Below are 57,671 nucleotides of genomic sequence, written 5' to 3'. Positions count from 1 at the left end.
ACATACTCAATAGAGAATGGAGACAAATTTATAGATAGAACTTATAATAGAAATACTCGTTTAGGAAAAGCGGTAATGATATATAGGTAAGTGAAGATTGATGATTTATATCATGTATACTTGTTAGAAAATGAACAGTGATGTTGCAAGATCAGAAATACAATTAAAAGGAAGTTGTATTGATAGTGATACTGGAATAATTAGATTGGAAGTCTTTTCAAGTATTACTTAAAACATGTTATCATAAGCATATAAAGATTTTATAAAGAGCACATATAACCCTCTATAGTTTGCGGGATCACTAAAAACGGAGTCTAATATAGTAGTAACCGACAGCAAAAGTTGGCGAAGCTTGTGTTGAAATCGTCTAACTAAAAATAAACAATTTCTCACCAGATCTGGATTTCGGCAGAATGAACATTGCCGATTTCCGGATTTTTTTCATGTGCAGATTATTATTTTAACTGACGAAAAGAGTTGAAAAAACGTGAGATAAGCGAATGAAAACAGCTAATTTCGAGCAGAAAAGTATGGGAAGAGGGTGCGGCAGGAAAAGTCTATTTCAACTCGAACAGTGGAATGCGGGTTGAAGGGTCTATTTTAGGAAAAGTACATAGTAAGCGGGAAGAGATTTTACTACTCCGAAAGTGCCGGCATAACTCTATCCAGTTCTCAAATCCGTTATATTGGCAGCCAATAATAAAAATTGATCGTTTCTTAAAAAAGAATTGTTATTAAACAGTTAATACTCTAACACCTATCGTTCGCTGATAATCATTGAAGGTTGGAATTAAAACAGTTCATATACAGACTTATGAAAGTGGTGAGAAAAGAAGTTGGCACATCTGCTGCTTCATCATATAATGATTTTAGATGGACAATTACTAAAAAAGTGCAGAGAAGGAAACTGATTAAATGGATAAAGTAAACAAAAAACGACCGTTATATAAAAAAAGTTGGTTTCACACGTTGTTGGCATTTTTAATATCACAGCTTTATTTTAGTTTTGTAGAATTAACGGGATGGGGTCCGAATTATAGAGAAATGAATGGATTCCCAGCAAACATAGCTGAACTGGATTTCTTTCAAACATATCTTTCATTCTATGATAATCCATGGTTTAATATTGTCACTGTTTTCTTGGGGGTTTTCACTGTTATACAAATCATTACAGGTATAACAAAGAATATTCGAATGAAAGCAATAACTTCTGACGCCTTATTTAATGATGAAAGAAAATGAACACTTTCTTATTAATCTTATGAGTGAGGACTGCGGCACTTAGTCAGCAGTCTATTTTATTGGTTTTGAATCAGAATTACCGAAGCGTAACCTTATACAAATATATATAGGTGATTGTATAAAGATATTAACATATGGGCTTTGAAAGCCGATCGACCCTTAGTACATATACTGTATAGAGCCAAGCCACTTGCTGCGTTGGTTATTTCTAAACCATGAGCAAATCCGAAAAGATCCAGATTGAAGTTCTTGAATTCTGTTAAGTTCAAGTTTATTTTCTCTTCCCATCCTCTTTACTTCATGTGATTCACAATCGGCAAGTTAAGGCTTTTTCTTTTTACATTCTCTTCAGTACTCAGATATACCCCCCCAGCCCCATTTGCTTAATCAACTTATTTCTTGAAATTTGTTTTATGGTAATAGGGAGAACTCATATGATATTCTATTTAGGTTGGACTCCTTTTTATCCAAAAAGAGCAAAAGTAAGGCCGCTAAGAAAGATGAAGGTCAGCGCTAATCTTAATAAACCACAATATAAATAAAAATTAGGTGTAGATAATCATCACACTTTTTCTCTCTCAGACCCTTTTAAAGGTTAAGGAGTTGACTGAGTTGATCAGAAATGAACGATATGGGGTTAACTATAGCGATAGTCTATTACGTTAACTCAATTAATGTGTTCTACTCCAGTTTGCTTTTTCACTTTTTAAGGTGTAAAAAGTGAAATGTTCAAAATTTACTATCGTTTGATAAGAAGTGCTGACACATGCTATAAGTGTAAAAGAAGCATGGTCAGTTTTTAATTTTGGGATAAAGGTTTGGCTGTATCCCATCATGAAAGGATTTGGATTTGTTATGACAGATAATTTCTGGCGTGAATTACCGCGGCCATTTTTTGTACTGGCACCAATGGAAGATGTGACGGATGTCGTTTTTCGCCATGTTGTGAGTGAAGCAGGCAGACCTGATGTGTTTTTCACAGAGTTTACAAACTCAGAAAGCTATTGTCACCCGGATGGGAAGGATAGTGTGCGCGGCCGTTTGACTTTCACGGAGGATGAACAGCCGATGGTTGCCCACATATGGGGAGATAAGCCTGAAAACTTTCGCCAAATGAGTATTGGGATGGCGGAATTAGGGTTTAAGGGCCTGGATATCAATATGGGCTGTCCTGTCCCTAATGTGGCGGGGAATGGAAAGGGAAGCGGCCTGATTTGCCGTCCTGAAGTTGCGGCAGAATTAATACAGGCGGCGAAAGCAGGAGGTCTGCCGGTAAGTGTGAAGACGAGACTTGGCTACACGGATGTTGACGAATGGCGCGGCTGGCTGACACACATACTGAAACAAGACATTGCGAATCTTTCCATTCATCTGCGTACAAGAGCGGAAATGAGTAAAGTAGATGCGCATTGGGAGTTGATCCCGGAAATCAAGAAACTTCGTGACGAGATTGCGCCAGATACCCTTTTGACGATCAATGGGGATATTCCTGACCGGGAGACCGGCTTGAAACTCGCTGAACAATACGGTGTTGACGGGATTATGATTGGACGAGGCATTTTTACTAATCCGTTCGCCTTTGAAAAGGAGCCGAGAGAGCATAGCAGTAAGGAATTGCTTGATCTTTTGAGATTGCACCTGGATCTCCATGATGAGTATTCAAAAGAAGAAGCTAGAGCATATAAACCGCTCCCTCGCTTTTTCAAGATATATCTCCGCGGGTTCCGGGGAGCAAGTGAATTAAGAAATCAATGCATGAATACAAAGTCAACAGATGAAGTGCGTGCATTGCTCGATGACTTTGAGAGAAAGTATCTTGATGGGATGGAGCAAGAGTGACATAAACAACTCTTCATCCGGCCCGGAGTTCGGTTTGAATTCCGGGTCTTTTTGTGTGCAGCTTTTACCCAGACAGATCCATGGCCGTTTTCGTCATGCAGAAATAAACGAATAATGGTACATTGATAGGACATACATCATAAAGGGGGAGAGAAAAATGAAACGACTGTGCATCATCCCCTGCGGCAAGAAAAAAATTTGGGATGTCCATTCAGATACAGGGCCGGTAAGGGCGGAAGACGCTTATCTCAGCCCGTTTCATCAGGCGTGCGAGCGATATGCGAAAGCATTTTTCGATGAGTGGGTGATTTTGTCGGCGAAGCACGGATTCCTTCGTCCGGATGATACTGTTCCCGGAAATTACGATGTCACTTTTGGAACCGGTCATCCGGAGATCATGGCAGCGGAGGAGCTGCGCCGTCAATTTCATGAAAAAGGCTTTTCCGACGTCGAAGAGCTTGTCATGCTTGGCGGGAAAAAATACCGAAGCGTTCTAAACGCCGTCATCGGAGAGCATCAGCATATCACCTGGCCTCTGTCATCGTATAAAGGCATTGGTTACATGCTTCAAGCACTGAATCGGGCTGTTGAAGAAAAGGATGAACTGCAGCGCGTGGATATGAAAAAAAGAGTGCAACCACTCAAACGCCGTGATAGACTGTATGCGGAAGAATGAAGCAATAAAAGATTTCCGAGGAAATAAATACGTCGATCATTGTCAAAGACAGGGTGATGCCCGGTCTTTTTTGTATGCCATAAAACGAGACAAAGGGAACAGATCGAGACAAAATGAGACACCTGTCTCAAACTGTCTCCATTGTAAAAATAAAAACATTCATTTTACGGGCTTCAAAGGCTGGCATGCTTCTTGCATTTATAAGTGTGAACCCTAAATAGAAGGAGGCGCACAAAATGGAATTGTTAAAACGAGAAGGCTTGTCATTAACTGAGGAAAAAGCGCTGTGGATGTACCAAAAGATGCTGGAAATCAGGGGCTTTGAAGACAAAGTGCATGAACTTTTCGCGCAAGGAGTGCTTCCCGGATTCGTCCATTTGTATGCCGGTGAAGAAGCGGTAGCTGCGGGGGTGTGCGCTCATTTAGATGATGGCGACAGCATTACAAGCACACACAGGGGACATGGCCATTGTATCGCCAAAGGCTGTGATCTGGACGGCATGATGGCGGAAATATTCGGAAAAGCGACCGGACTGTGTAAAGGCAAAGGCGGTTCTATGCACATTGCGGATCTTGATAAAGGCATGTTAGGCGCAAATGGAATCGTCGGGGGCGGATTCACGCTCGCATGCGGATCAGCGCTCACGGCTAAATATAAACAAACTAAAAATGTAAGCGTTTGCTTTTTCGGGGACGGAGCCAATAACCAAGGCACCTTCCATGAAGGGCTGAACTTAGCGGCAGTATGGAACCTTCCTGTCGTGTTCATCGCCGAAAACAACGGCTACGGCGAAGCCACGACATTTGAGTACGCGTCAGCCTGTGATTCAATCGCCGATCGGGCGGCTGCCTACAACATGCCTGGGGTCACGGTGGACGGAAAAGATATTTTAGCAGTTTATCAGGCGGCCGGGGAAGCGATAGAAAGAGCAAGAAACGGCGGAGGCCCGTCTTTGATTGAATGTATGACTTACCGAAACTACGGCCATTTCGAAGGCGATGCCCAAACTTATAAAACAAAGGATGAAAAGACTGAGCATCTTGAAGGAAAGGATGCCATCCAAGGCTTTAAAAACTATCTTCTAAAAGAAACAGATGCAAATAAATTGTCAGACATCGAACAGCGAGTCAGCGAATCGATTGAAAAAGCCGTCTCGTTCAGCGAAAAGAGTCCGTATCCGAAAGAGTCAGAGCTGTTGACAGACGTCTACGTGTCATATGAAAAAGGGGGAATGTGAGATGGCGAGAGTCATAAGCATGTCGGACGCGATCAATGAAGCAATGAAGCTTGCGATGAGAAGAGATGAAAATGTGCTTTTAATCGGTGAGGATGTCGCCGGGGGAGCGGCGGTCGATCATTTACAAGATGATGAGGCATGGGGCGGTGTACTCGGGGTCACAAAGGGTCTCGTACAGGAATTCGGGCGCAGCCGAGTACTGGATACACCGATTTCTGAGGCGGGCTATATGGGTGCGGCCATGGCTGCGGCATCCACGGGGCTGAGACCGATTGCCGAGCTGATGTTTAACGATTTTATCGGAACATGCTTTGACCAAGTGATCAACCAAGGGGCGAAATTCCGCTATATGTTCGGCGGTAAAGCGCAAGTGCCGATCACCGTCCGCACCACATACGGAGCCGGGTTCCGGGCAGCGGCTCAGCATTCGCAGGCGCTGTATGGCCTGTTCACCAGCATCCCGGGTCTGAAGACGGTTGTGCCGTCCAATCCGTATGACGCCAAAGGTTTGCTGCTGGCGGCAATAGAAGACAATGATCCGGTATTCTTTTTTGAAGACAAAACGTCCTACAGCATGAAGGGCGAGGTGCCGGAAGATTATTATACAATTCCGCTCGGAAAAGCGGATATCAAACGCGAAGGCAGCGACATCACGCTGTTTGCGGTCGGCAAGCAGGTTAATACCGCGCTTGAAGCGGCTGCACAGCTTTCTGAGAAAGGCATCGACGCCGAGGTGCTTGACCCCCGGAGTCTGTCTCCTTTAGATGAGGAAGCGATTTTCACATCGCTAGAAAAAACAAATCGGCTGATCATCATTGACGAAGCCAATCCGCGCTGCAGCATCGCCACGGATATTGCTGCGATTGTCGCCGATAAGGGCTTTGATTTGCTTGATGCGCCGATTAAGCGGATTACAGCGCCGCATACACCGGTGCCGTTTTCGCCGGTGCTTGAAGATCAATATTTGCCGACACCAGACCAAATTGTCAGCGTCACGCTTGAATTGCTTGGCGAGCCGGCAATGAATTAAAGGAGGGATATAGAATGGCTGTAAAAGTAGTAATGCCGAAGCTTGGAATGGCGATGAAGAAAGGTGAAGTATCCGTCTGGAATAAAAAAGTCGGCGACCCGGTTGAAAAGGGAGAAAGCATCGCCAGCATCAACTCGGAAAAAATAGAAATGGAAATAGAAGCGCCTGAAAGCGGCACGCTTCTTCACATTAAAGTCAAAGAGGGAGAAGGAGTCCCCCCGGGAACGCCCATCTGTTATATCGGGGAAAACGGCGAAGAAGTGCGGGAGAAGGAGGCGCCGGCTCCTGAAAATGCAGGGAAACCGCAAGCTGAACCTGAACATATACCCGCTCCCAAAGCCGGGCAAAAGCGTAAACACCGCGTGAAAATATCTCCCGTTGCCCGAAAAATGGCGGAGAAAGCCGGGTTGAAAGTTGATACGCTGAACGGGACGGGTCCCGGAGGCCGAATTGTAAAAGCTGACGTCATCAAGGCGATGAAGACGGAAGCTGAACCGCAGTCTTCGGTTCAGACGGCACAGCCGGAGGGAAAACCGGCTTCAGCGATGAGAAAAGTGATTGCAGACCGAATGCACAAAAGCCTGCAAAACAGCGCCCAGCTGACGCTGACGATGAAAGCGGACATTACGGAGCTTGTAAAATGGCAGCAGCAGCTCGCCGACAGCGCGAAAAAGCGGAGCGGTGTTAAACTGACGGTCACACATTTCGTATCCCGGGCCGCGGTGCTTGCGCTGAAACAGCATCCTGAGCTGAACAGCTCTTATCAAGAGGAGCGGATCATCACCTATCCATATGTCCACCTCGGGATGGCGGTTTCTCTTGAAAACGGTCTCGTCGTGCCGGTGATCCGGGATGCGGAAAAGCTTTCATTCCTTGAGCTTGCGGATCACATCAGCACATCGGCACGCCGGGCGCGGGAAGGCAATGCTTCCGGAGATGACCTGCACGGATCGACATTTTCTATTACAAATCTCGGGGGTTACGGAATTGAGCATTTCACCCCGATTCTTAATCCGCCTGAAGCCGGTATTCTCGGAGTGGGCGCAAGCTATGAAACGCCGGCGTTTAAAGGAGATGAGCTTGTCAAAAGCACCATGCTGCCGCTGAGCCTTACCTTTGATCACAGAGTATGTGACGGCGCCCCGGCTGCGGACTTCCTGAAAACGGTCAAAGCGCTGCTTGAAGAGCCTGCCGGTTTGATTTTATAGAGAGAGGTGAAAAAATGAAACTAGCCATTATCGGCGGCGGGCCGGCCGGATATGCAGCTGCCGTGACTGCCGCGCGGAGGGGAGCAGAAGTCGTTCTGATCGACAAAGGGCCGCTCGGAGGCACTTGTCTCAATGAGGGGTGCATCCCGACAAAGTCGCTTTTGGAAAGTGCGAATGTGCTCGATAAAATCAGGCACGCAAATACATTCGGCATCGAACTGCCGCAAAACATTACACTCAATTGGAACCGCATGCAGGGGCGCAAACGGCAAATCGTCAGCCAGCTCGTGCAGGGAATTCAATACTTAATGAAAGCAAATCAGATTAAAGTCATCAGCGGGACAGCTTCATTTCTCACAGAGCAGACATTGCTTGTTGAAGGAGAAGGAGGCGCAAAAGACATTCTGGAAGCGGATCGGATATTGATTGCATCCGGATCTGAACCGGCGGAGCTGCCGTTTGCCCCATTTGACGGCGATTGGGTGATCGACAGCAAAGATGCGCTTTCTTTACAGCAAATCCCTTCGTCTCTGCTCATTGTCGGGGGAGGTGTGATCGGCTGCGAATTTGCCTCTTTATTCAGCCGGTTTAAAACGAAAGTGACGGTGATTGAATCGGCTGACCGGCTGCTCCCGGCAGAAGACGGGGAAATCGCCGCCGCTTTCGAAGACTCTTTAAGAGACAGCGGGGCTGATATTCAGACAAAAGCCGCCCTTCAGCGGATTGACAAAGAAAGGAAAACCGCCGTGTGGACAAAAGACGGAAAAGAAATTGAGGCTCAGGCTGATCACATTTTGGTTGCAATCGGCAGAAAGCCGCGTTTGCAAGGGGTGAATTTGGATCAAGCCGGCATCCGGTATTCTCCGCGCGGGATTGAAGTCAATGACCATATGCAGACCAATGTGCCTCATATATATGCGTGCGGCGATGCGGCCGGAGGAATGCAGCTCGCGCATGCCGCCATTCATGAAGGAATCACAGCCGCCGCGCATGCCTCGGGAAAGGACAGCAAAGTCAATATGCGGGCGGTGCCCCGCTGTATTTATACATCGCCCGAAATGGCAGCTGTCGGGCTGACGGAAACACAGGCGAGAGAGACATACGGAGATGTGAAAATCGGAGAATGCTCATTTTCTGCTAACGGAAAAGCGTTAATTAAGCATCAGCACGGCGGCAAAATGAAAATCATTGCCGAACCGGAATTCGGAGAAATCGTCGGCGTGTCAATGATCGGGCCGGACGTGACGGAATTGATCGGTCAGGCGGTCATGATGATGAACGGTGAAATGACGGCGGATATGTCGGAGCACTTTATCGCGGCGCATCCGACTCTGTCAGAAACGCTTCAGGAAGCCCTGCTGAATGTCACAGGACTTGCGGTGCATTCCGTATAACCGGAATACCCTTTCTCAGATGAGAAGGGGTATTTTTCGTTGAAAGCGCTTTACTTTTCCCCTACAATATATGAAAAGATGGTCTGAACAGGGGGGAGCAAATACAATGAATGTCATTCGGAATGATTTTAAAACCTGGAAGCGTTTTGTGAAAGAAGGCGTGCTCGATGAATCCCGTATTCAGAAGCGGGTGGCCGCTTCATGGCACCGCTGCAAAAAAGCCGACGTCAACCCGTATCTAGAAAAGGGACCGAATGTAATGCCGGCAGATCATTTAGAAAGGCAGGCCGAAAAGCATGCGTTATTTTTAGCGGCCTCAACGCCGCACGCAGAAAGAATGAAAACGGCGATGCGGGAAATGGAAATGATGGTTCTCCTGATTGATTCAGACGGCGTTGTCCATTCAGTTGACGGCCATCCGCGCACCATTCATGAAGCGAACCGCATCAATTTCTTAAAAGGCGCCCGCTGGACGGAAACGGCCGTCGGCACGAATGCGATCGGGACGGCTCTTTATACAAATGAACCGGTCATGATACACGGCTCTGAACATTATTCGCTCGCTTCTCATCAATGGAGCTGTTCCGCCGCGCCCATCCGTTATGAAGACGGGCGGATGGCGGGTGTCATTGATATTTCCTGCCCCGCCGCCCGCGCTCAGCCTTTTATGCTCGGAATTGCCTCCTCCATCGCTTATACGGCGGAACGGGAGCTTGCCCTAAAGATCAAAATGACAGAACTTGACATGATCAGCAAATTCGCCGGGCTTACCCGGTCTCACGATCCGATCGTGCTTTGCAATGAAATGAGCCGGGTTATCGCCGCAAGCCGTCCCGTTCAGCATTTTACCGGACATATGCTGCGCGAGCTTGAGGAACAGGGCTATCACATCAAGCAGACGAAGCGGGAGGAGAACGGCTTCACATGCATTTACTTATCCAAACGAGAAGAAAAGCCGTCGTTTATATTTCATGGTGCGGCAGGCAAAAGCCCGTCATCCCGACATATGCTCCAGCAGCTGGAGCTAGTCGCCCGAACGGACGCAACCGTTTGTCTTACGGGAGAAACCGGGACGGGAAAGGAGGTTGCCGCCCGGGCGATTCATAACAACAGCTTCAGGAAAAACGGCCCGTTTATCGCTGTCAACTGCGGCGCGGTCCCCGAAAAGCTGATTGAAAGCGAACTGTTCGGCTACTCGGAAGGCGCCTTCACCGGGGCCAAACGGAAAGGACATAACGGCGCTTTGCAAAAAGCGGATAAAGGCACGCTTTTCCTCGATGAAATCGGAGAAATATCACACTCCATGCAGGTCGCTCTGTTACGGGTGCTGCAGGAACGGAAAGTCACCCCGGTCGGCGGGACAAAAGAGATTCCCGTTGACATCAGAATCATCACTGCCACCCACACTGATCTGAGACAGCTTGTCGAATGCAAAAAGCTGAGAGAAGATTTATTTTACCGGCTTCACGTCTGTCCGATCCACCTCCCTCCATTAAGAGAACGCACCGAAGACATTCCCGGCCTCTTCCTTGAATTTCAGCGAAATCGCGGCTGGCGGGGGGAGCTTCCTGATGACTTTTTAGACCTATTAAAGAGCCGGAAATGGCCGGGGAATATCAGGGAATTGTTTAATGTATTTGAACGTCTTTCCGTCATGTTCCCGGACGGACGGCTGTCAGGGCGCCCCATTGCAGCCCTGCTTGAAGCGTCAGGTCTTAAAGAGGCGGCCGAGTCTTATGAACAGGAAGAAGCGTCCCCTGTCTCCATCCGGGAGCACATTCAGAAAAACATCATCGTAAACGCGCTTGAATCAGCGAAGGGGAATGTTACACAGGCCGCCAAAATGGCCGGAATCCCGCGGAGCACGTTTTACAAACGCCTCAAAAAATTCAAACTCACCGCCGGACAATTGTAAGAAACAAGCATACTTCTCTTGGCTGCCGGACACGTTATGTGTGAGGCCTAAAGGAGGTTTGAGACGTGAATACACAGCGTGCGAAAGACATTTCGGAATCCGCCGCCATGGCGTATGTGACGTATGAAGGAGTTCCGATTTATATTCAGCATGTCAACGAAGACAAGGAAACAGCCAGGATTTTTCCGATCGGAAATCCACAATTTGAGCAGGAAGTGCTGCTTTCTGATTTACAAGAGCATTTTTGAGAAGGGGTCTGCTGATGACAGCAGGCCTTTTTCGTACCTGTGGGAACTTTCCCGCTTTTTGAGAAAAATAACTAAAAATGATCAAATGATCTAACTCCTCCAAACCCGGTACAGATCGGAGCTTCTCATGATATAAATAAAATGTAAACGTTATCAGAGGAGGGCTTCACATGACAGACAAATCATTCTCAATCGTTATTGCAGGCGGCGGCAGCACATTTACCCCCGGAATTGTATTAATGCTTTTAAATCACCTGGAAGAGTTTCCGATCAGAAAGCTGAAACTTTATGACAATGATAAAGAAAGGCAGGAGCGGATTGCGGGTGCGTGTGAGGTATTCATAAAAGAAAAAGCGCCGGACATTGAATTTTTGGCGACTGATGACCCAGAGACGGCTTTTACGGATGTTGACTTCGTCATGGCGCATATCCGCGTCGGAAAATATGCGATGCGCGCGCTCGATGAACAAATCCCGCTGAAGTACGGCGTGGTCGGCCAGGAAACATGCGGGCCGGGCGGAATCGCATACGGCATGCGCTCTATCGGCGGTGTTCTGGAGATTCTTGATTATATGGAAACGTACTCGCCTGACGCATGGATGCTGAATTACTCCAATCCGGCGGCGATTGTGGCCGAAGCTACACGGCGCCTCAGACCGAATTCAAAAATATTGAACATCTGCGACATGCCGGTCGGAATTGAGGATCGCATGGCGAACATCCTCGGATTATCTTCACGAAAAGAAATGAACGTCCGTTACTACGGCTTGAACCACTTTGGCTGGTGGACGTCCATCACCGATCGAGAGGGCAATGATTTAATGCCGAAGCTGAAAGAGCATGTCCGTGAATACGGCTACGTTCCGAAGACGGAGGCTGAACAGACTGAAGCAAGCTGGAATGACACATTCAAAAAAGCGCGCGACGTACAGGCGGCTGATCCGGATACGCTTCCGAACACATATCTGCAATATTACTTATTTCCGGATGATATGGTAAAAAAATCAAATCCGAACCATACGAGAGCCAACGAAGTCATGGAAGGGCGGGAAGCTTTCATTTTCAGCCAATGCGATATGATTACGCGCGAACAATCGTCGGAGAACAGTGAAATTAAAATTGATGATCATGCTTCCTATATCGTCGATCTTGCCCGGGCCATCGCTTATAACACAGGGGAGAGAATGCTGTTAATCGTTGAAAATAACGGCGCGATCGCAAACTTTGATCCGTCAGCCATGGTTGAGATTCCTTGTCTCGTAGGTTCAAACGGACCGGAACCGCTCTCAGTCGGGAACATACCGCAATTTCAAAAAGGCCTGATGGAACAGCAGGTGTCTGTCGAAAAACTGACGGCTGAAGCGTGGGAAGAGCGGTCATTTCAAAAGCTGTGGCAGGCGCTGATCCTGTCAAAAACAGTGCCGAATGCCCGTGTGGCAAGACTGATTCTTGAAGATCTGATGGAGGCTAATAAGGACTACTGGCCTGAGCTTGATGTAAGCCCGTCTCCTATTTCCTGATGACAATCTTCCCCGTTTTCTTTATCTGTTATTCTATATAATAGAAAGAAAACGGGGGGATTTTTGGGATGCGTCTTGAAGAACTGGTTAATCAGCATTACGCGAAATTAAATGACAACGATTTTTATATTTTAAAATATATATTGAATCATAAGCATACGTGCTACCATCTCGGTATAAATGACATGGCGAAAGCCTGCAATGTCTCTCGGTCTTCCATCCTGCGGCTCGCCCAAAAACTGGGCTTCAGCGGCTATAGTGAATTCCGTGTTTTTCTGAAATGGGAGGATCAGCCTGAAGAGGGCGAGAATATGACGTTTGAAAAGCTGCTGGATGATATTGAAGCCAATGTAAAATACGTGAAGTCAAAAGATATGACGGAGATGTGCCGGCTGATAGATGAAGCAAAACGGATTTTCGTTTACGGATCGGGGACGGCTCAGAGGGTGTGCGCCCGTGAGCTGCAGCGGATGTTTGTATCCCGGCGGAAGTATCTGATTTTAATTCAGGACATCACAGAGTTTGATATCATGTGTGATGATTTTAAGGTTGATGACGTATTCATCATTATTTCTTTATCAGGCGAAACACCCGAATTAATTCCGCAGGTAAGGACCCTGTCCGCAAAGGGAGTTCCGTTTATTTCAATCACCAATCTGAAAAACAACGTCCTGGCGCAAACGACGCCGTATAATCTTTATGCGACCAGCAAGCCGGTGACGTTAAGCGATAAAACGGAAATCGTCGCATTTGCCCCGTTTTTTCTGGTGGGCGAAGCGTTATTCCGTGCATATGTTGATTATAAAGAGCTCGAAAATTTTGATAAATAGCGGGAGGTCACGTGAAATGATGCAAAAAGTCCAGCGCTTCGGCAGCGCGATGTTTGTGCCTGTTTTATTATTTGCATTTTCCGGTATTATTGTCGGTCTGAGCACGCTGTTTAAAAATAAAACGCTGATGGGGCCGCTGGCTGATCCTGACGGGCTTTGGTATCAATGCTGGTACGTCATTGAACAGGGCGGCTGGACCGTCTTTAATCAGATGCCGCTCCTGTTTGCGATCGGCATACCTGTCGCCTTAGCGAAAAAAGCGCAGGCGCGGGCTTGTTTGGAAGCGCTTACAGTTTATCTGACATTCAATTACTTTATCAATGCGATTCTGACGGTTTGGGGCGGGGCTTTTCATGTCGATATGACTCAGGAAGCCGGCGGAACGAGCGGGCTGACGATGATCGCCGGGATCAAAACGCTTGATACGAATATTATCGGCGCCATCTTTATTTCATCTATTGTCGTGTATTTGCACAATCGTTATTTTGATAAAAAACTGCCGGATTTTCTGGGGATTTTTCAAGGCTCTTCCTACATCGTTATCATTTCTTTCTTCATTATGATACCGATTTCACTTGCGGTGGCATACGTATGGCCGATGGTTCAGTCCGGAATCGGCTCGCTGCAAAGTTTTCTCGTTTCTTCCGGGGCGATCGGCGTGTGGATTTACACATTCCTGGAGCGGATTTTAATTCCGACCGGCCTGCATCATTTTATTTACTCGCCGTTTATTTACGGTCCGGCTGTGGCTGAAGGCGGTATCGTCACCTATTGGGCCCAGCATCTCGGGGAATACTCTCAAAGCGTCAAACCGCTGAAAGAATTGTTCCCGCAGGGGGGCTTCGCGCTTCACGGCAACTCGAAAATCTTCGGCATTCCGGGAATCGCGCTCGCTTTTTACGCCACGGCTTCAAAGGAAAAGAAAAAAATCGTCGCCGGCCTTTTGATCCCGGTCACCTTGACGTCCATTGTCGCGGGAATTACAGAGCCGATTGAATTTACATTCCTTTTTATCTCGCCGTTTTTATTTGCGGTTCATGCTTTGCTTGCCGCTTCCATGGCAACCGTCATGTATATGGCCGGCGTCGTCGGAAATATGGGAGGCGGTTTGATCGAAGCTGCGACCTTGAACTGGATCCCGCTGGCGTCAAGCCACGGCTTGACGTATGTATACCAGATCATCATCGGGCTGTGTTTTACCGCTGTTTACTTTTTCGTCTTCCGTTTCCTCATTCTCAAATTTAACATCGCCACACCGGGCAGAGAAAAAGAGGAAGGGCAGGAAACAAAGCTCTATTCGAAAAAGGAGTACAGAGAACGGAAGCAGGCTTCAAAAGAAACAGCGGCGGCAGACGAAACACAGCGGGATACAGCCGCTTTGTATATTGAAGCGCTGGGCGGAAAGGACAATATTACGGAGGTCACCAATTGCGCCACCCGTCTCCGCGTCACTGTCGCTGATGAATCAAAGGTCAAAAGTGACGCCGATTTCAGAGAGCTGGGAGCCCACGGCGTCGTCAGAAAAGGCAGGGCGCTTCAGGTCATTGTCGGATTAGGCGTTCCGCAAATGCGGGAGCGCATTGAACAGCAATTGGATCAATAAGGTCAAAACCTTCCCCTCCCCGGGAAGGTTTTATCTTTTTCGCTGATTATTGAAAAAACGGCACACCAAATTTCTTTATTCATTTGCCGGAAAGGCATAAAATAATAATATTGAACAAAGGATTTGGAGGCTTACACATGTCAAAGGCTTTATCATATGTAAAACCGTATTCCCTTTTGGCGGGAATCGCTCTGTTTTTCATGCTCATCGAGCTTGCGGTAGAGCTGATACAGCCCCTGCTGATCGGGAAAATCATTGACGAAGGAATTTTAAAGCAGGATCTCGGTACGGTTTGGCTGTGGGGCGGTGTGATGATCGGACTGACCGCTGTTTCATTCGCATCGGGAATTTTAAATTCATTCTACTCCGCCCACATCAGCCAGAGCTATGCGTATGATACGCGAAAAGGGCTTTTTCAAAAAATTCAATCCTTCTCTTATTCGACGTTTGCGCAATTCTCATCCACATCGTTTATCACCCGGCTGACAAACGATGTGACACAGGTCCAGAATATGCTTTTCATGAGTCTCCGGTTTATGCTTCGTGCGCCGTTAATGATCGCGGGCGGCATTATTCTCTCGCTGACCGTCAATGCGAAACTCGGGTTTTTTCTGCTGATCACGGTGCCGATTTTGCTTTTGTTTTTGCTGTGGGTGCTGAAAAGAGGCGGCGCGCTGTTTCGGTCTGTGCAAAAGCGGCTTGATCAGGTCAACACGATCATGCAGGAAAACCTGACGGCGATCAAACTGATTAAAGCGCTCCTCCGTGCAAACCACGAAGTGAAACGTTTTTTGAAATCGAATACGAAGCTGATGGAAAAAACGGTCTCCGCTTTTCGTCTCGTGGAAGCTGCGATGCCGATTTTAATGCTGCTGATGAACAGCTGCATTTTGTTTATCTTATGGTTCGGCGCCAAAAGCATTGCTCAGGGCGGAGCGCAGGTCGGCGATGTCGTTTCCGTCATTAACTATGCGACGCGGATTACAGGCGCGCTGTCCGTCCTGCCATTTCTCATTATGGTATTTTCCCGGGCGAAGGCTTCCGGAGAAAGAATCGGCGAGGTGCTGGAAACAGAAGGCGGCGAGGGAACGGGGCACGACCCGGCACGGGCGCTTGCAGGCGGGATTGAGTTTCGCGAAGTGTCCTTCCGCTATCCGGACATGGAAAAAGACGCGCTGCATCACGTGTCCTTTTCTGCCAGCCCGAGAGAAACGGTTGCCATTATGGGCGCGACAGGTTCAGGGAAATCAACGCTTTTTCAGCTGATTCCGCGCCTGTACACGGCTGATTCGGGCAGTATTTTCATAGACGGCAAACCGATCGGTGAATTCTCCGCTTGCGGGCTGCGCAGGGAAATCGGCTATGTGCCGCAGGAAGTGCTTCTGTTTTCGGGCACAATCCGTGAAAATATCGCCTGGGGACGGGAGGATGCTTCACTAGATGAAGTAATGGAAGCAGCCACAGACGCGCAAATCCATGACACGATTATGAAGCTGTCAAACGGGTACGACACGGTGCTGGGACAGCGGGGCGTCAATTTGTCAGGCGGGCAGAAGCAGCGGATTTCCATCGCGCGCGCTTTTATCAGAAAGCCGTCCCTCCTGCTGTTAGATGACAGTACGAGCGCGCTCGATCTTCAAACGGAAGCGAAGCTTTTACAAGCGATCAGATCCTATGAATGCACGACACTGATTATTACGCAGAAAATAACAACCGCGATGAAGGCTGACACCATCTTATTGCTTGAAGACGGCGAACTGCTGGCAAAAGGCACGCACAAAGAGCTGATGGCACAGTCTCATCTGTACCGGCAGATTTATGAATCACAATTCGGAAAGGAGGGAGCTGACAGTGGAGAAAGACATTCGTAAACCTTTCCGATATCCGAAAATACCGCTCAAACCAAATGAAGGCGGCAGAAAACGCGCGAAAGCAAAAGATACAAAAGGCACGCTGCGCAGAATCTGGTCGTATGTAGCCGAGAAAAAAGGGCTTTTAACCCTTGTGATTATCATGGTAGTCATAAGCGCCATATTCGGCCTGCTCGGACCGTTCGTCATCGGGAAAGCAATTGATCATTTTATCGTCGGACGGACGACGGACGGATTGGCGGGGGTGCTGTTCATGCTGTTTGGGATTTACCTCGTGCAATCATTGTCCTTATGGTTTCAAAACTATTGGATGATCAATATTTCGCAAAGCACCGTGTTTAAAATGCGGAGCGAGCTGTTTACCTATCTGCATGAGCTGCCGATACCGTTTTTTGATAAACAGCGGCTCGGGGACTTGATGAGCCGGGTCACCAATGATATCGAAAATGTCAGCTCCACTTTAAATACATCCGTCATTCAAGTGCTGTCGAGCGTTATTACATTCGTCGGCACAATCGCCGTCATGCTGTACATGAGTCCGCTTTTAACATTGATCACGCTTTTGATTATTCCGATCATGCTTTTGAGCATTAAATGGATCACCAATCGTACGGGACTCCTGTTTAAGCAGCAGCAGAAAAACCTCGGCGAGCTGAACGGTTTTATTGAAGAGTCGATATCAGGAGCGAAGGTCATTAAAGCCTATTCGAGGGAAGACCGCGTCATGGAGCAATTTTTAGAAAAAAACGCGGCGTTACAATCATCAGGGTTTTGGGCGCAGACAATTTCGGGATTCATTCCGAAAGTCATGAACTCTTTAAACAATTTAAGCTTTACGATTATAGCGGCGGTCGGCGGGCTGTTTGCGCTGAAGGGGTGGATTTCGATCGGTTCCATCGTCGTATTCGCAGAATACTCGCGGCAGTTCACGCGCCCTTTAAATGATTTAGCCAATCAGTTCAATACGATGTTATCGGCCATCGCCGGGGCTGAACGGGTGTTTGACGTGCTGGATGAAAAAGAGGAGCGGGAAGATGAAGAGCATGCGACGCACCAGCCGATCAAAACGGGAGAGATTGAATTCCGAGATGTCTCCTTCGGCTATCAGGAAGACAGCCTGATCTTAAAACATCTGTCCTTCAGCGTTCCGAAAGGACAGTCAATCGCCTTCGTCGGACCGACCGGAGCGGGTAAAACGACCGTTACGAGCCTGATCGCCCGCTTTTACGAGCCGAATAACGGGAAAATCCTCATCGACGGAACGGACATCAAAAAACTGACGAGATCCAGTCTGAGAAAAAACATGGGGTTTGTCCTGCAGGATTCCTTTCTCTTTCAGGGCACCATCAGGGAAAATATCCGTTACGGCCGTCTGGATGCATCTGATCAAGAGGTGGAGGCAGCCGCAAAAGCCGCCAATGCCCACGGATTCATCGAACGGCTCCCGAAAGGCTACGATACCGTCCTTACCCAAAACGGCGCGGGCATCAGCCAAGGACAAAAACAGCTTATTTCCATCGCGAGAGCTGTGCTGGCGGACCCGGTGCTGCTCATTTTGGATGAAGCGACGAGCAACATTGATACGGTGACGGAAGTGAAAATACAAGAAGCGCTCGGCCGTTTAATGGCGGGCAGAACAAGCGTCATCATCGCTCACAGGCTGAACACGATTCAAAAAGCCGATCAGATTCTTGTGCTGAAAGACGGCGAAATGACTGAAAAAGGAACCCATGCCGAACTGCTCAGCCAGAACGGGTTTTACCGGGAATTATATGAAAGCCAGTTCCGGGAATCATAGATAGGGAAAAAGACCTCCGACAGAGTGCGGAGGTCTTTTTTTGCGAAGACAAATAGTACTTTTAAGTTATTTTCGTTAAATGTAACAAAATTACTTGACGTAAATAAGTTATGTATATATACTAGCTTACATAAAGTAAGTGATAATAATTTTCAAGGAGGATTTTATGAATAAATCATTCGAAACAGGAACACTGCTTTTAAGGGTTGTAACAGGTATTATCTTTTTTGTTCACGGTTTATCCAAGTTTCAAGGGTTGGAAGGAACTACGCAATTTTTCCAGAGCATCGGGCTTCCGGCCTTTATGGTCTACGTCATCGCGACGATTGAGCTTGTCGGCGGGGTTCTGATCTTTTTCGGTTTGGCGACGCGCATAATCGGCGTACTGTTTGCCCTCACATTAGTCGGCGCCATCTTCACGGCGAAGCTTTCCTCACCATTTATGGGCGGATCGGAATTTGATTTCATCTTACTGGTTGCGTCAATTCACTTAGCGCTTTCAGGAAGCCGACTGCTTTCATTGGATCAGCTCCTTTTCAAATCAAAAAAGGGAGAAACTTTTTCAGCATAAGAAAGAAGGCGTTCAAATGACCGGCATTCATCAAGATACGGCAATCGGTTATGTCAAATTGACCATTAAAAATATGGAACGGTCGCTCGGCTTTTACCAAAATGTGATCGGCCTTCAAGTCATCTCGCAAACCGATCGTTCCGCAGAACTGTCAGCAGACGGAAAACGCGTCCTGCTGGTGCTTGAAGAAAATCCAAGCGCCGTCGTTCTGCCGGAGCGGTCTGTCACCGGCCTTTACCATTTCGCGATACTTCTGCCTGACCGGAAAGAACTCGGCATCGCATTGGCCAGGCTGATTGAAAACGGCATCGCGCTCGGTCAGGGGGATCACGCAGTCAGTGAGGCTCTTTACCTGTCTGATCCGGACGGCAACGGCATTGAAATATACGCCGATCGTCCCCGCAGCACGTGGCGCCGGGATGCGGAGGGCAATTATGTCATGCAAACGGCGCCCGTCGATGTGGACGGGCTTTTGGAAGAAGCCGGAGCTGAACGGAAAAGCCGTCTCCCGGAAGGAACCGTAATCGGTCACATCCATCTTCATGTGACGGATTTACAGGAAGCCAAAGCGTTTTACACCGATATCCTCGGTTTTGACATTGTAGGCAATTACGCGGGCATGTCCGCTCTGTTTGTTTCGGCGGGAGGGTATCACCATCACATCGGTCTGAATATATGGGCCGGAAAACATGCGCCGCCGAAACCGGGAAATGCAAGCGGGCTGGATTATTACACCATCGCGCTGCCGCATCAAAAAGAGCTGTCACGTGTGACAAAAGCGCTGACCGATGCCGGCTTTGAGATCGAAGAAAAAGAAGAGGGCGTATTCGTCAAAGACCCTGTATCAGGGGCGGATATCGCATTTACACTGTAAGAAACAAACCCTTGCCGTCTCACCGGCAAGGGTTTTTATTTTTCTGAAGTTTCCTTGGAAAGCACGGAAAAGAAGAACGCGATTTGCAATATACACCCGGCTTTTGTGTGACTGAAGAGAGCGAACATCTCAGTGAGGCGCAAAAATGACGCGTGGAGCCTGCCATCGCCGGCCCGAACTCAGGGCATCCGCTGGATTGAAAATGGGTGTCCGTTCGGCGGATGAGGGAGCTGTATGGGCAGACTTTGAATAGAAAAAGGGAAAAGCCGCATCCGGTCACAAGATTGGCTTTTCATATACAATTTACAATTGTGTGAAAAATGCCCAAAATAAATTGTGCTTCCTGATTCTTCCTGATATGATAAGCCGAAAAAGGAGAACCTCCACAAATGAATTCAAATGCAGCACAGACGGAACAGTCTATGAAGCATAACGGAAACCGGATGACGGTCAAGGACTTTATCATTCTTGCCAAACCGGGGATTATCATCTCAAATTCACTCGCCGCATTGGGCGGATTTTGGATCGCATGGCTTCAGTCGGAAAGGACGGGCGGAGGGCCCGGTATATTTGCCGCCATGGCGGTTGCCATGATCGGAACGGCGTTAGTCATGGCGTCAAGCACTGTTTTTAATAACTTCTTTGATCGCGGCATGGACGCAAAGATGGCGCGAACCCGCACCCGCGCCAGCGTCACGGGAAGAATACCGCCGACGGTCATGATCCTGTACGGCACATGTCTCGGCGCATGCGGATTCATCATGCTTGCTTCGCTTAATGTACTGACCGCCGTTCTTGGCTTGCTTGCATTTTTGCTGTATGCCGTCGTTTATACGCTTTGGTTTAAAAGACAATCCGTCTGGAGCACATTTGTCGGCAGCTTTCCCGGGGCGGCTCCGCCTTTAATCGGTTATTGCGCGCTGGCCGGGTACATTGATATGCCCGCGATTTTGTTATACGCGATTATGTTTTTGTGGCAGCCGCCGCATTTCTGGGCGATCGGAATCAGGCGAAAGGAAGAGTATCGTGCCGCCGGCATTCCGCTTTTGCCGATCATAAAAGGCAATCGCGTCACAAAAATAAAAATGCTGCGCTATATCGCCGTTTTGACTGCGGTTTCGCTGCTCGTTCCTCTTTATATAGACGTCAGCCCGTTTTATACCGCGTCCGCTCTCCTGCTCGGAGCCATCTGGCTGTACCGGAGCATCAAAGGCTTTCAGGCGGCGGATGACACGCAATGGTCGAAGGGGATGTTTTTTTATTCGATTGTTTATTTCAGTCTGCTTTTTCTTATTTTAATGGCTGATTCGTTTATCAATGTGATTCTCAGAACGTAAACAGGCGGCCTGCAGATACAGAGCCGCCCCGTTTTGTTTATGCTTTTTTGATGAGAGCCAAAATATCTTCAAGCCAGGAAATATAATTCCGTTCCCGCTCAAGCGCTTTTGTCAGCACGAGATAATGGCCGAAATCAGGAGAAGAAAATGAATCCGCCTCCGCGGACGATGTCATCAGTTCTTGATAACTGTTTTCCAGATCGGACAATTTCTCCTTACGCTTTACGAGCTGATCGGTGAATAGCTCATCCGCTTCTTCCTGCGTCAAAGCTGAGATGAAATAAGCCTTCAGCATAAATTCATCCTTCACCGTTTCCGGAATCGGGTCTTTTTTCGTCAGCCAGGCAGCAAGCTCCAGCTCTCCCTTGTCAGTCAGCGTGTACATTTTTTTCTCAAGCTTCGTTCCTTGAATCGCAGTGCGAAACGTAATAAATCCCTCAGCCGTCAGTTTTTTTAATTCCGGATAAATCTGGCTGTGCTTTGCGCTCCAAAACTGGCCGAGCTCTTCCTTAAAATAGCTCGATATATCATATCCGCTCAATTCGCCTTTTCGCAAAAGCCCTAAAATCGCGTACTTTAAAATTCTCATGTTGTCCTCCAAGCCCATTCATTTGACAGCTAGTATACCATACGGCCGCTCAAAAACGCAGAAGCGCCGGATGCTTATCATTGAATCCGCGGCGCCAAAATCAGCAAAAATATGCAGAAAGGGGTTATCGAAACGGCAGCAGAACTGGAAAAAGCCTTTCTCGTGTCTTTGCCTCATTCATATGACATCATGATATAATCATTGTAAAAATTAATAAATACTGGGAGGGACATATGAAGACGGTGATTGTGTATGCAAACCCGGATGAGAACAGTTTCAATGCGGCTCTCGTAAAATACGTCGCCATGGCTTTAAAGGACAGCGGCCAAAGCTATACGGTCATTGACTTATACGCCGATCAATTTGATCCCGTGCTGAAGTACGGCGGCGAAAAAAAGCGCTCCGACATGAATCGGGACGCTGAAACGAAGAAATACCGGAAACTGATGAAAGAAGCGGATCATCTCATTTTCATCTACCCGCTGTGGTGGGGAGGCGTTCCGGCGATTATGAAAGGCTTTTTTGACAGAGTGCTTGTCGCCGGAGAAGCCTACACATATGAAAACGGCCGCGTAAAAGGACTGCTCCGGGCAGAGACGGCACAGGTCTTTTATACGGCGGACTCCCCGGGCTGGTACTTAAAGTGGTTCCGGAAAAACTCGGATTGGATTACGCTGAAAAAAGGCATTCTGCAATTTTGCGGCATTCAAAAAGCCGAGCGGAACCTTTTTTCTGTCGTCAGAACGAGCACACCCGAACTGCGGGAAAAATGGCTGCGCCAAGCATACGCCAAAGTCCGGCGCGCTTGTGAAAAAGGAGCGGCCGCATGCAGATAAAAGAAATTTTCGGAATTCGCTGCCTGTCCTGTTTAAGTGTCGTTCTGCTTCACGTGGTGTCAATGGTGCTGATGATTCAGGAAGAGTCCTTAGCCAGTGCCGCCCATACGGTTGATGCTTTTCGGACCCTGTTGATGTTCAGCACGCCGGCGTTTATCTTTATTTCGGAATTTCTGCTTGCCAGGTCATACCCGAAAGGCGTTCCAGCGGGTTTTTTAAAGAAAAGGGGCAAAGTCATTTTCGTGCCGTTTCTGTTTATTGCCGCGGTGGATGCCATTTTAATGAAAAGCGTGGCGGAAGAAGGAGCCGGATTCGTTTCAGTGATCGGTAAATTTTTAGAAAATGTGTTTTTAGGAAACTTCATCGGCTACTTCATTCTTGTGATCTTTCAATTTTACATTCTCCATATGCTGCTGCACCGCTGGCTGAACAACACATCTCCCGTATGGGTGCTGTCTGTTTCGTTTATCATCAACGCCGTCTATCTGGCTTACTTTTCGATCTTTCATCCGCCGGCATCATCGGGGCTTGATTCTATTTTTCCGTTCTTTTGGGTTCCGTTTCCGGGCTGGGTGTTTTATTTCTGTCTGGCATTTTATTGCGGAAAGGAATATCCGCGTTTTTTATCGCTCATCAATCAGTACCGTTATGCGGTTTACTTCAGTGCGGCCGTATCGGCAATATTGATTGTGGCCGTTTCATATATCAGCGGCGGCTCCATTTCCTCTAAGCGTCCGGATATTATGATTTACGCGGTCAGTATGATCTTTCTGTGTTTTCATCTGTTTTCAAAGCTCAAAAAAGTGCCCGCGATTGTGATGATGATCAGCAACTATTCGTTTTCAATCTATCTGCTGCACTCCTACTTTTTAATCAGCGGATATCTTCTGGAAGGCTATTTGCGGTCAATGCCTTTAGCGGCTGCCATCCTTCTTTTATTTTTGATCTGCACGTTCGGTCCCATTTTCGTATCTTGGGGGTGCAACCATTTCAGATACGGATACCTGTTTGTCGGGAAAGTGTATCAGCCGAAGCAGACCAAAAGAAATACGGCGGCGCATCAAGGCCGCACAGTCTGAAAAAAAGGCGGCGTTTCGGCCGCCTTTTTGATACGGGTCCGCTTTATCCGGCACGAGGACGGATAGTTGTACATCCTGCATACAAAGCCCCCGCCTGCGGCTGTTTTGAGGGATGCATTTATGACAAAATAACGCCATCGTTTTTCTCCCTTGTGAAGACCGATATATTGTATACTTATAGGAAATACTTTCAAAAAAAGTGAAAAAGAGAAAACTGTGAGCTTGGATGAACGACTAAAAAGGAGCGGGGACATTATGAATGACTGTGTCAAAACATTCGGAGAACTTCCGGCCGAACTTTATTCCTTTGCGGGAGGAAAAGGAAGCATTCTCTCTAAAATGTATCAAAGCGGGTACCCTGTGCCTGAAGGGTTTGTGATTTTGCCGTCAGCCTTTCAGGACGGACAGCTCCGCCATCAGGCGAGAGAGGCTGTTGATCAATATGTGAATTCCATCCGCAGCCGCCATGCAGCTGCGTTGTTTGCCGTACGCTCATCCGCGCTGAGCGAGGATTCCGCTCAGGCTTCCTTTGCCGGAGAATTCGATACGGTGTTGAATGTCAGAACAGATCAAGACATGTCCAGGGCGATTGATGAAGTCCGCCGGTCGGTACAGTCAGAAAGAGTAAAAGCGTACAGCGCCGTTCAGGGAATGGAAGATGAGCATGAAATCGCAATCGTCATCCAGCTGATGATACCGTCTGAGATATCCGGAGTGCTGTTTACCGCAGATCCGATTACGGGGAGCAGGCGGGAGATGACAGGCAATTACGTCTACGGTCTCGGGGAGCAGCTCGTTTCCGGGGAAGCCGATGCCTATTCTTTTAAACTGGCACGGCCCAAGAAAAAATATGACGGCCCCGGGGAATTTCGCAAATATGCGTCAAAGCTCTATAAACTGGCGAAAAAGCTGGAAAAAGATCTTGGAGGGCCGCAGGATATTGAATGGGCCGCCGCGGGCGGGACATTGTATATTCTTCAATCCCGCCCGATTACGACCTTACAAGCCGGAAATCTGGAAACCTATGAATGGAATGATTCTTTCAGCGGTGATTTTTTATGGACAAACACCAATATAGGAGAAGCGATTCCCGATGTGATGACGCCGCTGACATGGTCGCTCCTCCGGAATCTGGATGAAGAGTCGGGCATCATTCCGGGCTATTATGTCTGGTCCGGCAATATTTGCGGCAGAGCCTATAACAATATGAGCCAGCCTCTTTCCGTTCTCGCCGCTTTCGGTCTGAATCCGAAAGGCGGAAAAATTGGAAAAATGATGAGCGATACATTGGGAGAAATCCCGGCGGAAATGAAGATTCCTTTATATCCGTTCTCAAAGTATGAACTTTTGAAGATCATCCCGAAAAAACTGAAACCGTATCTGTCGAAAATGAAGCAAGCGAAAAAAAACATGTCCTCCTACTTGGACGAATCGCCGGAGTGGTGCCGGAATATTGAGGAAAAGCTGAAACGCGCCGAAACGGAGCGGGCATTATTAGCGATATGGAACAATGAGATCTATCCGTATTTATGCAACGCGTGGTTTGCGTTAATATCCGGCGGGCGTGATTCTGCGCAATCCTCTTCGTCGTTAACCTCTCAATTAACAAAACTCGCAGGCATAGAAGATGCGAATCTCCTGCTTTCCAATCTGAGGGGAAAAGGCGGACTGGCCAGCCTGGAGCCGATTATCGGCATTGATCAAGTCATGAAAGGCCGTATGAGCGAGGAAGAATATCTCAGGAACCAAGGCCACCGTGGTCCGCATGAATACGAACTTTCCATACCGCATCCGGGAGAAAACCGGGATTGGCTGACGAAGCAGATCAAAGAACACAAGGAGTCGGGTATTGATGCCGAACAACTGCTTTTGAAACAGCAGCGGGCGCATGAACAGGCCTTCCGAAGATTTGAAAAAAAGTTTCCTCATAAGGTCAAATGGCTCAAAGCCAAAATGGAAAAAGCGTCAGAATACGCGAATATGAGAGAAACAACCAGATCCGAATTTGTCAGGGTGTACCGGACAGCCAGAGCATTCGCGCTCAGAGCGGCGGAAATGACCGGCATGAAGGACGATATTTTCTTTCTGTATCTGCATGAAATAACCGATCTGCTCGCGGGGAAAGAGCCGGCGGTTGCGTCGATTCAAGCGAGAAAGCAAAACTATGAAACCTATAAAAAACTGCCGCCGTTCCCATCCGTTATTAACGGAAGATTCAATCCGTTTAAATGGGCTGAGGATCCTGACAGAAGAGCGGATTATTACGATGCTTTTATGCCTGCGGAAACGGATGATGCGCATACTTTAAAAGGTTTCGCGGGAGCGGCCGGGAGAGTGGAGGGCATTGTCCGTGTTCTTGATGCTCCGGAAGACGGGGATTCTTTTGCGGCGGGGGAAATTTTAGTGACGTCGACAACCAATGTAGGCTGGACCCCGCTTTTTCCAAGAGCGGCTGCCATCATAACGGACGTCGGCGCCCCTTTGTCCCACGCGGCGATCGTCGCCCGGGAACTGGGGATTCCTGCCGTTGTCGGGTGCGGAAATGCAACGTCAAAACTGAAAACAGGGGACAGGGTGGCCGTTGACGGCGGGCAAGGAATCGTTCAGCTGGAACCGCGGCAGACTGCGGTCACTTCTGAAGAGGAAAATGGTAAACTGATAGAATAAAATCAAGAGAAAGGAGCCGCGCATGAATAAAGCAGTTATTAACGGGGAGCAAATCAGAAGTATGAGCGACCTGCACCAGACATTGAAAAAGGAACTTGCCCTTCCTGAGTACTACGGTGAAAACCTTGACGCTTTATGGGACTGTCTGACCGGATGGGTGGAGTACCCCCTCGTTTTAGAATGGAGACAGTTTGAACAAAGCAAGCAGTTTACAGAAAAAGGCGCCGAGAGTGTGCTTCAGGTCTTTCGTGAAGCGAAAGCGGAAGGCTGCGACATCACCATCATACTTTCATAATACGAGCAGCGGGAGAGAGACAAAAATGGAAAAACAAACCCTCAGCTATCCGATTGGAGAATATCAGCCGGCTGAATCGATTTCTGCCGGACAGAAACAAGAATGGATCAATGCGCTGGAACACGCTCCGGCCAAACTGAAACAAGCTGTCAGAGCGATGTCGGACAGTCAGCTTGATACGCCGTACCGCGAAGGGGGATGGACTGTCCGCCAAGTGGTTCACCATCTGGCGGACAGCCACATGAACGGCTATACCCGGTTTAAATTGAGCTTAACGGAGAATGAACCGGAAATCCGTCCTTATGATGAAAAAGGCTGGGCCGCTCTTCATGATTCCAAAACCGCCGCTTGCGGGGATACGCTTGAGCTGTTAACAATCCTGCACAGAAGATGGGCCGCTCTTTTGCGCTCCATGACGGAAGCTCAATTCAAACGGACATACTTCCATCCTGTATCTAAAGAGACGGTTACGCTGGAACAAGCGCTCGGGCTATATGTCTGGCACTCTGAACATCACATCGCCCATATTACTGAGCTTTCCCGGCGGATGGGCTGGCATCTGTCTTAGAGGATGCCGGCTTCCGGAAAAACGCCAAAACAGCCGCAGACACAATCGTGCATAATGAAATGACGGCGGCTGCCGTATAAAGATGGTGGTAGCCGCTGGAAATGCCCGCTTCAATCGCATCAGAAACCGCTTTTTTGACGGCGGGAACGGGGATTCGGCTTACCTGCTCCTGCAACGAAGAAAGTCCGCCGCCGATATCGGGCGTTTGCGCCTGATCAGCGGGAATGCCGCTTTTCATTAAACGGTTTTTAATGTCCTCTCCGATCCGGTCAAAGCCCGCTGTAATGAAGCCGGCATATAAAGCCGGAGCGAGCGTCAGCCCGACCTGCCTTACGAGTGACAGCGTGCCGAGCGCTGTTCCTTTGTTATGGCCCGCCGTTTCTGATACAAGCACATTCAGCGGAGCCCCGAGCAGAAATCCGAAACCGATCCCCGCAATGACACTCGCCGTGACAAATTCCCATTTATCCGTCACCCACAACGGAAACAGGCTGAAGCCCGCAAAGGCGATGGCGCCTGATACAACCGCGGAGAAGACCGGTCCTTTTTTATCCGTGACCGCCCCGCCGAGCCACGCTCCGATGCCTGACGCCAACGCAAGCGGCGTCATCCAATAACCCGCTTTCTCCGCCGATACGTGCAAATATTGCTCCGCATAAGAAGGAATAAAAATGACCGCAGCGAGCAGCCCTCCCGATAAAAATCCGATGACAAGCGTCCATTGAAACACTTTATTTTGCAGCAGCGAGTAGGCGAGAATCGGATCGCCCCCCCGGTTTTCAACCCGCTTTTCGACCTTAAGCAGCACCAGAAAGAGAAGTGCCGCTCCCAAAAGATACCCGTACACCTTTACGTCCATTATGCTTTCTGACAGCTTCGCCCCATCGAGATTCGTGATACCGATCATACAAGATAAGATCGCAAGAGACAGCAGCATTGTGCCGGCGAGGTCAAGCCGTTTCGCCTCAGGCTCTTTCGTTTCAGCGATAAACAAACCGCCGCATACAACCAAAGCGGCGGCAATCGGCAGGTTAATCAAGAACAGCCAATGCCACGTCCCGGTTACATCAAGCAAAAAGCTCCCGATATTCGGTCCGAGGACGGCCGCCATACCGTTCATCGCCCCTAAAAGCCCGAGAGCTTTCCCCTGTTTCTCCTTCGGAAGCACGGCCAGCACATGCGAACTCCCGATTATAAAAATTCCGCCGCCGCCAAGCGCCTGAATGAGCCGTGCCGCCAAAAACATCGGGAAGCTCTGACTGAGTGCGACAAGCAAAGAGCCGAGTCCGAACAGGCCGACTTCCATCATAAACAGTTTTTTCCGCCCGTATCGGTCCGACAGCTTGCCGACAATCGGCACACTGACACTGAGTCCCAATGTGTAGAGGGTCACTCCCCACGATCCCCATGAAGGAGAAACATCAAAAGAGCTGTTAATCGTCGTCAGAGCAGCGGAAATGATTCCGTTGTCCAGCGCCGCCATGAACACACCGATCGTAAAAAGAGTGATGGCCCGGCTCTGGTTTTTTTCTGTTTGCAATGGCTCCGGCATACTGATCAATCCTTCCGTTTTTAGTTCACTTCGAATATATTATTCACTTCAAGTGAATTAAATGTCAAACAAAAAAAGGCCGCCGATACCGGCAGGCCTTTTTCATCTCTATGCCTGTTTGGAAGAATCAAGCGCTCTTGCCAAAATGGCAAGTCCTTGATTGACCGTTTGTTTTTCTTCAGCGGTCAGCGTTTCCAATGAACGCTTCAATTTTACATGTCCTTTTTGATAAAGGCTGCGGAAAATATCTTTCGCGTTTTCCGTTAATTGAACGACGACTGAACGGCGGTCTTCTTCTGACGGAGCGCGTGTAATGAAACATGATTTTTCTAAACGGTCAAGCAGCCCCGTCGTATTTGAAAGAGAAGCGCCCATTTTCTCCGCTATGTCACTCACCTTAAGCGTCCCGTGGTTGTTCAGAAGCATCAGCACCTTCATTTGCGGCATGCTCATATCAAGCTTCATCCACTCCGACACATCGCCGAGTCCCGCCGAGGTCATCACTTTCATGTACAGCACCCAAATATCCCGTTCCTCACGAGAAAAAATATCGCCGCCTAATACCGTTGTATCATGCAGATTATAATCCATCGTCTCACTTCCTCATTCATACTCCTGCATACCATATTACTGATTTTAATCAGAGAAAGAAAGTTGCAGACGAGTTTTGTTTGAATGTGAGGTGGTAGTGTATAATATGTTGGAGATTATTGGGGGAATTATAATAAATAAGCTATTTTATGATGATTGGAGAGAACATTGCTGACTAAAAAGAATGCCTTATCGATATTAAAAGTATTATTTCCTATTGCAGTTTTGCTTTTAGTCATTTATCAGTCCAAAAAGGAATTGACAGACCTTTCTTTTAAACGAACGCTGTACATTATTAACGGGATTGAGCGTTACGATTTATTTATTCTCGTTCTGCTCGGCCTCCTTGCCGTCAGCGCGATGTCCTTTTATGACTTTGTGCTGAAACGGACGCTTCGCCTCAACATTCCGAATTGGAAAGTATTCAGGGTCTCCTTTATCGCCAATTCCTTTAACAATGTCCTTGGATTCGGCGGTCTGGCGGGCGTCGGGCTGCGGACGATGCTTTACAAAGAGCATACGAATGACGTAAAACGCCTTGTCGCAGGCATCGCCTGGCTTACGTCCTCAGCGCTGCTCGGGCTGTCCGTCTTCAGTATCCTGACCATTGCCCGCATTCTGCCGGTCGGAGAGATTACAGGTGAGAAACCGTGGCTGTGGGCTGTAATCGCCGGAGTGGCGCTTATTGTGCCGGCAGCCTTAATCGCCGCTTGGATCAACAATAAAAAAGCTGGCGCAGAAGACGGTGAAGCAAAACCGAGGCATCCGGTTTTTTCTTACATCGGGGCATCGTTTGCCGAATGGTTTGCGGCGGCCGTCGTCATGTATTATTCCCTGTATGTCATGGGGATTCACGCGGATGTCCGCCATGTATTCGGTGTATTTGCCATTGCCGCTATCGGGGGAATCATCAGCCTTGTGCCGGGAGGATTCGGTTCGTTTGACCTTCTGTTTCTGCTCGGCATGCAGAATATGGGCTTTCCGCAGGAGGCGGTTGTGACATCCATCGTCATCTACCGGATTGTGTATTCATTTATTCCGTTTGTGTTCGGGCTGTTCTTTGCGGCCGGCGATTTAACGGAAAATACGCTTAAACGGCTGGAATCAAATCCGAAGATGGCGCCCGCCGTGGAAACGACGAACGTGCTTCTCGTATTCCAGCGCGCCATCTTAATCAGAGTGCTTTACGGTTCGCTGTCGCTTCTGGTTTTCATGGCGGGAGTCGTTGTGCTGGCGTCCGTCGCCCTGCCGATTGACAGGGAGACGGTCATCCCGCATATTCCGCGCCCGGCGCTCCTTGCGTTTAACGCGTTATCGTTAAGCGCGGCTTTGATTCTTTTAATCTTGCCGATTGAATTATACAAACGGACGAAACGTTCTTATTCAATGGCGGTCGCCGCGCTGGTCGGCGGTTTTGTGTTCAGTTTCTTAAAAGGATTGAACATCAGCGCGATCTTTATTCTGCCTGTCGTCATCGTATTGCTGGTGCTGTTAAAGCGGCAGTTTATCAGAGAGCAGGCATCGTATACGCTCGGCCAGATGATTTTTGCCGCCGCTCTGTTTATTATCGCCTTGTTTAACTACAATCTCATTGCCGGCTTTATTTGGGATAAAATGAATCGGCTGCTGCGCCACGATTATTTCGTTCATAACAATTCGCACATTACATATGCCACGATGACGGCCATTATTGTTGTGCCGCTGTTTTTCCTTTTGTTTACGGTCTTTTATCATAAAAGATCGAAGCCGATCGGAGAAAAGGCCGATCCTGAACGGCTGAAGTCCTTTTTGGCGGAAGAAGGCGGAAACGCCCTCAGCCATCTCGGCTTTCTCGGGGATAAGCGGTTTTATTTCTCAAGCGACGGCAAAGCGCTTTTATTGTTCGGCCAGATTTCCAGAAGGCTTGTCGTGCTCGGTGATCCGTCAGGACAGAGAGACTCTTTTCCGCTTGTGATTGAGGAATTTCTGAATGAAGCGCATAAGCAGGGGCTGAGTGTCATGTTTTATCAGATCGAACGTGAAGATCTGGCGCTGTACCATGACTTCGGCTATAACTTCTTCAAGCTCGGAGAAGAGGCGTTCGTGGATATGGAAGCATTTACGCTGTCAGGTAAGAAAAAAGCGGGGCTGCGTGCGATTAACAACAAATTTGACCGCGAAGGCTACACATTTCATGTCGGGGAACCGCCGTTTGCCTCCGAGTTTATAGCCAAGCTGAAAGACATTTCGGACGAATGGCTCGGACCGAAAAAAGAGAAAGGTTTTTCTCTCGGTTTCTTCGACCGGGATTATCTGGAACAGGCGCCGATTGCTTACGTGAAAGACGCGGAAGGGGAGATCATCGCTTTTGCCAACCTGATGCCGATGTATCAGGAAGGCGAGATATCAGTCGACTTGATGCGTTATCGGAAAAGCGCGCCGAACGGGATTATGGACGCGCTTTTCATCCGTCTGTTTCTCTGGGCGCAGGAAAAAGGCTATACCACCTTCAATATGGGCATGGCGCCTTTGTCAAACGTAGGAACGGCTTTTACATCTTTCTGGTCGGAAAGAATCGCGGCCGTCATTTTCAACAACGTCCGGTATATGTACAGCTTCAGCGGGCTGCGGGCCTTTAAAGAAAAATACAAACCGGAGTGGCGCGGGAAATACTTGGCGTACCGCAAAAACAGATCGCTGTCCGTCACGATGATTCTCGTCACCCGCCTGATCGGAAAAACCAAAAAAAGACGCCGTTAAAAGGCGTCTTTTTTTTGAAGAATTAACTAAAAATTCTAATTTTACTCTGTTATACTGAATAACATGATCATAAGGTGAAAGGAAGGCTGATGAATGAAACAGGCAACCGTGTTTAAATATGAAGCGTTTACCGATATTCCTGATTTGGGAAATCCCGCGGGAATCGTCTTTAACGGAGATGATTATTCAGATGAAGAGATGCAGATGATCGCCGAATTGGCAGGGTACAATGAAACCTCATTTCTCTGCAAAAGCGGAGAAGCCGATCTGCGCATCCGCTATTTTACACCCGGCCACGAAATGAATTTATGCGGACATGCTACCGTCGCCTCTCTTTACGCATTAATTGAAAAGGGAAGGCTTCAGGCTGATCAGACATATCAAATTGAGACAAAAGCCGGTATTCTTCCCGCAAAAGCCGCTGAACGAAACGGCCGGGTATACATCACGCTCGAACAGGCACCCCCGCAATTTCTGCCGTTTACGGGCGACAAAGAAAAGCTTGCGGCCTCGCTCGGGATTACGGCTGAGGATTTTCACAGCGAGCTGCCGATTGTTTACGGATCAACGGGGATCTGGACACTGATTGTTCCGCTGAGATCACTTCAAGCATCACGGAATATGGTGCCGGACAACGCACAATTCCCCGCTGTTTTGCGCGATCTTCCGAAAGCGAGCGTTCATCCGTTTTCTCTGGAAACCGTTCATTCGGAAAGTGATCTGCACGGCCGTCATTTTTCTTCCCCTTTCTCCGGAACGACCGAAGATCCCGTCACGGGAACCGCTTCAGGCGTCATGGCAGCCTATATGCGGCAATACGGAGGCTCTGAAGCCGAATGCCTCACGATCGAACAAGGCCAGGAAATCGGGAAAGACGGAAAAGTGGAAATCAGGATTACAGAAGATAACGAAAAGATGAACATCGAGATGACGGGAACGGCCGTGTATGCAGAATCAATCAATTTTCAGCTTCCTTAACGGTTTACAAAAGACGGTCGTATCCGTTATATTATAAATGATAATCATTTTCAATTGAATAGGAAGGTGAATCGGCATGCCGAAAACCGAACAATTACAGCAAAACGAAAGTCTTGCACATACAATCAGAAACAGAAGATCCATCCGGTCGTTTAAGCCGGAAACCGTACCTTCTGAAGTCATATTAGATATGCTTGAAACGGCCGTTTACGCGCCGAACCACAGACTGACGGAGCCATGGCGTTTTATCTACGCAGCAAGCGAAGCGGGTAAAGCAAAGCTTGCGGACAGCTACGTCTCATTTTTCAAAAAAATAAAAGATGATTTCAACGAGGAAAAAGAGCGGAACATGAGAAAAAACCTCAGCGCCGTTCCGGGATTTTTGCTGGTCGTCTTAAAAGAAGATGAAAATGAATTTACGAGAAACGATGATTTCGCGGCGCTGAGCGGCATGATTCAAAACCTTCAGCTCCTCGCACATGAAAACGGCATCGGCATGGTCTGGAAAAGCGGCCGCATCATGTATGACAAACAGGTGCACCAAGACTTCGGCCTTGCAGACAATGAGCGCTTCGCCGCCATCATTCAAACGGGCTATCCGGATGAACAGCCTAAGGCGAAAGTACGGACACCGGCAAAAAGCCTGTTTACCGAGTTGTAAAAGAATCCCCGTCTCTATACAGAGGCGGGGATTTCGTATTAGCGGGTTTTGCTTTTAGCTCTGTTGTCAGCGGCTTTCATCCGCGCCTGCGCTTCGCGGTCAGCAGAATCAGCAAGCTCGCTTGAATATTCCTCGTACGTGCCGTCTGTTTCGCGTTTCAAAGCATCCGGAACTTGAGGAAGTTTTTGTTTGTTTTTATCACGGTTTTTGTGAGTATGATTTCTGCCCATATCAATCGCCCCCTGAAAAAAGTGATATCAAACAAACATAGTATCTGCCCGGTCCCGATCTTTATTCAGTTTATTTCCGTTTGGCTGCTCTTTCTGCTTTTTTGAATTCACCGGAATAAAGGACTTCCTGCATTTTTTTCAGATTGGCTCCCTGCTGATGTTTTTCGCGCTTCTTTTCCATAAAAGAAGACCCTCCTTCAAAACAGAATACCAATAGGATTGGCTTTTATTTCCGTTTTTATGCAGATAAGATATCCTTTAAAGCCAACTCAAGTTCTTCATACGTAAATTGAAAACCGGATGTCAGCGCCTGCTTAGGCAGGGCGCGCTGGCCTTTTACGATCAGCAGGCTCATTTCTCCCAAGGCCTTCTCCAGAAAAAATTCCGGTACGGGAATCCAATGGGGGCGGTGCAGGACGCTTGCGATGGTCTTTCCGAATTGCTTCATTTCTACGGGGTTCGGCGATGTTACATTCATGGGACCGGACAAGTCATCATGCTCCGCCGCAAAAGCAATAAGTTCCGCGGCGTCATCGACATGAACCCATGACAGCCACTGCCGTCCAGAGCCGACGGTGCCTCCGGCTAACAGCTTATAAGGAAGAACCATGAGCGGCAGGGCGCCTTTTTCACCGAGCATCACCCCGAATCTGGCATATACCGTCCGGATGCCGAGCGCTTCAATTTTCTGGCCTTCACGCTCCCACATATGAGCCGTATGACTGAGAAAGTCTTCATTTGACGTATCGGACTGCTCAGTGAACGTTTTCTCTGTGCTTGTGCCGTAAATGCCGACTGCGCTTGCCTGAATTAAAGCCCGGGGTTTTTTCGGCTGCTGCTTCATAATCCGTCTGACTTCTCTCGTCGCTTCTACCCGGCTTGAGATGATTTGTTCTTTCGTTGTGTCCGTCCAGCGGTCAAAGATGGATTTGCCGGCGAGGTTCACCCATACATCAATAGGGGGAAGCTCGCGTTCAGGCGCCGCGTTTTCGGCCAGCCATTGAACATATGTCACATTTTTTTGTTCGGTTTCTCTCTGTTTTCTTGATAAAATATAGACATGATGTCCCCGGCGGGTAAACACACCTGTCAGATGCCGGCCCAGAAAACCAGTGCCGCCTGTCATCGCGATATTCATATCCATCTCTCCTTACACGTTGATACATATACTGTACCTCATTTGCCAAAAAGAAAAACGCCTGAACATCGGGGCGGGAAAGGAGACCGGGATGCCGTTTATTACAAAAATATCGACCCAAAAGAAAAATACCGAGCGCTTCAACGTCTTTCTTGATGAGAAATATGCATTCAGCGTCGACGCCGACGTGCTTGTGCGTTTTGACCTGAAAAAAGGGAAAGAACTGGACGAGCTTGACATTCTTGAAATCCAGCACGGTGATGACGTGAAAAAAGCCTTTAACCGCGCCGTAGAATTTTTATCATATCGGATGCGGTCTGAAAAAGAAGTCCGGGATCACCTGAAGAAAAAAGAAACACCGGACATGGTCATTTCTGAAGTCATCCATAAACTGTACGATTACCGCTACTTAAATGACAAAGAATTTGCCGAAGCCTATGCGAGCACCCACAAAAAAACAAACGGCAAAGGCCCTGACGTCCTATTCCGCGAGCTGAAAGCGAAAGGAATAGACGACGATACCATCAAGGAGACGCTCAGCGCGTTTACATTTGATGAGCAGATACAAGAAGCGCTGAAACATATCGGCAAAATCCTCAAAAAAGACAAAAAGCTGTCCACAAAAGAGATCAGACAGCGGGCGCAGATGCAGCTTCAGCGAAAAGGTTTCCCTTTTGACGTCATCAATGCCGCTCTGGAGCAGACGGAGTATGAAAATGATGATGAAGCCGAGATGGAAGCTCTGAAGGCTCATGCGGAAAAAGCGATCAGGAAATACCGCTATGACGGCAGCTATGAAAGCGGAATGAAGGTCAAACAGTACTTATTCAGAAAAGGATTCTCGATTGACGATATTGATCAATTCTTGCAGGAAGAGGAGTAAACTGAAATGGACAAACGATACAGTCAAATGACGCCTCATGAACTACAGACAGAAATTGCGGGACTGACGGAAAAAGCGCGAAAAGCGGAACAGATGGGCATTGTAAATGAACTGGCCGTGCTTGAACGGAAAATGACGATGGCCAAAGCTTACATGCTGAACCCGGAAGACTTTCGGCCCGGCGGGGTGTATCAGATAGAAGGTTCTGATGACACTTTCCGCATTGATTACATCAACGGCGTATTCGCCTGGGGACACAGATCTTCCCCGTCTGACGGGGAAGAAGCACTGCCGATTTCCGTTTTAAAAGAAAAATAATAACAAAAGAGGCCGGTTCCGGCCTCTTTTTCTTTTCGGGCACATTCGTTTCAACCTTTCAGTAAAAAATGATTGAATTCATTTTTGATATCTTTTAAGATGGAATTCGTTGTTTTTTAATAAAAAGGAGGCGATTTGCGTTGAATATCAAAATGAAACAGCCATCTGTGAAATTAATGATTTTTGTTTTAATGATTTGCACATTTTCCATCGGGTATACGGAATATGCTGTCATGGGTATTCTGACGTCGATTGCCGATGACTTTCATATACATGTATCTTCAGCGGGCATGCTTGTTACGGCGTACGCGGCAAGCGTCTGCCTGACGGGCCCGATCGTAACCATTATCGCGGTTAAGCTGCCGAGAAAGCCGGTGCTGCTAGGGTTGATGGGCATCTTCGTCCTTGCCAACCTGATGAGCGTCTTTGCGCCGAACTTCGCCGTACTGGCGATTTCCAGAATTTTATCCGCATCCATTCACGGAGCCTTTTTTGCGATCGCCATGGTGTTTGCGAGTGAAATGGTGCCGCCTGAAAAACGTTCCGCCGCCGCGGCTTCCATGAACGGCGGATTAACCGTGGCGCTGATGCTCGGCGTTCCGTTCGGCTCTTATTTAGGGGATGCCCTTAACTGGCGGGCCGTCTTTTTCATTATTTCCGTTTTAGGCCTGATCGGCCTGATCGGCCTGATGCTGGTCGTACCGAACCGGAAACCGAAAGTGATTCCGATGCTGATGAATGAATGGAGTGTCTTTAAGCATAAACAAGTGATTTTTTCCTTTGCGATCACCATTCTCGGCTACTCAGGCGTATTTATCGCTTACACGTTTATTGAGCCGATTTTAAGAGATTCAGCGGGGTTCGGCACAGTCGGCATCACAGGCGCGTTATTTGCCTACGGTCTCGGCGGAGTGGCGGGGAATTTCTTCGCGGGGAAAGTGCCGCTCAAACTGCTGACGCGCACGATGATCGGTGTGATGATCGGCCTGATCGGCGTCTTGGCGATTTTCCCTTATATCGCTGTTTTTCCCGCTGCCGCCGTTTCAGCGACATTTTTGTTCGGCGCATGTGCGTTCGGCACGCCGCCGCTTTTGCAGACCAAGGTTATTTCTTCCTCTGAAAACGGCACCACAATAGCCGCTGCGGTGAGCGTTTCCGCCTTTAACCTGGCAAACGCGCTCGGCGCCTGGATCGGCGGATTGATTCTAGGGGGAACGGGATCTTACTCATGGCTGTTTGCCGGCGGTGCGCTGATGACGGCTCTCGGCCTTGTGCTTTCCACGTTCGCTCATCTGTCTGAGAAGAAAGATGTTTATGAATACCAAGTGCATAAAGGATAACAAAAAGCTTGCAGGGGATATTCCGCCTGCAAGCTTTTTTCAGTGTTTCAATGTAATGCTGATCACCGTATGTTTATCGCTCTCAGCTAAGGAAATATTCCGGGTTTCCGGTACTCCGTCTTTTTCAAAAACGACGGCATAGGTTCCTTTCGCGCCGCTTTTCCATGAAATCTCGCCGTGGTGACCAGTCTTGCCTATTATCTCTCCGCGGTCTATATTGGGCTGATGATCTGACTCCGCCGCTTTCATCACGGTAACCGTCACACCGGCAGCCGGTGAACCGTCTGCATCCTCAACATGGAGCGTAACGGGCAGTGCTTTTTTGGCGGCGGAATCATCCGCTTTGCCGCATCCGCATAAAACGGCCGCCGCGAGAAAGATAACAAAAGCTTTATTGATTTGACCAATATTGAATGTTGTCGAATACACTGTTTGTCACCCTTGTTCCCAGATTGTAAGACGACCCGCCGTTTGTATGAATGGCAATGGCGGTCTGGCCGGTGTCGCTGTAATTGCGGTAAACGGGCGATCCGCTCTGGCAGCCGAACGTATCTGTCGTGTAAGTGAGTTTATATGTCTCGGCAGAACGTATCGGCTTGCTGTCCGACCACATGGAACCGGACACTTTGTCGCACGGATATCCTGTCACGGTTGAGGAAAGCCCGGCCGGACTGGAACTGTTGGTCGTCCGGTAGCCGTACCAGCCGACAGTATTCCCGGGCGACCCGTTTACTTTGATTGCGCCGTAGTCGTAGTTTGTGTCACCGTTTTCTGTCCACCCTTTGACACTGTAGAATGTCTTGCCTGAATAAGAGCCGTACGGGTACGATGACCCGTTGCGGCCGGGAGCTGCCGTAATTTTCGATGCCCAGCCGTTTTTCTGATCATACACGCAATGTCCCGCCGTAACGATCGTGTCGGCATTGACAAAAAAACCGGTGCATCCGTAGGTGCTTGTGCTGCCGCTGTATGTAACGGTCAGCTGTGCTGTCGCGCGATATGGAAATGATGTTGTGGGAGAAATTCTGATTCGTTCGTCTGTCCCAATAATACTGGAAGGCTTTAATGACTTGATGTCAGCTTTGCTGTTTTGTGCAAGCTGTCTTTTGGTGAGGCCCGTTCCTTCATAAGCGGGGGATGTCTGTGTTGTTTGTACAGGCTGATTCTGATTTGCGTCAAACTCCTCACCGCTGTTTGATACAGATGTCTGCGGGCTGCCCGCTGCTTCTGCTGAAACAGCAAATAATGAAACTGACAGTAAGAATGCGGTAAGGCTCAGCAATCGTTTTGAAACTGTCTTCATTTTATAAAACCCCTCCTTTTTTGTCTACCGGCTTTTGTTTTAACATTTAACATATTATGGAATTTATTTAGCGTTATGACCGCAAGAGGATGTTTTTTTCCGCAAAAAAAAGACCGGGTCATTCCCGGTCTCTTACGGTGTGTGTTATCGTCTGCCTGAAGCTCTCATGCGCTCTTGCGGGTGCGAATTAATTGAACCGTCCGCCCGTTTAGAAGCGTAGTCATCCTTTGCCCGCGGTTCGCCTTCAAACTTATTATTGTTCTGATTAGGAAATCCTTTTGCCTTGTTCCGGACCATTTGTTTTCCCCCTCGGCCAATATCAAAAGGTTGCGCCTTCTGGACTGAAGACGTAAAGTTAGTATATGCCTGTGACAAGCTGCGTAAAAGCAGCAGGTTTTCCCAAGGAAAGGAGACAGAGACATGAATACATATATCGACAAACTGACGAATTTGCTGCTTGAGAAAAATGACATGCTAAGCTATTTGCAAGCGCGAACTTGGGTTGAGCTTTTATGGGGAGATTTCGAAGCGACTTACGCAAAAGCCGGCCGCCCGTATCAAGGAGAGCAAATGACGGAACGCGTCGTCAAGGAATGGATCGAATCATACGGCAGCAAGCTCCATATGTTCCAGAGCGTTCGGGAAGACGTTTCTCATTATTTGGATCAAAGCAGGGGTCTCCTGCATTAATATAGCAGTGCGCCCGCCGGATACCGTCCGGCGGTTTTTTCTTTTTATAAAAGAAATGGGAAAATCATGTTTGACGACCCGCAGAATGTGGAAATGTGTAATAACTTATAAAATAGCGGGGAGGAACCACAATGAACATGAAAAAGGGGTTAACCGCATTTATTCCGGCCGCAGGACTTTGCTTATTTTTAGCCGCAGGCACCGTTTTTTTTGATCCGGCAGCGAATGCCGCAGCAGTTCACCAGACAAAAATAGACACCGCAGCAGATACATATATCGTGAAAGCAGGAGAACTTAACGTCCGCAAAGAACCCAATAAACAAGGGCGGATTATCGGCACGCTTCGTTCAGAGGATTCCGTAAAGGTTAAACGGCTTCAAGGAGCAGATTGGGCTGAAATTGACTACAAAGGTCACAAAGCCTATATTTCCACGCATTTTCTGATGAAGCAGCCGGTGAAGGCGGTGACCGCGAAACAAACCGATTTTTATACGCCGACTTTGGAAACCGGCAAAAAAGGGTCTGTTAAAGCGGGTGAAACCGTCAATGTGCTCGGCTGGGGGTTCAGCCATGACGGAGGGTTTGACCGTAAATGGGCGTACGTCACATACGGCGGGAAAGCAGGTTATGTGAAAACGGCCGACTTAACTCAAAAATAAAGATTCAGGCAGGCGAATGAGCCTGCTTTTTTTCTGAAACCTTTCGCCTTTCCTTTCGTAAAAGATGAAAAGGAGAGTGACGGATATGATAATGGTAATCGGCGGCCTTCTGATGGCTGCGGCCGGCATTTCAGTCACATTTTTTCCGCCGAAGTCGATCAGCAGCCTGTACGGATATCGGACGAAGCGCTCTATGGCGGATGAGTCGCAATGGAGAGAAGGCAATCGATTCAGTGCGCTCCTCATGATTCTGTTCGGCCTTACTTCGGCGGCAGCTGGATTTGCGGGCAGCCTGCTTATCCGGCTGACTCAGCCGTTCGCCCTGATCGTTCAGGCCGTATTGTTGATTGCGATCAGCGTACTGATCATCGTTTTAACAGAAAGAAGACTGAAACAAACGGGGAGGAGAATCGATGAATGACATTACGTTTCACATGATCGAAACAAACGGAGTGACGCTGCACACGGCTTCAGCCGGTCCGAAAGACGGTCCTTTGGCGGTGCTGCTGCACGGGTTTCCGGAATTCTGGTACGGCTGGAAGAGTCAGATCAAACCGCTGGCGGATGCCGGATACCATGTTGTCGTGCCTGATCAGCGCGGCTATAATCTCAGTGACAAACCGGAGGGCATTGAAAACTATACCATTGATACGCTCAGAGACGACATTATCGGGCTGATCACTCATTTTACAGATGACAAAGCCGTCGTCATCGGACACGATTGGGGAGGAGCCGTGGCCTGGCATTTGGCATCCACGCGGCCGCAATACGTTGAAAAATTGATCACGGTCAATATCCCGCACCCGGCGGTTATGCGAAAGGTCACACCGTTCTACCCGCCGCAGTGGAAGAAAAGCTCTTATATCGCTTTCTTTCAGCTTCCGGAAAAGCCGGAACGGAGATTGTCTGAAGACGATTACCGCGTATTGGATCACGCGATCGGCTTATCCGAACGCCCGGCGCTTTTTTCACGGGAAGATGTCGACAGCTACAAAGAAGCATGGGGCAGAAAAGGAGCGCTCACGGCGATGCTGAACTGGTACCGGGCGATCAGAGCCGGCGGTTTAGGCCCTGCCGTTCCGCTTAAAATGCCCGTTCCGTACCGGTTAATATGGGGCGTCAACGACCGCGCGCTGAGCAAAAAGCTCGCCAAGGAAACAAAACGGATGATTCCAAACGGCGACTTAATCTTCATAGATGATGCCTCACATTGGGTCATTCACGAAAAACCGCGCATCGTCAGCCATTTGATTCATGAATACCTTCAGCAATAAAGTCTGTCCCGCGTACAGACTTTTTCTTTTTTTTCTCATATCTGCCGAAAAACATGACAAAATATAAATCATATGCAGAAAAAAATTTCTTTCCCTGTAACAAAAAAAGGGTTTAAACGTCATTAAAAAAAGGAAAAGCCTTACTGAAGTTTTGCGGACAATTCCTTTAAGGCCGTCCTAAAAAAAGAATAATACAAAGAAGGTGCCTTCATGAAACAAAGGTTAATCTCAATTATTATTCCGTCTTACAATGAAGGGAACAACGTCAAGCTCATCCATGAATCTTTAAAAAAAGAATTTCAGACGATTCATTATGACTATGAAATTTTCTACATCAATGACGGAAGCGCGGATGACACCCTTCAGCAGATTAAAGAACTGGCCGCCAGAAACCATCGCGTCAAATACATATCTTTTTCCCGCAACTTCGGGAAAGAAGCGGCCATTCTGGCAGGATTTGAACACGTGCAGGGCGAAGCGGTAATCGTGATGGACGCCGATCTGCAGCATCCGACCCATCTCCTGAAAGACTTCATTCAAGGCTATGAAGAAGGGTATGACCAAGTCATCGCGCAGCGCAACCGAAAAGGGGACAGCCCCGTGCGTTCCGTGCTTTCTTCCCTGTATTATAAATTTATCAACAAAGCCGTCGAAGTGGACCTGCGTGACGGGGTCGGAGATTTCCGCCTGCTGAGCCGGCAGGCCGTTGATGCCCTTTTGAAGCTGAGTGAAGGGAACCGTTTCTCGAAAGGGCTGTTCTGCTGGATCGGGTTTGACCAGAAAATCGTATTTTATGAAAATGTCGAAAGGAAGAACGGCACGTCCAAATGGTCATTCAGCAATCTGTTCAACTACGGAATGGACGGTGTCGTCTCCTTCAACAACAAGCCCCTCAGGGTATGCTTTTTCACCGGTATTCTGATATTGCTTCTGTCGATGGTTTATATTGTAACGACCTTTGTTCATATTCTGACACACGGCGTGTCCGTACCCGGATACTTCACCATTATTTCCGCCGTGCTGTTTTTAGGGGGCATCCAGCTTTTGAGTCTCGGCATCATCGGAGAATACATCGGCCGGATTTACTATGAAACAAAAAAACGCCCGCACTATTTAATTAAAGAAGCGAATATAACGTACGGAGAACAAAATGAAACGAATTATACAAAAAAGCGCAAGTGGAACCATTAAACAGCCGCCGCTGTGCGCAGGGTCTGGGGACGTTGTATGAAAAAAAATAAATGGATCTTGCCGGCAGCCTGTGTGCTAGCTGCGGCAGCCGCTCATATTTTTTTCTTAAAAGAGTGGTCGGCAGGCCGCTATATGACGGGGTCTGGAGACGGGATCGCCCAAATGGCGGTCTTCAAAAAGCTGCTGTTTGATCAATATATGAACGGCAGGCTGTTTTACAGCTATTCGTTCGGACTGGGCGGGGGAGTGTACAGTCAGCTCGGCTATTATTTCTCTACTTCTTTTCTATTCCTGTTTATCTCCGCCGCTGTCCACTTTTTGCAGCTTATTCAGCTGACGGGTGAGGCTGATGCGCTGTTTTGGGCGCAGGCCTCCGTTTTTATCAGCATCGCCAAGCAGAGTTTCATCATATTCACGGCGGCTTGTGTGTTCCGCTATTTCGTCAAACGGACGGTGCCTGCTTTTGCCGGCGCCGTGTTGTACGGGGTCTCGATTATCTACTTCCGGCATGAGGTGTATTGGGACTTTTTCACTGACAGTATGGTGTGGCTGCCGCTGCTCGTGCTCGGCGCGGAAAAAATCATCAGGGGAAAAAAGCCGGCGTGGTTTATCTTCGCCTGTGCGCTGACATTGATCAACAACTTTTATTTTGCGTATATTAATCTGATTTTCATCGGCATTTACATCTTATTCAGATGGATCATTCATCTTGAAGACAATGAAGCCAAAAAGCTCACTCAATGCAGAATGTTTATTCTGTCAGGTCTGCTCGGCTTCGGCATAAGCGCAGTCTCCTTTATCCCTGTCGTATACGGATATCTTCATAATCTGCGGCCGCCGTATTCAGAGCAAATTGCATGGCTTGATTTTTCCGACAACATTTTATTTTCAAGCCGGATAATCATTCTGCCGGCGGTTTTTTTACTTTTTCTATTTACATTTTCTTTATATAAAAACCGGCTGTTCCGGCTGTTTGCGGGAATCAGTCTGCTGTACATTCTGTTTCACTTCAGTCCGTTTGCGGCAAGCGCCTTTAACGGTTTTTCAGCTCCGCAAAACAGGTTTGAATACGTCCTGTGCTTCACGATTGCCGGAACGGCTGCAGCAGGGCTTTCTAAGCTTTCAGACATCAGCATGAAGAGTATGCTGATATCCGCCGTACTCGCCGTTCTGCTCTATTGGAGCCAAGTGAGACGGTTCAGCCTGGATATTTCTCATCAGGCCAACCTGCCTATCCTGCTCCTTCTGGGGCTGACCATTGCCGCTTTCCTTGCAGCAAAGACAAGACTGAAAGGCGCGGTGTCCGCCGTCTATGCCGTCATTCTCTTGACGGCGGTGCTGACGGCTAATACATATGAAAAATATGCGTTATCAGAAGGCGGGAAGATTTATACGGTATCGCATACCTTTATGACGGGTCCTGACTATAAGGGCAAAGAACAAACAGAGCTCATTCAGCGCCTGAAAGAAAAAGACCCTGATCCGTTTGCCCGTTTGGATTGGATGAACGGTGTTTTCAATAACACCCCGATCATTTACGGGTTCAACGGATTCAGCGTATACTCAAGCATCCTGAACCGCAATCTGCTGTCCTTTTACTGGAACGATCTCCGGATAGATATGGGCAGAGAAAGCGTCAGCCGCTATGCGACATTAGGAAACAGGGCTAATTTATACAGCCTGCTTTACGGAAAATATTATATGACGGAAAAAACAAACGGGGCCGGCGTGCCGTACGGGTTCAAAAAAATCATGGAATCATCCCATTATGCGGTTTATCAAAATCAATATATGCTTCCGTTCGTACGGACAGCCGATCGCGTATATAACGAGGACGGTCTGAAAAAAGCGCCCGCCCTTGCCAGAGAACGGGCAATGCTTGACGGGATCATCACGGAATCAAGCACAGCCAACACGAAAAAAGCGCCTGAGGCGAAAAATATGATCCGTCAGGCAAAGGTAACGGCCGACCATGCGGATTATCAAGACGGCATCCTGACGGTAAACGAAGACGGCGGCGGCCTGATCATTACGCCGCAAGCCGCTAAGATGGACGGCGGCGATTATTACGTCAGCTTTTATTTGAAGAATAAAGCGAAGGACCAGGGCTTTACATTAAAAGTGAACGATTACACGACAACGAGAAAATCGAATCGATCCATTTACAAAACAGGTGTCAACGATCTTACTGTCAGAGTGCCGAAAACAAAAAACATCCAAATCCGTCTGCCGAAAGGATCGTATCAGCTTGACAGACTGGCGCTTTACGAAGAACGGTACGATACGCTGAAAAACGCATACCGAAAAGCGGAAAAAGAACCGCGGGCCGATCTCAGATGGCGCGGAAATACGCTTCATATCTCGTATGAAAACAAAACCCGCGCGCCGTATATCATGCTTCCGATTCCATATGAAAAAGGCTGGGAGCTGAAGATAAACGGCAGAAAAGAACAGATTGAAAAAGCGGATTATTCCTTTATCGGATTTAAAGCGCAAAAAGGAAAAAACGATATTCAATTAACGTATTACCCGCCGTTTTTTAAACCCGCGGCCGCTCTATCGGTGATCAGCCTCGTGTTTGCCGCTATATATGTGAGAAGACAAAAAAAGCCCGGCTCTTAAACAGAGCCGAGCTTTAATTTTTTCTGCAGTTTTTCCTCGCTGAAAATCCAGCCCGTGTAGGAAGAGAGAAGCTCTAAATCATGACTGAGGTGGACGATGGCGACAAAAGGATAGTGGCCTTTGCTCCGGTAGCGCAAATCAATAAAGCGCACCTCATAATGATCTTTAAAAGTATCGACCTCCCACCTGTAAACGGGGGAAAATGAAAGAAAGGCTGCAATATTTTCGTCCTGTTTCGCGGCCTTCATCACATCGGTTTCCGGAACGGGCACGCGGTTGAATGTATCTAATATCACGACATGGCCGTCAAGGCTTCTGCCGACATAAAAGGCATGAGCCGTCGTCACGGCGATACGCCACTGCCTGAATTTCATCGTCGGCGAAATAATGATGGTTTCAATCTCCTCTTCAATCATTTCGCGCAGCCTTCGCTTTATCCGCAGCTGCATCAAAAACCGGACGGCGTAATATCCTGCGAGGATGATATAAAGCATCAGAAATGTCACGCCCGGATGACCTCCGATATACCACACGGCAATCGCGGCCAAATGGCTGACGAAAATAAACGGATCAAAGGTATTGATTAAACCGAGAGCGATCCATTTTCTCGAAAACGGGCGGATGGCCTGTGTGCCGTACGCGTTAAAAATGTCAACAAACACATGCAAAACGACAGCCAGAAGCGTCCACAGCCACAGGTGCAAAAAGTTCGCTTCCGGATAAAACATAAACAAAATGCCCGGAATTAGAACGGACCAAAATAATACGGCGGGAATGGAGTGCGTGAATCCTCTATGATTTCGAATATAAACGGCATTATTTTTCAGCTTCAATATAGTATCAATATCAGGTGCCTGAGAGCCGGCAAGCGCGGCGATCATAACTGCCTGAGACATGGGGGTGTGCATGCCGACGGCAGGATCAAGAGTTGCGATTCCGCCAAGCGCGATACCCATGACAACGTGAGTGCCAGTATCCATTGTTGACCTCCTAGCAGGCGTTAAAAATCAGCCGCCCGCATATTTCGCATTATAAGATATTCCCCATTTTCTGTTTGCCCAATCATGGCGTTTATCCGCCGTTCTCATATGTTTCCGCTTTTTCTTTATCACTATTTAATGTAACATATTATCGTAACGTGCCCTTAGTTTACACCAAAATACAGTGTCAAGAAAAGCGGAACCCGAAACATCTGAGGAGAAGATATGAACGCACTTGAAGAAAAAATGAAACAAAAAGATATAGACAAATTTCGCGAGGACTTAATTACATGGTTCGAAAGAGAACAGAGAATTCTGCCATGGAGAGAAAATCAGGACCCGTATCGGGTGTGGGTGTCAGAGGTGATGCTGCAGCAGACGCGCGTAGATACCGTCATTCCTTATTTCCGGCGGTTTGTTGAGCAATTTCCGACCGTTTCGGCGCTCGCTGAAGCTGATGAGGAAAAAGTGCTCAAAGCCTGGGAAGGGCTAGGTTATTACTCCCGTGTAAGAAATCTGCAAAGTGCCGTAAAAGAAGTGCATGAGCGGTACGGGGGAGTCGTCCCTGCCGGGGAAAAGGAATTTGGCGGACTGAAAGGCGTCGGCCCTTATACAAAAGGCGCCGTGCTCAGCATCGCATACAACAAACCGATTCCCGCCGTAGACGGCAATGTGATGCGTGTCATGTCGAGAATTCTTTCCATATGGGACGATATCGCAAAACCTAAAACCAGAACCATTTTCGAACAGGCGGTATCCGCTTTCATTTCTCATGAAAAACCATCTGAATTCAATCAGGGTTTAATGGAGCTCGGCGCGATCATCTGCACCCCGAAATCGCCGTCATGCCTGCTTTGCCCCGTACAAAAGCACTGTTCGGCATTTGCGGAAGGGACAGAGCGGGAGCTGCCCGTTAAAAGCAAAAAGAAAAAGCCCGGAATAAAAACAATGGCAGCCGTTGTGCTGACAGACGATCAAGGCGATGTCTATATTCATAAACGGCCGCCAAAAGGCTTGCTCGCCAACTTGTGGGAGTTTCCGAATACCGAAACCCAGAAAGGAATCAAAACCGAAAGAGAGCAGCTTGAAGCCTATTTAGAAAAAGAGATGGGAATAACCGCTGAAATCGGGGAGCTGGAAGGCATCGTAGAACATGTTTTCACCCATCTCGTCTGGAATATTTCGGTCTTTTTCGGTAAAGTAAAACAAGTGTCGGATACAACGGAATTCATACGGGTCACAAAAGAGGAGCTCAAGAAATACGCATTTCCCGTTTCCCATCAAAAGATATGGAAAATGGCGGAAGAAAGCGGCCGCCTGTAAAAAGCGTCAGTCATAGCTGACGCGAGTGCCGTGGCCGTAATCCGCTTCATTCCGTTTCAGTCCGCCACGGGCTTCGATTTCCTGAATCAGTTCCCGGTATTTGGACTGGCCTTCTTCGTTTAAATACGGCATAATTTGCTGGAAGGCATGATGGAAATAGGCGAGCTCTGAATCTCTCCAATCTTGTTTGGGCATCATGGCCAATTCGCCCATATCACGTCCGACATACATATAAAAGACCCCTTTCAACACATATTGCTTTTATTGTTTGTTGAATGAAAAGAACTATACACAGCAAGGAGCTGAGGAAAAATGGAACAAAATAAATGCGCACTGATCACGGGAAGCAGCCGAGGCGTCGGGAAAGCAGCCGCCATCAGACTCGCGGAAAAAGGATACAATATCGTCATCAATTACGCCCGCAGTAAAAAAGCGGCATTAGAAACCGCCGAAGAAATTGAAAAACTCGGCGTTAAAACGCTTGTTATTAAAGCTAATGTCGGCCAGCCGGCAAAAATCAAAGACATGTTTCACCAGATTGACGAAACATTCGGCAGACTGGACGTGTTCGTCAATAATGCGGCTTCAGGCGTACTGAGACCGGTTATGGAACTCGAAGAAACACACTGGGACTGGACGATGAATATCAACGCGAAAGCATTGCTTTTCTGCGCTCAGGAAGCAGCAAAGATGATGGAGAAAAACGGAGGCGGCCACATCGTCAGTATCAGTTCGCTCGGCAGCATCCGCTATCTTGAAAACTATACGACGGTCGGTGTCTCAAAAGCCGCTTTAGAATCGTTAACCCGTTATCTGGCGGTTGAGCTTTCTCCAAAAAATATCATCGTAAACGCGGTGTCAGGCGGAGCGATTGATACGGACGCGCTGAAGCATTTCCCTAACAGAGATGAACTGCTGGAAGATGCCCGCCAAAATACGCCGGCCGGCAGAATGGTCGAGATTAAAGATATGATCGACACGGTGGAGTTTTTAGTTTCTTCAAAAGCGGACATGATCCGCGGCCAGACCATCATTATTGACGGCGGACGCTCTCTGCTCGTATAAGTTTTAAAAAAGATGAATAGCCTTATCGTCTCCTGCGCATTCTAAAGTGCGTGGAGGTGATAACAATGGCAAACTCAAAATACAGCAAAACAGACGTTCAGCAGGTGAAAAAACAAAACCAGCAATCAGCTTCCGGTCAGGGTCAATTCGGCACTGAATTCGCCAGTGAAACTGATGCGCAGCAGGTTAGAAAGCAAAACCAATCTGCTGAACAAAACAAACAGCAAAACAGCTAATCACTGAAACGAAAAAGCACTTCATCTTCGGATGGAAGTGCTTTTTTCTGTTGCCAAAACGACAAAACTTGTGATTCCTCTACAGAATGAGTCAAAGGGTTTTCCAGCGTAAAATCGAAATGGTAAGGAGTATCAACCTAAAAGCCTAAGGAGGAACCCGATGTCAGAGTTTGAAAAGCTTGTAAGTGAACAGATGAAAATCATGGATCAGCTTCTCGAGCTGCAGTCAGAACTTGACCGCTGCCGGCAGGTGGAAGCGGAACTCATCAGTCTGGAAAGAGATGCAAAGCTGGACAATGTACAGGACGAAATTGCGACAAAGCGAAAAGACCTGGCCGGCATACAGGAGTTATTCCAAAGGCAGACAGAGCAAGTCATCCAGTCTTATCGCAGCACGGAAAAGCCGTCTTCCTATGTGCAGAAATGAATGTGCCATTCCGGAAGCGGAGTGGTTCTTTTATTTTCATTTTTTAATTCGTAACGTTATAATAGTGAAAAGACTTGTCGGAAAGCAATTGCGGCTGCATTGACTGCAGGGCTTTACAGAAAGTAGGGGAGAAATATGGGATATCCCAAGGAAGGAGAAACCATTCAAATTCACAGCTATAAGCATAACGGGCTGCTTCATCGAATTTGGAATGAAACGACGATTTTAAAAAGTACGGAATTGTGTATCATCGGAGCTAACGACCGGACAATGGTGACGGAATCCGACGGACGGACGTGGGTGACGAGAGAACCGGCGATCTGCTACTTTCATGCCCGTCAGTGGTTTAACGTCATCGGAATGCTGAGAGATGACGGGGTACACTATTATTGCAACATCAGCTCGCCGTTCGCTTATGACGGAGAGGCCATCAAATATATTGATTACGATTTGGATGTCAAGGTGTTTCCGGATATGACGTATAACATTCTTGACGAGGATGAATACGATGACCACCGCAAATCAATGAATTACCCTAAAGAGATCGACAGCATTCTGAAGGAGTACCTGAATACGCTGCTGCACTGGATTCATCAGCGGAAAGGACCGTTTGCTCCGGAATTTGTTGATATGTGGTATGAACGGTATCTGCGCTATACAAAATAAAGAATACAATAAAAAACCTGTTGGGGTGTCAACAGGTTTTTCACATGGGCTCACACGCCTTAAAGAGAGAGGGGGATAAAGTGTGGGCGTAATCAGACGCTATATGCAATTTGTAAAACCTTATAAAAAACAAATTTTTATCACAGTGTTAATCGGCATTATAAAATTCTCCATCCCGCTGGCTCTCCCGCTTCTGTTAAAATACGTGGTCGATGACATTATTCAAGGGAGCGGAACGGCAAGCGCTAAAACATCATCGCTATTCACGATAATGGGCATCATGTTCGTGCTTTTTTTAATTCTGCGTCCCCCGGTAGAGTACTATCGGCAATACTTCGCGCAATGGACGGGCAGCCGGGTGCTCTACGATATCAGGGGGGTATTGTTCGACCATATTCAAAAATTGAGCCTGAGGTTTTATGCCAACACGAGAACGGGCGAAGTCATTTCCCGGGTGATAAATGATGTCGAACAGACAAAAGACTTTGTCATAACGGGACTGATGAATATCTGGCTTGATATGATGACGGTGCTGATCGTCATCTGTATTATGTTTACACTCGATGTGAAGCTGACATTGATATCTGTCATTTTGTTTCCGTTATACGGAATTTCAGTGAAATACTTTTACGGCCGTCTCCGAAAACTGACACGTGAGCGTTCTCAGGCACTCGCCCAAGTTCAGGGACATTTGCACGAAAGAGTTCAGGGGATGCCCGTTATCAGAAGTTTCGCCATTGAAGATTATGAACAAGCCAATTTTGATGAAAAAAACGGGCATTTTCTGGACAAAGCGATCCGTCATACGAATTGGAACGCGAAAACGTTCGCGGTCGTGAACACCATTACGGATTTGGCGCCGCTGCTCGTTATCGCGTTTGCGGGTTATTTTGTCATAAACGGCCCGCTGACGGTAGGGACGATGGTTGCGTTCGTCGGCTATATTGACAGAATGTACAATCCGGTCAGAAGATTGATCAACTCATCGACGACGCTGACCCAGTCGATCGCTTCAATGGACCGCATATTTGAATTTATCGACGAGCCGTATGAACTGACTGATAAACCGAATGCACTAAAAGCTGACGGCATTAAGGGCGAAGTTGAATTCCGAAATGTCTCGTTCCGTTATGAGGAAGGAAAAGAAACGATTTTGCAGGACGTTTCCTTAAAGGTGACAAAAGGGGAAACCGTCGCGCTCGTCGGAATGAGCGGCGGCGGAAAATCGACGCTTGTCAGCCTCATACCGCGTTTTTATGATGTATCCGGCGGCAGTCTGCTGATTGACGGCACAGATATTCGCGATTATGAAGCGAGAAGCCTCCGCAATCAAGTCGGAATGGTGCTTCAGGATACGTTTCTGTTCAGTGAGACGATTCGTGAAAATATCGCCATCGGTAAACCGGGAGCGTCTCTGGATGAGGTGGTTGCGGCTGCGAAAGCGGCAAATGCCCATGAATTTATTATGAACTTCCCCGAAGGCTACGAAACCAAAGTCGGCGAACGGGGCGTCAAATTGTCAGGCGGGCAGAAGCAGCGGATTTCGATCGCCCGTGTATTCTTAAAAAATCCGCCGCTGCTGATTTTGGATGAAGCGACATCGGCTCTTGATCTTGAAAGTGAACACTACATTCAGGAAGCGATGGAAAAGCTTGCGAAAAACCGGACGACTTTTATCGTCGCCCACAGGCTGTCCACGATTACGCACGCGGATAAAATTGTCGTCATGGAAAACGGCGCCGTCGTCGAAACCGGCACGCACGAGGAATTAATGGCCCGAGGCGGCCAGTACAGACACTTATTTACGATTCAGAATTTGAACTGATACAAAAACGTATGCCGTCCGAATGGGCGGCATACGTTTTTTTGAATGCAAAAAAACCCGGTTTTACGGAAGCACCGGGTTACTCTTCGTCTGTTTCTAATTCGCTGTCTTTCGGGTGGTATGTCTGAAAACTCGTAATTAATGTATCGAGATGCTCCAGCTGCTCGCGGTATTCCGCAACCGCAGCCATAATGCTGAGCATATTGTAATCAAGCAGTTCATCCTCGCAGTTCTGCTGATTTTTCAAGAAAGACTTCGTCAAAAGCTGTTTATATCTTATGCTTTCTTCAGCATCGTCATCATGCGGTTTGATCTTGCCGACCGTCCGCATCAGAATCCTTTCGTGCCAATGAAGCAGATAATCAATTTCTTCTGTCAGCGTCTCCTGAAATTCCTCCGGCATATGATAAATTTCGTTTTCATAGCGGTGCAGCTTTTTCAGCGTATCAAGCGCCCGATTTGCCGTGATAATCGCCTGTCTGAATAAAACAAGCTTGCGCGACTTTACATACGTCGTTTTCTTAAAGTAGCTTCTCTCCTCTTTATAAAGAAGGTACGTATGATCAAGCTTCATCATCTTTTCCTTCAGCTTCTCAATATCCTCTTTCAATATCGAGTGTTCCGTGGACTGGCGCATCGTCAGCCTGATCCATTTCATGATCTCATCGGTATATTCAACCGTATGATGAGTCAGCTTCGTTTCGTATTTCGGCGGAAGAAACACAAGGTTCACAATAAAAGAAGACAGCACGCCTAAAATAACGGTGCTTGTTCGTATCAGAGCGAACGTCAGGAAGCTGTTTCCCGGTGTTTCTAAAATCGCGATAACCGTCACGAGCGCAATCGAAATGGTGTGTTCAATTTTCAGTTTTAACATGATCGTGATGACAATCACTGCGGTCAATCCGATCATAATCGGACTCGGTCCGAAAATCAGTCCGAATACCGTAGCGATGACAGCGCCGATGATATTTGCCTGAACCTGATCAATAATGATAAGAAAAGACCTGTAAATAGAGGGCTGTATGGCAAATATAGCTGCAATCCCGGCAAAGATCGGCGACGGAAGTCCGATCCATGATGCTAAGTAGAGCGCGAGCGTAATCGCAATCCCTGTTTTAAAAATGCGGGCACCAAGTTTCATTGGTTTGTGCGTGCATTCCTTTCTCTAATAAATTATGTGCCGAACGAACGGCTGACACTTACATTTCCCTGTCGGCTGATTTGCTAAACAATAAAGTAATATACAGGGATCATACCAATTATTCAAGGTCTTTTTTTGAAAAAACCATTATCTCACAAATCGGACAAAAAGAAAAAGCGGAAGCCCCGGGCTCCCGCTTGTTTCAGCAGTTATTTTTTCATATGTCTGAACGCATCTTCAACGGCTTGTAAAGTGGCGTCGATATCCTCTTCAGTATGTGCGGTTGTGATAAACCAAGCTTCATACTTCGATGGAGCGAGATTGATGCCGCGCTCAAGCATCAGCTTGAAGAACTTGGCGAATGCTTCTCCGTCCGTATTTTCCGCCTGCTCGTAATTGACGATCTTTTCATCAGTGAAGTAAACCGTGAGCGCGCCTTTTAAACGGTTGACGGTGATGGTAATGCCATGTGTCTCCGCATGGGCGAGAATGCCCTGCTCAAGTCTGGCGCCGAGCTCATCAAGCCGCTCATAAACGCCTTCTTCCTTCAGCACTTCCAGGCAGGCGATGCCTGATAGGATAGATGCCGGGTTTCCGGCCATCGTGCCGGCTTGATATGCCGGGCCGAGCGGAGCAACCTGCTCCATGATCTCTTTTTTGCCTCCGTAAGCGCCGATCGGCAAGCCGCCCCCGATAATTTTACCGAGCGCCGTTAAATCAGGCTTCACTTGAAGAAGATCCTGCGCGCCTCCGTACATAAAACGGAACGCCGTGATCACTTCATCATAAATGACGAGCGCGCCCGCTTTATGGGTCAATTCATTTACCTGTTCTAAAAATCCTTTTTCAGGTTCAACGATGCCGAAGTTGCCGACGATCGGCTCGACGAGAACCGCTGCAATTTCTGAACCCCATTTATCCAGCGCGGCTTTGTAGCTTTCAATGTCATTGAAAGGAACGGTAATCACCTCATTGGCGATGCTTTTCGGCACGCCGGCGGAATCAGGGGTGCCGAGCGTAGACGGGCCGGAACCCGCAGCGACAAGTACGAGATCAGAATGGCCGTGATAGCAGCCGGCGAATTTAATGATTTTTGTCCGGCCTGTATAAGCGCGTGCAACCCGGATCGTTGTCATCACCGCTTCAGTGCCTGAGTTTACGAATCGTACTTTATCAAGTGAAGGAATGGCCTCCTTCAGCATTTTGGCGAAAGTGACCTCATGTTTGGTCGGCGTCCCGTACAGCACGCCGTTTTCAGCCGCTGTTTTAATCGCTTCAGTAATATGCGGATGGGCATGTCCGGTAATAATCGGGCCGTAAGCCGCTAAATAATCGATATACTGATTCCCGTCTACATCCCAGAAATAAGCGCCATTCGCTTTTTCCATCGCAACGGGTGAACCGCCGCCTACCGCTTTATAGGATCTGGACGGGCTGTTCACGCCTCCGACGATATGCTCTAACGCTTCCTTATGAAGTTCAACTGATTTTGTATACAAAAAATGACCCTCCTAATATCTCCTTACATCATGTTCTATTGTAGCATGCTTCATTGCGAGCACAACGGTTCATGCTTCCAGAAAAGAGCGGGGGATAACGGTTGTAATCTTAACGTGAATTGGATACGCTTAATAAAAAACCCGGAGGTATAAGAAATGACGATTGAAATCGGACAAACAGCACCGGATATGAAATTAGTGAATGACAGCGGGGAAGAAGTAGCACTGACGGATTTTAAAGGGAAGTACGTCGTTCTCTATTTTTATCCGAAAGACATGACACCCGGATGCACGACGGAAGCATGTGATTTCCGTGATCAGCACGAAAGTTTCGCGGGACTTGATGCGGTTATCATCGGAGTAAGCCCTGATAGCCGTGATAAACATGAAAAATTTAAGCAAAAACACGATCTTCCTTTCCAGCTCCTCGTTGATGATGAGCACAAACTGGCGGAAGCTTTTGATGTGTGGAAGCTGAAGAAGAATTTTGGGAAAGAATATATGGGTATCGAGCGATCCACTTTTTTGTTAGACAAAGAAGGCCGTCTTGTGAAGGAGTGGAGAAAGGTAAAAGTGAAAGATCACGTTGCGGAGGCGCTTCGCGAATTGGAACAAATTGCGTCTAATTAATGGACAAATGCTGAACTCACGGGGTTTTCTTCAGATTACATTTGACAGGAGACCGGAAAAAGATGTACACTAATTATAAACATTATAAAGTAAGAATCTTTTTTAGAAGAGAGGTGCATGACGGATGGCTGCACATGAATTAAAAGAAGCCTTAGACACGTTGAAGGATACGGGAGTCCGGATTACTCCTCAACGTCATGCCATTCTGGAATATCTCGTGGATTCTATGGCACATCCGACAGCGGACGATATATATAAAGCCTTGGAAGGGAAATTCCCTAATATGAGTGTTGCGACAGTGTATAACAATTTGCGTGTATTCCGGGAAGCGGGGCTTGTAAAGGAACTGACGTACGGAGATGCGTCCAGCAGATTTGACTTTGTCACCTCTGACCACTATCACGCCATTTGTGAAAGCTGCGGAAAAATCGTGGACTTCCATTACCCCGGGCTTGACGAAGTGGAACAGCTTGCTGCTCACGTCACAGGGTTTAAGGTAAGCCACCACCGTTTGGAGATTTACGGCGTCTGCCAAGAATGTTCCAAAAAAGAAAACCACTAAACGAAGCTGACCGCTTTGATACGGTCAGCTTCGTTTATTTTACACTGTTTTTTCTGTTATAAGACTCATCGAACGCTTGGCCTTCCAATCCTTTATCCAATGTAAGCGGCTCTCTGCAATGCATGCACATATCCACTCTGCCCAGAATCTTCGTTTCTTTCTCGCAAGCGGGGCACATCACCCGGACCGCTTTTGTGGACAGCATGCCGATCCAAAAATAAACGGCGGTGCTGAGTCCGATCGACAGCAGGCCGAGAATCATAAACAAGCTGGCAAGCAAAACAGACTGCTTAAAGAACAGCCCGATGTACATAATGATAAACCCAACGAAAACCAAACTTAACGCAAACGTTCTGATCTTATTAATTTTGCTTGAGTATTTCGCCATGTCCATCCCCCTCTCGTTTAACTATAGCACAAAACAGATGGCATATTCTTCATGTTTTCGTAAGAAAAGGGAAGAATAAATATGGCACCTGAAAGGAAATTTGTTATAATAGTGCAATGTGTTTAGAAAAAAGGACTTTCATGTTTTATCATAGAAATGTAGAAACAATAGCTAGTGAAACAATCGCATTGGAGGAATCGTAATGGACAATCTTCTCCGTCCAATTTACCAAGAAAGAGCAAGTCATCCCGATACGCTGGCCGTCCTTATGATTGAGAGAAGGAGTAAAGCATCATCCATCACGGATAACTTTGATGCGGTCATGCTTGTCATTGTCAAACAGGCTGATGAACCTCTTTTTATAAAGCATTATGAATTCGAACACAAAACCGCTTCTTTACATATTGTAACGGATGCTCTGCTTCAGGAATGGATTCTGCTTGGGACAAATAGAAGAGTCATAGATTGGATCATCAACGGTAAAGTGCTGTTTGACCGCAATGAATATATATCTGAACTCAATGACCGGCTCAGCACTTTTCCTTTCGCCGAGCGGAAATTAAAGATCGGAATGGAATACGGCAAGCTGATCAGAAGATTTGTAGAAGGAAAAGCGTTTTTTGAAGCTGATCATTTTCTGGATGCATATTATGCGGTAGTGCACGCTCTTCACCACTTGGCCCGCATAGAAGTGATTGACCGGGGGTTTTATCCCGAAACGACAGTCTGGAACCAGGTCCGTCACATTGAGCCGCAGGTATATAAGCTATATTCCGAACTTGTCGAGAGTCACGAAAGCTTGGAGAAAAGGCTCGAATTATTATTCTTAGCAAATGATTTTCTCATCCATTCAAAAGCTGAAATCGGTTCTGCGCACCTTTTTCAAGTGATGAAAGAAAAAGAAATGTGGCAGTTTGGAGAATTGCTTCAGCACCCTGAACTGGTGCACTTCACCCAAGATCTCGGTGTCATGCTTGATTACCTGACGGAAAAAGGCTTTGTTGAAGTATCTCAAATAGAGACCAAAGGGCAGGAAGTATATCATCGAGGATATTCTTTCAAAAAAAGTGTTGACGCTGAATCATAGGCATGGTATATTATTAAACGTCGCTGATGCGCTTCACCAAAAAGCTCACAGCGGCGAGAAATAAAAACAAAAAACATTTGACAGCAAAGCGCTGAAATGTTATACTGAAAAAGTCGCCTCGAGATGAGGTTGAGATGATCTTTGAAAACTAAACAAGACAAAACGTACCTGTTAATTCAAAGTTTTAAATAAATCGCACAGTGATGTGCGTAGTCAGTCAAACTAAGGTCTGCACGATGCAGATCGCACAGACGTTACTGCAGGATGCAGTGAACTTAGTCTGTGATCCATTATCGGAGAGTTTGATCCTGGCTCAGGACGAACGCTGGCGGCGTGCCTAATACATGCAAGTCGAGCGGACAGACGGGAGCTTGCTCCCTGATGTTAGCGGCGGACGGGTGAGTAACACGTGGGTAACCTGCCTGTAAGACTGGGATAACTC

57 protein-coding genes, 1 rRNA gene and 1 pseudogene (1 of these 59 running past the window's edge) are annotated in these 57,671 nt (G+C 47.7%); 45 read left to right on the top strand and 14 right to left on the bottom strand.

Annotated features, from left to right (window positions below; all coding sequences use genetic code 11):
• The 18 genes from G9F48_RS15410 to cyoE all read left to right on the top strand — a co-directional run.
• Window positions 1-90 carry the 3' portion of a quinone oxidoreductase family protein gene (locus G9F48_RS15410; protein WP_165409743.1) on the top strand. It extends 1,032 nt beyond the left edge of the window, so the window shows 90 of its 1,122 coding nt (coding positions 1,033-1,122); its start codon lies off the left edge, out of view; the stop codon is at window positions 88-90.
• Window positions 91-915: 825 nt separating this feature from the next.
• A complete protein-coding gene (locus G9F48_RS15405) occupies window positions 916-1,242 on the top strand; it encodes a YfzA family protein (RefSeq protein WP_165409742.1) in 327 nt (108 codons plus the stop codon).
• An 855-nt stretch (window positions 1,243-2,097) separates the two neighbouring features.
• Window positions 2,098-3,081, top strand: coding sequence for a tRNA dihydrouridine synthase (locus G9F48_RS15400; RefSeq protein ID WP_057080401.1), 984 nt, complete (start codon window positions 2,098-2,100; stop codon window positions 3,079-3,081).
• Between the two features lie 157 nt (window positions 3,082-3,238).
• The gene (locus G9F48_RS15395; protein WP_165409741.1) at window positions 3,239-3,757 is read left to right on the top strand and encodes a DUF6884 domain-containing protein; all 519 of its coding nucleotides are present in this window, start codon (window positions 3,239-3,241) and stop codon (window positions 3,755-3,757) included.
• A gap of 236 nt (window positions 3,758-3,993) precedes the next feature.
• Window positions 3,994-4,995: an acetoin:2,6-dichlorophenolindophenol oxidoreductase subunit alpha gene (gene acoA / locus G9F48_RS15390; RefSeq protein WP_165409740.1), complete on the top strand. Its 1,002-nt coding sequence runs from the start codon at window positions 3,994-3,996 to the stop codon at window positions 4,993-4,995.
• A gap of 1 nt (window position 4,996) precedes the next feature.
• A complete protein-coding gene (gene acoB / locus G9F48_RS15385; RefSeq protein WP_146276348.1) occupies window positions 4,997-6,025 on the top strand; it encodes an acetoin:2,6-dichlorophenolindophenol oxidoreductase subunit beta in 1,029 nt (342 codons plus the stop codon).
• A 14-nt stretch (window positions 6,026-6,039) separates the two neighbouring features.
• Entirely contained in the window at window positions 6,040-7,233 is a 1,194-nt protein-coding gene (locus tag G9F48_RS15380) for a dihydrolipoamide acetyltransferase family protein (protein WP_071391441.1), read from the top strand.
• Between the two features lie 14 nt (window positions 7,234-7,247).
• Window positions 7,248-8,627, top strand: coding sequence for a dihydrolipoyl dehydrogenase (lpdA, locus tag G9F48_RS15375; protein WP_165409739.1), 1,380 nt, complete (start codon window positions 7,248-7,250; stop codon window positions 8,625-8,627).
• Window positions 8,628-8,733: 106 nt separating this feature from the next.
• Window positions 8,734-10,542: a sigma-54-dependent Fis family transcriptional regulator gene (locus tag G9F48_RS15370; protein ID WP_165409738.1), complete on the top strand. Its 1,809-nt coding sequence runs from the start codon at window positions 8,734-8,736 to the stop codon at window positions 10,540-10,542.
• A 65-nt stretch (window positions 10,543-10,607) separates the two neighbouring features.
• On the top strand, window positions 10,608-10,790 hold the full coding sequence (locus G9F48_RS15365) for an H-type small acid-soluble spore protein (RefSeq protein WP_003155535.1): 183 nt from the start codon (window positions 10,608-10,610) through the stop codon (window positions 10,788-10,790).
• A 170-nt stretch (window positions 10,791-10,960) separates the two neighbouring features.
• On the top strand, window positions 10,961-12,310 hold the full coding sequence (gene glvA / locus G9F48_RS15360) for a maltose-6'-phosphate glucosidase (RefSeq protein WP_003155532.1): 1,350 nt from the start codon (window positions 10,961-10,963) through the stop codon (window positions 12,308-12,310).
• Window positions 12,311-12,378: 68 nt separating this feature from the next.
• Complete coding sequence (locus tag G9F48_RS15355) at window positions 12,379-13,140, top strand: MurR/RpiR family transcriptional regulator (protein WP_165409737.1); 762 nt, start codon at window positions 12,379-12,381, stop codon at window positions 13,138-13,140.
• Between the two features lie 16 nt (window positions 13,141-13,156).
• Window positions 13,157-14,743, top strand: a complete 1,587-nt coding sequence (locus G9F48_RS15350; protein ID WP_015388532.1) for an alpha-glucoside-specific PTS transporter subunit IIBC — start codon at window positions 13,157-13,159, stop codon at window positions 14,741-14,743.
• 137 nt (window positions 14,744-14,880) lie between these two features.
• A complete protein-coding gene (locus tag G9F48_RS15345) occupies window positions 14,881-16,614 on the top strand; it encodes an ABC transporter ATP-binding protein (RefSeq protein ID WP_165409736.1) in 1,734 nt (577 codons plus the stop codon).
• Window positions 16,595-18,412: an ABC transporter ATP-binding protein gene (locus tag G9F48_RS15340; protein WP_165409735.1), complete on the top strand. Its 1,818-nt coding sequence runs from the start codon at window positions 16,595-16,597 to the stop codon at window positions 18,410-18,412. The genes G9F48_RS15345 and G9F48_RS15340 overlap by 20 nt, the downstream gene beginning before the upstream one ends.
• Window positions 18,413-18,578: 166 nt before the next feature.
• On the top strand, window positions 18,579-18,983 hold the full coding sequence (locus G9F48_RS15335; RefSeq protein ID WP_014304646.1) for a DoxX family protein: 405 nt from the start codon (window positions 18,579-18,581) through the stop codon (window positions 18,981-18,983).
• Between the two features lie 16 nt (window positions 18,984-18,999).
• Window positions 19,000-19,857: a VOC family protein gene (locus G9F48_RS15330; protein ID WP_070081514.1), complete on the top strand. Its 858-nt coding sequence runs from the start codon at window positions 19,000-19,002 to the stop codon at window positions 19,855-19,857.
• Between the two features lie 389 nt (window positions 19,858-20,246).
• The gene (cyoE, locus tag G9F48_RS15325; RefSeq protein ID WP_165409734.1) at window positions 20,247-21,194 is read left to right on the top strand and encodes a heme o synthase; all 948 of its coding nucleotides are present in this window, start codon (window positions 20,247-20,249) and stop codon (window positions 21,192-21,194) included.
• Window positions 21,195-21,231: 37 nt separating this feature from the next.
• Here cyoE and G9F48_RS15320 read toward each other — a convergent pair whose 3' ends face one another.
• Complete coding sequence (locus G9F48_RS15320) at window positions 21,232-21,783, bottom strand: PadR family transcriptional regulator (protein ID WP_012117104.1); 552 nt, start codon at window positions 21,781-21,783, stop codon at window positions 21,232-21,234.
• Between the two features lie 233 nt (window positions 21,784-22,016).
• Between G9F48_RS15320 and G9F48_RS15315 the strand changes: the two genes are divergently transcribed.
• The 5 genes from G9F48_RS15315 (at window position 22,017) to bstA (ending at window position 27,228) form a co-directional block, all read left to right on the top strand.
• Entirely contained in the window at window positions 22,017-22,619 is a 603-nt protein-coding gene (locus G9F48_RS15315; RefSeq protein ID WP_071391447.1) for an NAD(P)H-dependent oxidoreductase, read from the top strand.
• Window positions 22,610-23,698, top strand: a complete 1,089-nt coding sequence (locus G9F48_RS15310; RefSeq protein WP_165409733.1) for an acyltransferase family protein — start codon at window positions 22,610-22,612, stop codon at window positions 23,696-23,698. Before G9F48_RS15315 ends, G9F48_RS15310 begins: the two co-directional genes overlap by 10 nt.
• 255 nt (window positions 23,699-23,953) lie before the next feature.
• Window positions 23,954-26,365 carry a PEP/pyruvate-binding domain-containing protein gene (locus G9F48_RS15305; protein ID WP_165409732.1) on the top strand — a complete coding sequence of 804 codons (2,412 nt, stop codon included), beginning with the start codon at window positions 23,954-23,956 and terminating at the stop codon, window positions 26,363-26,365.
• 22 nt (window positions 26,366-26,387) lie between these two features.
• Entirely contained in the window at window positions 26,388-26,660 is a 273-nt protein-coding gene (locus G9F48_RS15300; protein ID WP_156736103.1) for a ribonuclease inhibitor Barstar, read from the top strand.
• Between the two features lie 25 nt (window positions 26,661-26,685).
• A complete protein-coding gene (bstA, locus tag G9F48_RS15295) occupies window positions 26,686-27,228 on the top strand; it encodes a bacillithiol transferase BstA (protein ID WP_165409731.1) in 543 nt (180 codons plus the stop codon).
• On the opposite strand, the gene G9F48_RS15290 is transcribed toward bstA, so the two are convergent.
• Together G9F48_RS15290 and G9F48_RS15285 are read right to left on the bottom strand one after the other, a co-directional pair.
• Window positions 27,188-28,780 carry an MFS transporter gene (locus G9F48_RS15290; RefSeq protein WP_165409730.1) on the bottom strand — a complete coding sequence of 531 codons (1,593 nt, stop codon included), beginning with the start codon at window positions 28,778-28,780 and terminating at the stop codon, window positions 27,188-27,190. The two genes, bstA and G9F48_RS15290, sit on opposite strands and share 41 nt — an antisense overlap.
• A 108-nt stretch (window positions 28,781-28,888) precedes the next feature.
• Window positions 28,889-29,371, bottom strand: a complete 483-nt coding sequence (locus tag G9F48_RS15285; RefSeq protein WP_165409729.1) for a MarR family transcriptional regulator — start codon at window positions 29,369-29,371, stop codon at window positions 28,889-28,891.
• Window positions 29,372-29,539: 168 nt separating this feature from the next.
• Between G9F48_RS15285 and mprF the strand changes: the two genes are divergently transcribed.
• The 3 genes from mprF (at window position 29,540) to G9F48_RS15270 (ending at window position 33,749) form a co-directional block, all read left to right on the top strand.
• Window positions 29,540-32,110, top strand: a complete 2,571-nt coding sequence (gene mprF / locus G9F48_RS15280) for a bifunctional lysylphosphatidylglycerol flippase/synthetase MprF (protein WP_165409728.1) — start codon at window positions 29,540-29,542, stop codon at window positions 32,108-32,110.
• Between the two features lie 93 nt (window positions 32,111-32,203).
• Window positions 32,204-33,088: a PhzF family phenazine biosynthesis isomerase gene (locus tag G9F48_RS15275; RefSeq protein WP_165409727.1), complete on the top strand. Its 885-nt coding sequence runs from the start codon at window positions 32,204-32,206 to the stop codon at window positions 33,086-33,088.
• A 76-nt stretch (window positions 33,089-33,164) separates the two neighbouring features.
• Complete coding sequence (locus G9F48_RS15270) at window positions 33,165-33,749, top strand: nitroreductase family protein (RefSeq protein WP_165409726.1); 585 nt, start codon at window positions 33,165-33,167, stop codon at window positions 33,747-33,749.
• Window positions 33,750-33,787: 38 nt separating this feature from the next.
• Here G9F48_RS15270 and G9F48_RS15265 read toward each other — a convergent pair whose 3' ends face one another.
• From G9F48_RS15265 to G9F48_RS15255, 3 genes are all read right to left on the bottom strand, one after another.
• A complete protein-coding gene (locus G9F48_RS15265; protein WP_003155508.1) occupies window positions 33,788-33,979 on the bottom strand; it encodes a YfhD family protein in 192 nt (63 codons plus the stop codon).
• Window positions 33,980-34,049: 70 nt separating this feature from the next.
• Window positions 34,050-34,160 (bottom strand): YfhE family protein, encoded by a 111-nt coding sequence (locus G9F48_RS15260; RefSeq protein WP_003155504.1) that lies wholly within the window; start codon window positions 34,158-34,160, stop codon window positions 34,050-34,052.
• A 57-nt stretch (window positions 34,161-34,217) separates the two neighbouring features.
• On the bottom strand, window positions 34,218-35,117 hold the full coding sequence (locus G9F48_RS15255; RefSeq protein ID WP_165409725.1) for a TIGR01777 family oxidoreductase: 900 nt from the start codon (window positions 35,115-35,117) through the stop codon (window positions 34,218-34,220).
• Window positions 35,118-35,208: 91 nt separating this feature from the next.
• Here G9F48_RS15255 and recX point away from each other — a divergent pair, with 91 nt between their 5' ends.
• From recX to G9F48_RS15240, 3 genes are all read left to right on the top strand, one after another.
• Window positions 35,209-36,000 (top strand): recombination regulator RecX, encoded by a 792-nt coding sequence (recX, locus tag G9F48_RS15250; protein WP_165409724.1) that lies wholly within the window; start codon window positions 35,209-35,211, stop codon window positions 35,998-36,000.
• A 6-nt stretch (window positions 36,001-36,006) separates the two neighbouring features.
• Window positions 36,007-36,318 carry a YfhH family protein gene (locus G9F48_RS15245; RefSeq protein ID WP_025650230.1) on the top strand — a complete coding sequence of 104 codons (312 nt, stop codon included), beginning with the start codon at window positions 36,007-36,009 and terminating at the stop codon, window positions 36,316-36,318.
• A gap of 146 nt (window positions 36,319-36,464) precedes the next feature.
• Complete coding sequence (locus tag G9F48_RS15240; protein ID WP_025650229.1) at window positions 36,465-37,658, top strand: MFS transporter; 1,194 nt, start codon at window positions 36,465-36,467, stop codon at window positions 37,656-37,658.
• A gap of 39 nt (window positions 37,659-37,697) precedes the next feature.
• On the opposite strand, the gene G9F48_RS15235 is transcribed toward G9F48_RS15240, so the two are convergent.
• From G9F48_RS15235 to G9F48_RS15225, 3 genes are all read right to left on the bottom strand, one after another.
• Complete coding sequence (locus G9F48_RS15235; RefSeq protein WP_165409723.1) at window positions 37,698-38,087, bottom strand: DUF2606 family protein; 390 nt, start codon at window positions 38,085-38,087, stop codon at window positions 37,698-37,700.
• The gene (locus G9F48_RS15230) at window positions 38,050-38,961 is read right to left on the bottom strand and encodes a trypsin-like serine peptidase (protein WP_003155497.1); all 912 of its coding nucleotides are present in this window, start codon (window positions 38,959-38,961) and stop codon (window positions 38,050-38,052) included. Before G9F48_RS15230 ends, G9F48_RS15235 begins: the two co-directional genes overlap by 38 nt.
• A gap of 144 nt (window positions 38,962-39,105) precedes the next feature.
• A complete protein-coding gene (locus tag G9F48_RS15225) occupies window positions 39,106-39,258 on the bottom strand; it encodes a small, acid-soluble spore protein K (RefSeq protein ID WP_003155495.1) in 153 nt (50 codons plus the stop codon).
• Window positions 39,259-39,381: 123 nt separating this feature from the next.
• On the opposite strand from G9F48_RS15225, the gene G9F48_RS15220 reads away from it, so the two are divergent.
• The 6 genes from G9F48_RS15220 to G9F48_RS15195 all read left to right on the top strand — a co-directional run bounded on the left by G9F48_RS15220 (window position 39,382) and on the right by G9F48_RS15195 (window position 45,397).
• Window positions 39,382-39,651: a YfhJ family protein gene (locus G9F48_RS15220; RefSeq protein WP_003155492.1), complete on the top strand. Its 270-nt coding sequence runs from the start codon at window positions 39,382-39,384 to the stop codon at window positions 39,649-39,651.
• Window positions 39,652-39,782: 131 nt separating this feature from the next.
• On the top strand, window positions 39,783-40,310 hold the full coding sequence (locus G9F48_RS15215; RefSeq protein ID WP_025854031.1) for an SH3 domain-containing protein: 528 nt from the start codon (window positions 39,783-39,785) through the stop codon (window positions 40,308-40,310).
• Between the two features lie 85 nt (window positions 40,311-40,395).
• Window positions 40,396-40,731 (top strand): SdpI family protein, encoded by a 336-nt coding sequence (locus tag G9F48_RS15210; protein WP_146283702.1) that lies wholly within the window; start codon window positions 40,396-40,398, stop codon window positions 40,729-40,731.
• Window positions 40,724-41,584, top strand: coding sequence for an alpha/beta fold hydrolase (locus G9F48_RS15205; protein ID WP_007408559.1), 861 nt, complete (start codon window positions 40,724-40,726; stop codon window positions 41,582-41,584). Before G9F48_RS15210 ends, G9F48_RS15205 begins: the two co-directional genes overlap by 8 nt.
• 210 nt (window positions 41,585-41,794) lie before the next feature.
• Window positions 41,795-42,775 (top strand): glycosyltransferase family 2 protein, encoded by a 981-nt coding sequence (locus tag G9F48_RS15200; RefSeq protein ID WP_003155484.1) that lies wholly within the window; start codon window positions 41,795-41,797, stop codon window positions 42,773-42,775.
• 36 nt (window positions 42,776-42,811) lie between these two features.
• Window positions 42,812-45,397, top strand: coding sequence for a YfhO family protein (locus tag G9F48_RS15195; RefSeq protein WP_165409722.1), 2,586 nt, complete (start codon window positions 42,812-42,814; stop codon window positions 45,395-45,397).
• On the opposite strand, the gene G9F48_RS15190 is transcribed toward G9F48_RS15195, so the two are convergent.
• Window positions 45,394-46,377, bottom strand: coding sequence for a metal-dependent hydrolase (locus tag G9F48_RS15190; RefSeq protein ID WP_003155481.1), 984 nt, complete (start codon window positions 46,375-46,377; stop codon window positions 45,394-45,396). The genes G9F48_RS15195 and G9F48_RS15190 overlap by 4 nt on opposite strands.
• A 225-nt stretch (window positions 46,378-46,602) precedes the next feature.
• Here G9F48_RS15190 and mutY point away from each other — a divergent pair, with 225 nt between their 5' ends.
• Entirely contained in the window at window positions 46,603-47,700 is a 1,098-nt protein-coding gene (gene mutY / locus G9F48_RS15185; protein ID WP_165409721.1) for an A/G-specific adenine glycosylase, read from the top strand.
• Between the two features lie 6 nt (window positions 47,701-47,706).
• On the opposite strand, the gene G9F48_RS15180 is transcribed toward mutY, so the two are convergent.
• Entirely contained in the window at window positions 47,707-47,931 is a 225-nt protein-coding gene (locus tag G9F48_RS15180; protein WP_003155479.1) for a hypothetical protein, read from the bottom strand.
• 81 nt (window positions 47,932-48,012) lie between these two features.
• Here G9F48_RS15180 and fabL point away from each other — a divergent pair, with 81 nt between their 5' ends.
• The 5 genes and pseudogenes from fabL (at window position 48,013) to G9F48_RS15155 (ending at window position 51,919) form a co-directional block, all read left to right on the top strand.
• Window positions 48,013-48,765, top strand: coding sequence for an enoyl-[acyl-carrier-protein] reductase FabL (gene fabL, locus G9F48_RS15175; RefSeq protein WP_070081527.1), 753 nt, complete (start codon window positions 48,013-48,015; stop codon window positions 48,763-48,765).
• A gap of 83 nt (window positions 48,766-48,848) precedes the next feature.
• A pseudogene (locus G9F48_RS15170) lies at window positions 48,849-49,001 on the top strand (gamma-type small acid-soluble spore protein); the annotation flags it as partial.
• 160 nt (window positions 49,002-49,161) lie between these two features.
• Window positions 49,162-49,428, top strand: coding sequence for a YgaB family protein (locus G9F48_RS15165; protein WP_003155476.1), 267 nt, complete (start codon window positions 49,162-49,164; stop codon window positions 49,426-49,428).
• Window positions 49,429-49,563: 135 nt separating this feature from the next.
• Window positions 49,564-50,094, top strand: coding sequence for a nucleoside tri-diphosphate phosphatase (gene ntdP, locus G9F48_RS15160; protein WP_003155475.1), 531 nt, complete (start codon window positions 49,564-49,566; stop codon window positions 50,092-50,094).
• A gap of 82 nt (window positions 50,095-50,176) precedes the next feature.
• Entirely contained in the window at window positions 50,177-51,919 is a 1,743-nt protein-coding gene (locus G9F48_RS15155) for an ABC transporter ATP-binding protein (protein ID WP_145956745.1), read from the top strand.
• 79 nt (window positions 51,920-51,998) lie between these two features.
• On the opposite strand, the gene G9F48_RS15150 is transcribed toward G9F48_RS15155, so the two are convergent.
• Window positions 51,999-53,063: an aromatic acid exporter family protein gene (locus G9F48_RS15150; RefSeq protein ID WP_003155468.1), complete on the bottom strand. Its 1,065-nt coding sequence runs from the start codon at window positions 53,061-53,063 to the stop codon at window positions 51,999-52,001.
• 209 nt (window positions 53,064-53,272) lie between these two features.
• Window positions 53,273-54,562 carry a glutamate-1-semialdehyde 2,1-aminomutase gene (locus G9F48_RS15145; protein ID WP_094247134.1) on the bottom strand — a complete coding sequence of 430 codons (1,290 nt, stop codon included), beginning with the start codon at window positions 54,560-54,562 and terminating at the stop codon, window positions 53,273-53,275.
• A 156-nt stretch (window positions 54,563-54,718) separates the two neighbouring features.
• Here G9F48_RS15145 and bcp point away from each other — a divergent pair, with 156 nt between their 5' ends.
• The gene (bcp, locus tag G9F48_RS15140; protein WP_003155466.1) at window positions 54,719-55,192 is read left to right on the top strand and encodes a thioredoxin-dependent thiol peroxidase; all 474 of its coding nucleotides are present in this window, start codon (window positions 54,719-54,721) and stop codon (window positions 55,190-55,192) included.
• A gap of 124 nt (window positions 55,193-55,316) precedes the next feature.
• The gene (perR, locus tag G9F48_RS15135; protein WP_003155465.1) at window positions 55,317-55,754 is read left to right on the top strand and encodes a peroxide-responsive transcriptional repressor PerR; all 438 of its coding nucleotides are present in this window, start codon (window positions 55,317-55,319) and stop codon (window positions 55,752-55,754) included.
• Window positions 55,755-55,788: 34 nt separating this feature from the next.
• Here the strand turns inward: perR and G9F48_RS15130 are convergent, their stop codons facing one another.
• Window positions 55,789-56,142: a YgzB family protein gene (locus tag G9F48_RS15130; protein ID WP_003155464.1), complete on the bottom strand. Its 354-nt coding sequence runs from the start codon at window positions 56,140-56,142 to the stop codon at window positions 55,789-55,791.
• Window positions 56,143-56,344: 202 nt separating this feature from the next.
• Between G9F48_RS15130 and G9F48_RS15125 the strand changes: the two genes are divergently transcribed.
• Both G9F48_RS15125 and G9F48_RS15120 read left to right on the top strand, forming a co-directional pair.
• Window positions 56,345-57,229 (top strand): nucleotidyltransferase-like protein, encoded by an 885-nt coding sequence (locus G9F48_RS15125; protein WP_003155463.1) that lies wholly within the window; start codon window positions 56,345-56,347, stop codon window positions 57,227-57,229.
• A 290-nt stretch (window positions 57,230-57,519) separates the two neighbouring features.
• Window positions 57,520-57,671, top strand: a 16S ribosomal RNA gene (locus tag G9F48_RS15120); the annotation flags it as partial.

This window comes from Bacillus sp. EKM420B (genome assembly GCF_011065565.1).
Taxonomy (GTDB): domain Bacteria; phylum Bacillota; class Bacilli; order Bacillales; family Bacillaceae; genus Bacillus; species Bacillus velezensis.
Note: the sequence above shows the minus strand (reverse complement) of the source record. Positions and strands in the feature narration are given on the sequence as shown.

Bases quoted from the DNA above. Each gene is read 5' to 3' on its own strand.
- G9F48_RS15405 (WP_165409742.1), top strand. From the start codon at position 916: ATGGATAAAGTAAACAAAAAACGACCGTTATATAAAAAAAGTTGGTTT.
- G9F48_RS15400 (WP_057080401.1), top strand. From the start codon at position 2,098: ATGACAGATAATTTCTGGCGTGAATTACCGCGGCCATTTTTTGTACTG.
- G9F48_RS15395 (WP_165409741.1), top strand. From the start codon at position 3,239: ATGAAACGACTGTGCATCATCCCCTGCGGCAAGAAAAAAATTTGGGAT.
- acoA (WP_165409740.1), top strand. From the start codon at position 3,994: ATGGAATTGTTAAAACGAGAAGGCTTGTCATTAACTGAGGAAAAAGCG.
- acoB (WP_146276348.1), top strand. From the start codon at position 4,997: ATGGCGAGAGTCATAAGCATGTCGGACGCGATCAATGAAGCAATGAAG.
- G9F48_RS15380 (WP_071391441.1), top strand. From the start codon at position 6,040: ATGGCTGTAAAAGTAGTAATGCCGAAGCTTGGAATGGCGATGAAGAAA.
- lpdA (WP_165409739.1), top strand. From the start codon at position 7,248: ATGAAACTAGCCATTATCGGCGGCGGGCCGGCCGGATATGCAGCTGCC.
- G9F48_RS15370 (WP_165409738.1), top strand. From the start codon at position 8,734: ATGAATGTCATTCGGAATGATTTTAAAACCTGGAAGCGTTTTGTGAAA.
- glvA (WP_003155532.1), top strand. From the start codon at position 10,961: ATGACAGACAAATCATTCTCAATCGTTATTGCAGGCGGCGGCAGCACA.
- G9F48_RS15355 (WP_165409737.1), top strand. From the start codon at position 12,379: ATGCGTCTTGAAGAACTGGTTAATCAGCATTACGCGAAATTAAATGAC.
- G9F48_RS15350 (WP_015388532.1), top strand. From the start codon at position 13,157: ATGATGCAAAAAGTCCAGCGCTTCGGCAGCGCGATGTTTGTGCCTGTT.
- G9F48_RS15345 (WP_165409736.1), top strand. From the start codon at position 14,881: ATGTCAAAGGCTTTATCATATGTAAAACCGTATTCCCTTTTGGCGGGA.
- G9F48_RS15335 (WP_014304646.1), top strand. From the start codon at position 18,579: ATGAATAAATCATTCGAAACAGGAACACTGCTTTTAAGGGTTGTAACA.
- G9F48_RS15330 (WP_070081514.1), top strand. From the start codon at position 19,000: ATGACCGGCATTCATCAAGATACGGCAATCGGTTATGTCAAATTGACC.
- cyoE (WP_165409734.1), top strand. From the start codon at position 20,247: ATGAATTCAAATGCAGCACAGACGGAACAGTCTATGAAGCATAACGGA.
- G9F48_RS15320 (WP_012117104.1), bottom strand. From the start codon at position 21,783: ATGAGAATTTTAAAGTACGCGATTTTAGGGCTTTTGCGAAAAGGCGAA.
- G9F48_RS15315 (WP_071391447.1), top strand. From the start codon at position 22,017: ATGAAGACGGTGATTGTGTATGCAAACCCGGATGAGAACAGTTTCAAT.
- G9F48_RS15310 (WP_165409733.1), top strand. From the start codon at position 22,610: ATGCAGATAAAAGAAATTTTCGGAATTCGCTGCCTGTCCTGTTTAAGT.
- G9F48_RS15305 (WP_165409732.1), top strand. From the start codon at position 23,954: ATGAATGACTGTGTCAAAACATTCGGAGAACTTCCGGCCGAACTTTAT.
- G9F48_RS15300 (WP_156736103.1), top strand. From the start codon at position 26,388: ATGAATAAAGCAGTTATTAACGGGGAGCAAATCAGAAGTATGAGCGAC.
- bstA (WP_165409731.1), top strand. From the start codon at position 26,686: ATGGAAAAACAAACCCTCAGCTATCCGATTGGAGAATATCAGCCGGCT.
- G9F48_RS15290 (WP_165409730.1), bottom strand. From the start codon at position 28,780: ATGCCGGAGCCATTGCAAACAGAAAAAAACCAGAGCCGGGCCATCACT.
- G9F48_RS15285 (WP_165409729.1), bottom strand. From the start codon at position 29,371: ATGGATTATAATCTGCATGATACAACGGTATTAGGCGGCGATATTTTT.
- G9F48_RS15275 (WP_165409727.1), top strand. From the start codon at position 32,204: ATGAAACAGGCAACCGTGTTTAAATATGAAGCGTTTACCGATATTCCT.
- G9F48_RS15270 (WP_165409726.1), top strand. From the start codon at position 33,165: ATGCCGAAAACCGAACAATTACAGCAAAACGAAAGTCTTGCACATACA.
- G9F48_RS15265 (WP_003155508.1), bottom strand. From the start codon at position 33,979: ATGGGCAGAAATCATACTCACAAAAACCGTGATAAAAACAAACAAAAA.
- G9F48_RS15260 (WP_003155504.1), bottom strand. From the start codon at position 34,160: ATGGAAAAGAAGCGCGAAAAACATCAGCAGGGAGCCAATCTGAAAAAA.
- G9F48_RS15255 (WP_165409725.1), bottom strand. From the start codon at position 35,117: ATGAATATCGCGATGACAGGCGGCACTGGTTTTCTGGGCCGGCATCTG.
- recX (WP_165409724.1), top strand. From the start codon at position 35,209: ATGCCGTTTATTACAAAAATATCGACCCAAAAGAAAAATACCGAGCGC.
- G9F48_RS15245 (WP_025650230.1), top strand. From the start codon at position 36,007: ATGGACAAACGATACAGTCAAATGACGCCTCATGAACTACAGACAGAA.
- G9F48_RS15230 (WP_003155497.1), bottom strand. From the start codon at position 38,961: ATGAAGACAGTTTCAAAACGATTGCTGAGCCTTACCGCATTCTTACTG.
- G9F48_RS15225 (WP_003155495.1), bottom strand. From the start codon at position 39,258: ATGGTCCGGAACAAGGCAAAAGGATTTCCTAATCAGAACAATAATAAG.
- G9F48_RS15220 (WP_003155492.1), top strand. From the start codon at position 39,382: ATGAATACATATATCGACAAACTGACGAATTTGCTGCTTGAGAAAAAT.
- G9F48_RS15215 (WP_025854031.1), top strand. From the start codon at position 39,783: ATGAACATGAAAAAGGGGTTAACCGCATTTATTCCGGCCGCAGGACTT.
- G9F48_RS15210 (WP_146283702.1), top strand. From the start codon at position 40,396: ATGATAATGGTAATCGGCGGCCTTCTGATGGCTGCGGCCGGCATTTCA.
- G9F48_RS15205 (WP_007408559.1), top strand. From the start codon at position 40,724: ATGAATGACATTACGTTTCACATGATCGAAACAAACGGAGTGACGCTG.
- G9F48_RS15200 (WP_003155484.1), top strand. From the start codon at position 41,795: ATGAAACAAAGGTTAATCTCAATTATTATTCCGTCTTACAATGAAGGG.
- G9F48_RS15195 (WP_165409722.1), top strand. From the start codon at position 42,812: ATGAAAAAAAATAAATGGATCTTGCCGGCAGCCTGTGTGCTAGCTGCG.
- G9F48_RS15190 (WP_003155481.1), bottom strand. From the start codon at position 46,377: ATGGATACTGGCACTCACGTTGTCATGGGTATCGCGCTTGGCGGAATC.
- mutY (WP_165409721.1), top strand. From the start codon at position 46,603: ATGAACGCACTTGAAGAAAAAATGAAACAAAAAGATATAGACAAATTT.
- G9F48_RS15180 (WP_003155479.1), bottom strand. From the start codon at position 47,931: ATGTATGTCGGACGTGATATGGGCGAATTGGCCATGATGCCCAAACAA.
- fabL (WP_070081527.1), top strand. From the start codon at position 48,013: ATGGAACAAAATAAATGCGCACTGATCACGGGAAGCAGCCGAGGCGTC.
- G9F48_RS15165 (WP_003155476.1), top strand. From the start codon at position 49,162: ATGTCAGAGTTTGAAAAGCTTGTAAGTGAACAGATGAAAATCATGGAT.
- ntdP (WP_003155475.1), top strand. From the start codon at position 49,564: ATGGGATATCCCAAGGAAGGAGAAACCATTCAAATTCACAGCTATAAG.
- G9F48_RS15150 (WP_003155468.1), bottom strand. From the start codon at position 53,063: ATGAAACTTGGTGCCCGCATTTTTAAAACAGGGATTGCGATTACGCTC.
- bcp (WP_003155466.1), top strand. From the start codon at position 54,719: ATGACGATTGAAATCGGACAAACAGCACCGGATATGAAATTAGTGAAT.
- perR (WP_003155465.1), top strand. From the start codon at position 55,317: ATGGCTGCACATGAATTAAAAGAAGCCTTAGACACGTTGAAGGATACG.
- G9F48_RS15130 (WP_003155464.1), bottom strand. From the start codon at position 56,142: ATGGCGAAATACTCAAGCAAAATTAATAAGATCAGAACGTTTGCGTTA.
- G9F48_RS15125 (WP_003155463.1), top strand. From the start codon at position 56,345: ATGGACAATCTTCTCCGTCCAATTTACCAAGAAAGAGCAAGTCATCCC.